This window comes from Geodermatophilus sp. SYSU D00700 (assembly GCF_054050255.1).
The window spans coordinates 1-55558 of sequence record NZ_JBJGZA010000012.1 but is presented as its reverse complement, the minus strand read 5'-3'; the positions used below and the strand labels follow the sequence as shown (position 1 = coordinate 55558).

The window sequence follows — 55558 nt, the reverse complement described above, 5'->3', positions numbered from 1 at the left end:
TGGCAACCGGCTGCCGGTGGAGCGGCCGCCCTCCCCCGTCCGGCTGCTCGTCGGGCAGATGGTGCACTTCTTCGCGCTGCTGCTGTGGGGCGCCGCGGTCCTCGCGCTGGTCGGCGGCATGCCGCAGCTGGCGATCGCGATCGTGGTGGTGGTCGTCCTCAACGGCGTCTTCGCGTTCGTGCAGGAGTACCGCGCCGACAAGGCGGCCGAGGCGCTGCGCGACCTGGTGCCGCACCGCGTCACCGTCGTGCGGGACGGTCGGCGGCAGGAGGTCGACGCGGTCGACCTGGTGGTCGGCGACCTGGTGCTGCAGGAGGCCGGGGACCGGATCGCCGCGGACCTGCGGCTGGTCGACGTCCACGGCCTGCGGGTCGACGAGGCCACGCTGACCGGGGAGAGCGTGCCGGTCGACAAGGACGCCGGGGACCCGGTGTACGCCGGCTGCTTCGTCGTCGAGGGGGAGGCGTCGGCCGAGGTCGTCGCCGTCGCCGGGGACACCCGGCTGGCCTCGATCGCCACGATGACGCGGACGGTGGAGCGGGCGAAGACCCCGCTCACGAAGGAGCTCGACCGGGTCGTCCGGTTCGTCACCGTGGCCGCGCTGGGCCTGGGCGCGGCCTGTTTCGGCGCGGGGTTCCTGATCGGGCTGCCGCTCGGCGAGGGCTTCCTCTTCGCCGTCGGCGTCACCGTGGCGCTGGTACCCGAGGGCCTGCTGCCCACCGTGACCCTGTCGCTGGCCCGCAGCGGGCAGTTGCTCGCCCGGCAGGACGCCCTGGTCCGCCGGCTGGAGTCGGTGGAGACGCTGGGTTCGACCACGTTCATCTGCACGGACAAGACCGGCACGCTCACCCAGAACCGGATGGCCGTCGTCGAGGTGTGGACGCCGCAGGGGCCGGTCGCCGTCCGCGGGGTCGGCTACGAGCCGACGGCCGAGGTCGACGGCGCACCGGCCGCGCTGGACACCGCCCGCACCCTCGCCACGACGGCGGTGCGCTGCTCCACCGGGCACGTCCGGGAGGACGGCGGGTCGTGGACGGCGGTCGGCGACCCGATGGAGGCGGCGCTGGACGCGCTGGCCCGGCGACTCGGGGCGGCCGGCGCGGTGACCGGGGCGCCCGAGGGCGGTCGCCGGTTCCCCTTCGACCCGCGGCGCCGGCGGATGTCGGTCTGGGCCGAGGGCCGGCTGTCGGTCAAGGGCGCGCCCGAGAGCGTCCTCCAACGCTGCCCCGCCGTGGCGGCGGACGCCTCCGCGGCGGCGCACGACCTCGCCGCCCGCGGGCTGCGGGTGCTCGCGGTCGCGCGCCGCACCGTCGACCTGCCGGCCGACGCCGACGCGGCCGAGCGCGACCTCGAGCTGCTCGGGCTCGTCGGCATCGAGGACCCGCCCCGTCCCGACGTGGACCGCGCGCTGGCCGAGTGCCGCCGGGCCGGGATCGCCGTCGCCATGGTCACCGGCGACTCGGGTGCCACCGCCGCGGCGATCGCGGCGGAGATCGGGCTGTCCCGCCCGGGCAGCGTCGTCGTGGAGGGGAAGGACCTGCCGGCCGACCCCGCCGCGCTGGGTGAGCTGCTCGACTCCGACGGCACGGTCGTCTGCCGGGTCGCGCCCGAGGACAAACTGCGCATCGCGCAGGCGCTGCGCGCCCGCGGCCACGTGGTGGCGATGACCGGCGACGGCGTGAACGACGGGCCGGCGCTGCGGGCGGCCGACATCGGGGTGGCCATGGGCGCGAGCGGCACCGACGTCGCCCGCCAGGCCGCCGACCTGGTCCTGCTCGACGACCACTTCGCCACGATCGTGGCCGCGGTGCGCCAGGGCCGGGCCACGTTCGCCAACATCCGGCGGTTCCTCACCTACCACCTGTCCGACAACGTCGCCGAGCTGACGCCGTTCGTCGTCTTCACCGTCAGCGCCGGCGGGATCCCCCTCGCGCTGAGCGTGCTGCAGATCCTCTGCCTCGACATCGTCACCGACCAGGGGCCGGCCCTGGCGCTGGGTGCCGAGCCGGCCTCGGCGCGGGTGCTCGACGGACCGCCCCCGCGCCGGCGGCTGGTGGACGCGGCGGTGGTGCGCCGCGCCTTCGGCGTGCTCGGCCCGGTGGAGGCCGCGGTCTCGATGCTCGCGTTCCTGGTCGTCCTGACCGGTGCCGGCTGGTCCTTCGGCGAGGACGTCCCGGCGGGCGTGCTCGCCTCGGCCAGCGGCGCGGCGTTCGCCGCCGTCGTCCTGGGCCAAGCGGCCAACGCCTGGGCCTGCCGCAGCGCCACCCGGCCGTTCTGGCGGCTCGACCCGCGCGGCAACCCGCTGCTGGTGTGGGCCGTCGGCGTGGAGCTGCTGCTGCTCGCGGCGGTGCTCGCCGTCCCGCCGGTGGCCGACCTGCTCGGGCAGGCCCTGCCACCGGTGCTGGGTCTCGGCGTCGCCCTGCTCGCCGTGCCCGGGGTGCTGCTGGCCGACGCGGCGCACAAGGGCCTGCGGGCCAGGACGCGGAGCTGAGGGTCGCCGCCGTGCCGCTCGTGCCCCCCGGCACCGCCTCAGCGGCTGAGCGCGTCGTTGTCGGCCGGGGTGGCCAGCCGGCGCCGGTACTCCTCCTCCTCGATGTCACCACGGGCGTACCGCTCCGCCAGCAGCTGCCCCGGTGACGGCGGCGCGGGCCGCTCCTGCTGCCGGGCCAGGCGGACCAGCAGGAGCCCCCCGAGCACGAGCAGGCCGACGAACCGGTCCGGGTCACCTCCGGGCCGGTGACACCGCCGAGCCTGCACCGGGCATCCGGCTCCGGGCAGCCACCGGAGGTCCCCGCCGCCGGGGCCGTCCGGCACCTGTGACCGCACCCCCGGCACGGCCGACGGCCGTCCGCGGCCGGTGACCCGGGCCGGAGGTCCCGCGCGGTACGGCCTTCCGGCCGCGTCGCCCGGCGCGGCGCGCCCGCACCGTCGGTGGCACCACGGACGACGACGAGGAGGCCGACGTGGACGCGACGAAGACCTGGACGGTGCGCATCGACATCGGCGAGCACGACGGCCGGACGCAGGCCGTGGCGCACCTGCAGACCCGCGACACCGAACGGCTGGTCGGGGTCGGCTCCGCCCGGCTGGCCCCCGCCGACCGGGACGTCCCCGAGATCGGCGACGAGATCGCGGCCGCCCGTGCGCTGGCCGAGCTGGCCCACCGTCTGCTGCAGACCGCCACCGAGGACGTCGAGCAGGCCACCGGCGAACCCGCGCACCTGGCGCCGTGAGGAGCCGACGGGACCGGGCGGACCGATGGAGCGCATGAGCCCGCTCGACGCGGCCTTCCTGCAGGGTGAGGACGAGGAGCCGGGCGTCTCGCTGGCGATCGCGTCGATCGCCGTCTTCGAGGGACCGGCGCCGGCACCGGGCGAGTTCGAGTCCGCGCTGGCCGGGCGGTTGCCGCTCATCCCGCGGTACCGGCAGAAGGCCCGCCAGGTCCCCCTCGACCTCGGACCGCCGGTGTGGGTCGACGACCCGGCCTTCGACCTCTCCTACCACGTGCGGCGGACCGCGCTGCCCGCTCCTGGCGGGGACGCCGAGCTGGCCACGCTCATGGGCCGGCTCGTGTCCAGCCGGCTGGACCGCGCCCACCCGCTGTGGGAGTGCTGGCTGGTCGAGGGGTTGTCCGGGGACCGGTGGGCACTGGTGTCCAAGGTCCACCACTGCATGGTGGACGGGATCTCGGGCACCGACCTCTACCGCCTCATCCTCGATCCCACGCCCGAGCGCGGGCCGGCGGTACCCGACGACTGGCGCCCGCGGCTGGAGCCGTCGGCGGCGGTCCTGGCCGCGGAGGCGGTCACGCGGCTGGCCCGGCTGCCGCTGGACCAGGCACGGGCCCTGGCCTCGGTGGCCCGCCGTCCGGCGGAGCTGGCCCGGCAGGTGGGCACCACGGTCCGGGGGGTCCGGGCGCTGGCCGGCGCGCTGCTGCCGGCGCCCCGCTCGTCGCTGTCGGGTCCCGTCTCGGCGCACCGGCGGTTCGCCTTCGCCCGTGGCTCGGTGGCGGACGTCTCGGCGGTCCGGCACGCGCTCGGCGGGACGTTCAACGACGTGGTCCTGGCGGCGGTCAGCACGGGCTTCCGGACGCTGCTGCTCAGCCGCGGCGAGCGGCCCGTGCCGCACCTGGTGCGGACCCTGGTGCCGGTGAACGTGCGCGCTCCAGGCGAGGAGGCCATCCGCGACAACCGCATCTCGCTGATGCTCGCCGAGCTGCCCGTCGACCTCGCCGACCCGGGCGAGCGCCTCCTCGCCGTCCGCGGGGAGATGACCCGGCTCAAGGCCGAGCACGAGGCGGAGGCCGGGGTCGCGCTGCTCCGGATCGCGGGACTGGAGGCCTTCCCGGCCGTCGCCTCGCCGGTGCGGCTCGCCGCGCACCTGCCGCAGCGCTCGGTGGTGACCGTGACGACCGACGTGCCGGGCCCGCGGCAGCCGCTCTACGCGCTCGGTCGCGAGCTGCTGGAGATCATCCCCTACGTGCCCATCGCCTCGCGGCTGCGCACCGGGGTGGCGGTCTTCAGCTACCGGGACCGGCTCGCCTTCGGCGTCACCGGCGACCGCGAGTCCGCGGCCGACGTCTGGACCCTCGCCCGCGGCATCGAGACCGGCCTCGCCGAGCTGGTCGCCGCGGCCGGCGCCGCTCCGACCGGCCCTCCCGGACCGGTCCGGGCAGCGGGTCCCACCGGGGTCGGAGGTCCTCCCGGTGACCGGTCCTCCGGCCGTGCCGGAGGACCCGGGGTCGGCCGACGATGAGGGCTCGACGCCGACCGCCGGTCCGGAAGGCAGTGGGAGGTCGCCATGGACGTCCTGCACCCCGATGTCGACGAGGGCCTGCTGCTGCAGCTGGACCTGGCCCGTCTCGAGCTCGGCGAGGCGCGACGGGCCCGGCGGGCCGAGGACACGCCGGCGGCCCGGCAACGGGTGGTGGAGGCGATGCGCCGGGTCGACCGGTTGCTCGACCGGTGGAACGAGCTCGCCCGTACCCCGGTCTGACCGCCGGCCGGCCGGGCGGGGCGGTGCCGTGACGCCGGAGGACTTCTCCACGGGCTCCTCCGTGGGGGCGGCCGTGTACGGCCGGGTGCGTGCGCTCCTCCCGGACTGCGACGTGCGCGTGTCGCGCAGCCAGGTCGCGCTGCGGGGACGGCGCGGCTTCGCCTGGCCCTGGCGGCCCGGCCGGTACCTGCGGGGGCCCACGTCGGAGGTGGTGCTGTCGGTGGCCCTGGGGCGGTGCGACCCGTCGCCGCGGTGGAAGCAGGTCGTGCACCCCTCGCCGCGCCACTGGGTGCACCACCTGGAGGTGCACGACCCCGCCGAGGTCGACGACGAGGTCGCCGCGTGGCTGCGCGAGGCGGCGGCGCAGGCCGACGCCCCGGGAGTCCCCCGGTGACCGGCTGGCTGCTGCGCTACGAGGGCCTGGACCCGGCACGGGAGCCGCTCCGCGAGGCGCTGTGCACGCTGGGCAACGGCCGGTTCGCCACCCGCGGCGCCGCCCCCGAGGCGCGCGCCGGCGGCTGCCACTACCCCGGGACGTACGCGGCGGGGGTGTCCAACCGGCTGGTCGACGAGGTCGACGGTCGGCGCGTCGAGAACGAGAGCATCGTCAACCTGCCCGACTGGCAGTCACTGACCCTGCGGATCGCCGACGGACCGGACCTCGGACCGGAGACCGGGACCGTCTCCGCTCACGTGCAGGAGCTCGACCTGCGCCGTGGCGTGCTCACCCGGCGCTACCGGGTCACCGACGGGCAGGGCCGGACCACCCGGGTGGCCCAGCGCCGGCTGGTGTCGATGGCCGACCCCTTCCTGGCCGCGCTGGACACCACGGTCGTGGCGGAGAACTGGGAGGGGCGGGTCGTCGTCCGGTCCGGCCTCGACGGCCGGGTGGAGAACGCCGGCGTGGCGCGCTACCGGCACCTGAGCGGGCGGCACCTGGTGCCCCGGGAGGCCGCCGTGGACGACGACTGCGTGCTGCGGCTGACCACGGAGACGAGCACGTCCCACGTCCGGGTCGGGCTGGCCGCCCGGCACCGGGTGCTCGTGGACGGCGAGCCGTGGGACGTCCCGGTCGTCCCCGTCGTCGACGGCGACGTCTACGCCGGCGCGGAGCTCGTCCTCGACGTCGCCCCCGGCCGGGTCGTGACCGTCGAGAAGGTCGCCGCGCTGTGCACCTCGCGGGACCGGGCGATCGACGAGCCGGGCGCCGCGGCGCTGGACGCGGTCGTCCGCGCCCCCCGCTTCGACGAGGTGCTGACCCGTCACGAGCAGGCCTGGCGGCGCCTGTGGGACCGGTGCGACGTCGTCATCGACGGGCCACCGCGCGCCTCGCTGGTGCTGCGGCTGCACGTGTTCCACCTGCTGCAGACGGTCTCGCCGCACAGCATCGACCTCGACGTGGGCATCCCCGCGCGGGGCCTGCACGGCGAGGCCTACCGCGGGCACGTCTTCTGGGACGAGCTGTTCGTGCTGCCCTTCCTCACCCTGCGCCTGCCCGAGGTCGCCCGCGCGATGCTGCTGTACCGCTGGCGCCGGCTGCCGGCCGCCCGCGCCGCCGCGCGGGCGGCCGGACGGCGCGGCGCGATGTTCCCCTGGCAGAGCGGCTCGACCGGCCGGGAGGAGTCGCAGACGCTGCACCTCAACCCGCGGTCGGGCCACTGGCTGCCCGACGACTCGGCGCTGCAGCGGCACATCGGACTGGCCGTCGCCTACAACACCTGGCGCTTCCACGAGGCGACCGGCGACACCGGCTTCCTCGACGCCCACGGCGCGGAGCTCCTCCTGGACGTCGCGGCGTTCTTCGCCGACCTCGCCACCTACGACCGCAGCGACGACCGCTACGACGTCTGCGGCGTGATGGGACCCGACGAGTACCACGACGCGCTGCCGTGGCGGGACCGGCCCGGGCTCGACGACAACGCCTACACCAACGTCATGACCGCCTGGACGCTGGCGCGGGCGCAGGACTGCCTCGCCCTGCTCGCCCCGCGGCGGCAGGCGGAGCTGCTCGACCAGCTGGGCTTGGGCCGGGCCGACCTCGAACGGTGGGAGCACGTCTCCCGGAAGCTGCGGCTGTGCTGGCACGACGACGGGGTGCTCAGCCAGTTCCGCGACTACGACCGGCTCGAGGAGTTCGACTGGGACGGCTACCGCCGCCGCTACGGCGACATCAGCCGGCTCGACCGGATCCTCGAGGCCGAGGGCGACTCGACCAACCGCTACAAGCTGTCCAAGCAGGCCGACGTCCTCATGCTGTTCCAGCTCCTGACGGCCGACGAGTTCTACGCGGTCCTGGACCGGCTCGGCTACCCCCACGACCGGCAGACCATCCCCCGCACCATCCGCTACTACCTCGACCGAACCTGCCACGGCTCGACGCTGTCGAAGGTGGTGCACGCGTGGGTGCTGGCGCGGGGGGACCGGCGCCGGGCGTGGGCCCACTGGCTGGAGGCGCTGGAGAGCGACGTCGCCGACGTGCAGGGCGGCACGACCGGCGAGGGCATCCACCTCGGGGCCATGGCCGGCACCGTGGACCTGCTGCAGCGGGCGTTCACCGGCCTGGAGACGCGGGGGGACGCGCTGGGGCTGGACCCGTACCTGCCGGACGCGCTCGCCGGCATGCGGTTCCGGCTGCGGTACCGGGACCACCCCGAGGTCGAGGTGGACATCACCCACGGCGAGGTCGTCGTCGGCGGTGACCTCCGGCGGGCGGCCGTGCTGCCGCTGCGGGTCCGCGACCAGGACCACCAGCTGGACCCGCGCGGCAGCCTCCGCGTGCCGCTGACCCGGCGGCGCAACGGCCGCGGCACCTGAGCGCACCGTCGGTGCACGGCGGTGAGACGGCCCGCCGACCTCGCCCGGGCGACCGGAGGACCTCGGTCGGCGGCCCACCCCGGGACCAACGGGGGACCCTCGCGGGCCGCACGCCGGCGGGGCGGGCACGCGGAGGACGGCTCTCGGAGGACGGCTACCCGTCCTGCGGCACGACGTGGGCGCTCCCCTGCGCCGGCAGGGCGGCGCCGGCCTCCACCGCCCGCGCCACCTCCGCCACCCGGTCCCGGAAGACCCGCCAGCGACGCTCGATGTCGTGGACCAGCCGCGAGGACTCACAACACAGGTCGGCCGCGCGGGAGATCACCTCGGCCGCCGAGTGCACCCGGCGGGGGGTGATCCGCGCGCCGGCCAGGTCGGCGCGCAGCGCGCCGGGGGTGAGGTCCAGAGCCTCGAGCATGTCCGCCGCACGGGCCAGCATCTGCCCGAGCAGCGACTGCACGTGCGCCGCGAGCCAGTCGTTGCTGATGATCCGGTGCCGCTCGCCCAGCACGTCAGCCAGTCCGTCCACGTCCAGGACCGCCGCGGCACCCTGCCAGGCGGCTTCCATCGCGGTGGCCAGCCAGCGCCCCCCGGCGACGAAGCCCTCGGCGTCGGCGCGGATCCCGGCGATCATCGCGGTGATCTCCGCCGGCCGCCCCTCCCCCTCGAGGAACAGCGCCCCGTCCAGGGCGATCGCCGCCTCGCTGTTGAGGTCGTCGGCCCCCAGGTAGGGACTGACCACGCCCCGCCGCGGCGTGGGTACGGCGGTGGCCCACCGATCACCCAGGGCCTGCAGCGTGCGGGCGTGCCGCTGCAGCCGCAGCGCCGTCTCCAGCGGGGAGGACGAGTAGAACCGCTCGTGCTCCCGGTGGACCCGCGACTGGTCGAGGATCGCCTGCAGCACCGGAGACAGGGCCGCCGGACCGGCTCCTCCCGGTGTCCCTCCCGACGTCATGCGGCCACCCTCGCCCACACGCCTCCGCGCGGGTCAGTGCCGTTCGTCCCACGGCGCCCGGGCCCTGGCGCCGCACGGGCCCGGGCCCGCAGGACCATCGTCACTGGTCCGGTCCGGTGGCCGGGGAGTTCCGTGGCCCCAGGCGAGAGCGCGACGTGCGTCGGAGGGACGGCCATGACCACGACAGGGACGTCCCGCCGTGTCGATCGCGGCCGGCCGCTGCTCGGCCTGCGACACCGGCCCGGCCGGCTCGCGCGGGCGGTGTTCCGGTTGCCGCTGGCGGCCTACCGGCACGGCGCCGGGCCGGCGGTGGGCCGCACCTTCCTCGCCTTCACCCACCTCGGCCGCAGGACCGGCCGGCCGCACCAGACCGTCGCGATGGTCCTGCACCACGACCAGGCCACCGGCGAGGCCGCGATCTGCGCCGCCTGGGGACCGCAGACCGACTGGTACCGCAACCTGCGGGCGCACCCCGCCACGACGGTGCAGCTGGGCGGGGCCGCGTTCACCCCGCAGCAGCGCTTCCTCACCGACGAGGAGGCGTTCGACGTCGCCGTGCGGTTCCGCCGCGCGCACCCGCACCGGCTGCGCCTGGTCAGCAGCGTCCTCGGCTGGGGCGACCTGCGCGACGACGCCGCGGTGCGCGGGTTCGTCCGGACCCACCCGTTCGTCGCGTTCCGGCCGGCGGCGCAGTCGCCGGCCGACCTGCCCGGGACCACGCCGCACGGGCACGGTGAGGCCGGCGGCGGCCGGCCGCGCCGCCGGTAGGCCTGCACCGTGCGGTCGGCGTCGACCGCGGTGGCCACGCAGTGCAGCTCTCACGGCTGGGCCGGTCGGCGGCCGGCGGGAGCGGCCGCCGGCTGCTCCAGCCGGGCCCTGACGGCGGCCAGGTGCCGGTCCCACGTCCGGTGCACGTAGCGGCGCAGCAGCGGGGTCAGCGGACGCAGCGGCCCGCGCGGCCGCACATCGGTGCGCACGACCAGCCGCGCACCGGATCCGGCCGCCTCCACGCGGCCCTCGGCGTGGACGTCCAGCCGGGGCGACGTGCTGTGCGCGGCCCAGGACCGCGGCGGGTCGAAGCCGGTGTAGGTGACGGTGCTGTCGCCGACGCCGTGCCCGAACCGCATCCGGAACCGTGAGCTGACGCCGACCGGCCCCTCGTCGAGCTGCTCGACCGCGAGCAGCTGCCGGTTCCACCCCAGCTCCTGGTGGGGATCGGTCATGAACGCGAACACCTCCGTGGGTGCGCGGTCGACGACGACGCTGTTCTCGACGACTCGCCGGGCGGCGCGCGGGGCGGCGCCACCGGCCGGCACGGACGGCAGGCGGACGCCGGACCGGGCCGCCTCGACGAGCGCGGTGGCCGACCGCTGCACACCCGTGGCGAGCACGTCGACGTCGTCGACGGCGGCGTCGGCGGTGATGCCGACGGAGAGGGTGCCGGTGTAGGACAGCGCAGCGACGCCCACGGGCACCCCGGCGGCGAGCGGTGCCACCGGCACCGCGTCCAGCAGCTGGGCTCCGGCCAGCCACAGCGGTCGATCGGGGCCGGGCACGTCCGTGACGAACAGGTTGACCCGCCCACCGGCGACGCGCCGCATCCACCGCACCGCCGGCCGCGCCAGGGGCAGGGGCAGTTGCAGGAGGTCGAGGACGTCGCCGCCGCCGGCGCGCAGCCGCTCCTTGCGCCGGGCCGTGTCGGCGTGGACGGCGGCCAGGCAGCGCAGCGGATCGGCCTCGCCGACCGGCAGGCCGACGACCAGCAGGCCGTCCGGCTGACCGGCGCCGCGCGCACCGACCGGCACCGAGGCACGCAGCACCAGGCCGTCGACGTCGTCGCCGCGGCCGGTGAGCAGGTCCCGCAGCCCACCGGTGACCGCGGTCAGCAGGAGGTCGTTGAGGCTCACCCCGAGCCGGTGCCCGGCCTCGCGCAGGTCGGGCAGCGGGAGCCGCACGACGGCCAGCCGGCGCCCCGGGCCGACCCCGCGCGACAGCGAGGTGACCGGCGCGCGGGTACGGAGGTCGGCCGCGGCGTCGGCCAGTTGCCGTCGGCGGCGGCGCACCCGGTCGAGGAGGGGCCGCGGCGGTCCGGCACCGGCGACCGCGGGACCCGGGAGGTTCCGCGCCGGTCCGGGGTCCTCCGCCGGCTGCTCCGCGGACTGCTCCGGTCCGCCGTCGAGCAGGGCCGCAGCGAGGGCCACACCGGCGAGGCCGCCCGCGACGACGTGGTGCACCACGACCAGCACCCCGAACCGCCCGTCGGGCAGGCCGTCCACGACCTCGGCGCGCCACAGCGGCCGGTCGTGGGCCAGGGGGCGCAGGACCGCCCCGGCGCACCAGTGCGGGAACGGCTCCCCGGCCGGCAGGCGGACCCCGGTGACGTGCCTGCCGGCGTCGAAGGCCGGATCGTCGGCCCAGTACGGCCGGCCGCGTCCGGAGCGGGTCCGCACCACCCGGCGCCGCAGCGCCGGCACCCGCGCGACCCGGCGCACGAGCGCTGACCGGACCCGCTCGAGGTCCAGGGTGTCGCCGCCGCGCCGGAACGGGGCGCCGTCGAACTCCCCGGCCAGGGCGATGTGGAACGGGACGGCCGGCTCGTCGACCCACAGGGTCGCCAGCTCACCCGGGGTCAACCGCGTGGGACGCACGGGACACTCCCTCCGTCTCGGGTGCGAGGTCCCGGCCGCGGCGTGGCGGCGGCCCGCGTCGACCGGGACCCGCCGGTGACGCCGACCGGCGAGACCTCGGCGTGGACCACCACGTACGGGCGGCGCCCGGCGCGGGACCGTCTCAGGCACCCGGGGCCGCGTCGGCGACCTCGCCGAGCGCGCTCGCGAGCCGGTCCCGCGCCTCGGCGGCGACGGGGGCCAGCGCATCCCGGCCGGTCAGCCCGACCATGACGTCGGGGTCCATCGCCGAGACCCGGGTGGCGCCGTGCTCGTCGACCCGGACGACGACGTTGCAGGGCAGCAGCAGGCCGACGTCCGGCTCGGCCTCCAGCGCCCGGTGGGCCAGCGGCGGGTTGCAGGCGCCCAGGATCAGCTGCGGCGGCACCTCCACGCCGAGCTTCGTCCGCAGGGTCGCCGCGACGTCGATCTCGGTCAGCACGCCGAACCCCTGACCGGCCAGCGCGGCCCTGGTCCGCGTGAGCGCCTCGTCGAACGGGAGGTCGACCTCGACCGACATCCCGTACCCCGGGCCGTCCACGACCGGGTGCTCCTGCACCGTCCCGCTCACCGGTGGACCGCGACTTTCAGCGCACCGGAGGCGACCGGGTCGGCGAACAGGTCGTAGGCCGCGGGCACCTCGTCGAAACCGAAGCGGTGCGTGACGATGCGGCCGGCGTCGAGCTTCCCGGCCTGCAGCATCCGCAGCAGCATCGGCGTGGTGTTCGTGTCGACCAGGCCGGTGGTGATGGTGACGTCACGGATCCACAGGTCCTCGAGGTGCAGCGTCGTCGGCTTGCCGTGCACGCCGATGTTGGCCACCCGCCCGCCGGGCCGGACCACGTCCACGGCGAGGTCGAAGGTCGCCGGGATGCCGACGGCCTCCATGCCGACGTCGGCGCCCAGCCCGCCGGTCAGCTCCCGCACGGTGCCGACGACGTCGTCGTCGGGCGAGAGGACGAGGTCGGCACCGAGCTCGGTGGCCGCGGCCCGGCGCGCCTCGACCGGGTCGACGACGACGATCCGCTGCGGGGTGTAGAAGCCGGCGGTCATGATCGCGGCCAGCCCGATCGGGCCCGCGCCCACGATGACCACGGTGTCCCCCGGCCGCACCCCGCCGTTGAGCGCGCCGACCTCGTAGGAGGTGGGCAGGATGTCGGCCAGCATCAGCGCCGCCTCGTCGGCGACCCCCTCGGGCAGCCGGTGCACCGAGCTGTCGGCGAACGGGATGCGTACTGCCTCGGCCTGCACGCCGTGGGTGGTGTGCCCGAGGATCCAGCCCGCGCTCCGGCACTGTCCGTACCGGGCCTCCCGGCAGTAGCGACACCGGCCGCAGGCGGTGATGCACGAGACGAGCACCCGGTCGCCGGGACGGACGGTCCGCACCCCGGGGCCCACCTCCGTGACGGTGCCGACCGCCTCGTGGCCGAGGATCGTCCCCGGGGCCACCTCGGGCACGTCGCCCTTGAGGATGTGCAGGTCGGTGCCGCAGATGGTGAAGCCGTCCACGCGCACGACGGCGTCCTCGGCGTCCTCGATGCGCGGATCGGGGACGACCTCCCACGACCGCTTGCCGGGACCGTGGTAGACGAGCGCCTGCATGACCTCTCCTCCCGCTGTCGGAGCACCCAGTCCAGCGCGGGGGACCACCGGACCGGAGTGCCGAACGTCCCGCGTGGCAGGGACGCACCGCCTGCTCGGCGGCCGGCGGGCGCGCGGGACCGACGGCCCGGCCCGGCGGTGCTCTCGGACTCTCCACGCCGCGCCGCCGCCGCCCGACCATCGACGGCACGGGACCCGCACGTGCCCGCTCAGGTCCCGAGGAGGTCCGTCATGACGTCCACCGGCCGCAGCGCCCGAGCACGCCGCCCGGCAGCCGACCCGGCGACGCGGTCGCACCGATCACTCCGCTGGGCCGACCTGAGCCCCCGCCGGAAGGGGGTGCTGCTGGCCCTCGGCTCGGTCCAGCTGTCCCTGGCGGTCGCGGCCTGGACCGACCTCGCCCGCCGCCGCCCCGACCAGGTGCACGGCCGGAAGGCCGTCTGGGCGGCGGTCATCGCCGTCAACTGGGTCGGTCCCCTCGCCTGGTTCCGCTGGGGCCGGCGTCGCTGAGCGGCCCGGCCGACGGCGCCGCCCGGACGGACACGCTCGAGGAGGAGCGCTGTGAGACCCACGTGGAGGGACGCCCTCGCCACCCTGCTGGTCGCCGCGGCCGTCCTCGCCTACGTCGCCCACCTGGTCGGCGACGACCTCCCGCTGCTGCGCGACCCACGGGGCACGGGGGCAGTGGTCCTGGTGCTCGGCGTCGCGGCGGCCCTGGTCCCCGGCCGGGCCGTCCGGCGGCCGCGGACGAACAACCGGGTCGGCCTGACGACGGGTGCGGCCGGACTGGTCCTCGGGATCGCCACCGTCTGGGTGGGCACCAGCGAGGAGCTGCTATGGTCCACCGTGGCGTTCCCCGTGGTGACCTGGGGTCTCGGCGAGGTGGCTGCCCTCGACGCCTGGCCGCCCACCCGGCGGCAGACCCCGGCGGCCCGGTGACCCGCACCCGGTGACAGGGGCCGTTGGCCCCTGCCCCTCCGGGCAGTGCGCCCGTGCCCGGACCCCGGCGCCCCGTCGAGACTCGACGGCCCCAGCCCGGACACCACGGTCGAGGAGGGCCCATGGACGTCGGTGCGATCGTCAACGGAGCACGGGACGCGATCACCGTGAAGCGGGTGTTCGCCGAGCCCTACGAGAAGGACGGCGTCACCGTGATCCCCGCTGCCAGCATCGGTGGAGGCGGTGGAGGCGGCGCCGGGCACGACGACTCCGGACAGGAGGGGCAGGGCGCGGGGTTCGGCCTGGGAGCCCGTCCGGCCGGGGTGTACGTGATCAGGAACGGGGAGGTGACCTGGCAGCCGGCGGTCGACGTCAACCGGCTGGGCACGGTGGCCGGCCTGGTGCTCGTCGTGCTGCTGGTGACCCGGTCCCGCGTCCTCCGTGCGCAGGTGCGATCCCGCCGTCGCCGGCGCGGCAACTGACCCGCGGGTCCCGGTCCACCCCGCAGCACGGCGGCGGGGGCCTCCGGTCGGCCCGCCTTGAGCGGTGCGTCTCCGCGCACCCACTGCCGGCTCACCGCGGCTGGCGGAACAACCCCCGCCACCGGCGACGGGCGACGGGGCCCGGCTCCCCCGGGCCGTCGTCGGCGACGAGCTCGTAACGGTGCCCGTAGGTGTCGATCACCGCCTGGAACGCAGCGACGACCGGGATGGCGACCAGCGCACCCATGCCCCCCAGCAGGCTCGCGCCGACGATGACCGAGCCGAGGGCGACCGCCGGGTGCACGTGCACCGTGCGCGCGGTGATCCTCGGTCCCACCAGGTAGTTCTCCACCTGCTGGTACGCGGCGCCGAACACCACGACCCACAGCGCGTCCGACGGCTGGCCGGCGAGTGCCACGACGGCAGGCAGGCCGATCGCGAGATAGGTCCCCACGGTGGGGATGAACTGCGAGACCAGCCCGGTCCAGAGCGCGAGCGGCAGCCAGAACGGCACCCCCAGGAGCAGCAGGAAGACGGCCGTGACGAACGCGCTGAGCAGGGCGAGCAGCAACCGGGAGAACACGTACCCGCCGGTCTTCTCCACCGCGATGTCCCAGACGGTCGCGATGACCCGCTGCTGCCGGGGCGGGAACCGGCGGGAGACGGTGTCCCGCAGGGCAGGTGCCTCGGCGGACATGTAGTAGGCGAACAGCAGGAACGTCAGCGCCTGGAAGACCGCCCCGATCACCGAGGTCACGAACCCGACGACGCCGGGCGTGAGGTCCTGCACGACCTGCTGGACCCGCTCGGGGGTGAGCTGCAGGGAGTCGACGACGTCGTCGGCCTGCAGCGTGGTACCGAACGTCCCGTTGGCCGCCTCCACCACGTCGCGGACGACCTCGGGCAGCGAGCTCACCAGACCCGCGAGCTGGTCGACCAGCAGGGTGCCGAACGCGGCCACCAGGCCGACCCCGACGAGCACCACGCCCAGCATGACCAGGCCGGTGGCGGCCCCGCGGCGCAGCCCCCGCCGGGTCAGGGCGTGCACGGCCGGCTCGATGCTGATCGAGAACATCCAGGCGAGGAACACCAGACCGAGGAAGCCACGCAGGTGGGTGAACGCCCAGCCCGCCACCTGGTAGGCGGCGACGGCGAGCAGCGCCAGCAGCAGGACACGGCGCAGCCAGGGCGGCTCGGCACCCCAGCGGCTCGGGGCATCGCCGTCGGGGACCGGCGGGGACGGGACGGCCTCCGACTCCCGCCCGTCCGCCGCGTCTGGCACGTCGCTCGCCGGCACGTCGGCACGGTAGAGCGGCACGCGACCCCGAAGGCGTGCCGGAGGTCCCGGGACGGCTGCCGCACGTCCCAGGGCTCCCCGTCCCCGGGGCTCGTCGCTCAGCCGCCGGGCGTGGACTGCAGGTCGGTCCGCAGCCGGACGTGGAGCGCCCGGAACGGCAGCCCGTGGGCGCCGGGCTCGGTCCAGTCGACGTGCACGACCTGCCCCGCCCGCAGCGGGCCGCCGGTCACCACGGAGGCCTCGGCCCAGCACTCCCCCGGCGGGTCGGCCAGCTCGATGACGGCACCACCGGCGTCCGCGTCCCACCGGACGACGCTGCCGGTGGTGCTCCCGCTGCGTTCCATGCCGCCAGGCTGCGCCCCGCGGGCGCCCGCGACAAGGCGGTCAGCGGGTGCTGCGCCGCTCGACGACCGCCCACGACGGCTCGGGCCCCGGCGGGTCGCCGAGGACCAGCCGGGCGCAGCGGCGGCCCTGGTCCTGCAGCGACTGGGCGACGGTCGTGAGCCCGGCCGCGGCCGCGCCCGGCCCGTCGTCCCAGCCGGTGACGGCGAGCTCGCGCGGCACCGCGAGCGGGGTCGCGCGCAGCACCGCCAGGGCCAACTCGTCGCTCATGGCCAGCACGGCGTCGGTGCCGGGCGGGATCCGGCCGAGCGCCCGCTCGGCCTCGGCGCCGTCGTTGCGCGCGAGGACCACGACCGGGACGGCGGCCCAGTCCAGCCCGGCGGCGGTGACCGCGTCGCGGTAGCCGGCGAGCCGGGCGCGCGTGACCGGGAAGGCCGCCGACGCCGGATCCGGGCCGGAGGCGACGTGCGGCTCCCGGCGGCGGTCGACCGGGAACGACAGCACCGCGGGCCGGGTCGCCGACCGGACCCCGACCGCGCCGACGGCCGCGGCGGCGGCGCGGTCGTCGACGGTCACCAGGTGCAGCCCCTCGACCGCCGGCCCCCCGTGCACGGCGACCGGCAGCCCCGACGCGGCGACCGCCCCCAGAACCGGGTCGTCGTCCGCCGTGGTCCACACGACGAAGCCGTCGACCGCGGCCTGCCGGACCCGGTCCACGTCGCTGGGTGCCCCCGAGACGGGGATGAGCGTGAGCCCCAGCCCGTGGTCGGTGCAGACGTCGGCGATCCCGGCGAGGAACGCCGTGGCCTGCGGGTCGGAGAACGCGTAGGCGAGGTGCTCGCCCAGCACGACGCCGAGGTTGCCGGTGCGGCCCCGGCGGAGGTTGCGGGCGGCCGCGTCCGGGCCGGGGTAGCCGAGCCGCGCGGCCGCCGCCAGCACCCGCTCGCGGGTCGCCACGGCGACCCGGTCGGGCCGGTTGTAGGTGTAGCTGACCGTCATCACCGAGACGCCGGCGGCGCGGGCGACATCGGGCATCGTGGTCCTGCGCGACACCGCCGGAGCCTAGCGTGTGTAACGTTACGAGCGATGACGGCCAGTCGACCGGCGTACCTGTCCTTCGCGGCCTTCGGCGCGCTGTGGGGCACCTGGGGAGCCGCCCTGCCGGCGGTGCGGGACGCCGCCGGGGTGGACGAGGGGGACCTGGGCCGGGCCCTGCTCTGCATCGGCGCCGGCGCCCTGCCCGCGATGCTGCTGACCGGCCGCGCGGTCGACCGCCGCGGCGGCCGGGTGGTGGCGCTCGCCCTCGTGCTCATGGCCGCGTGCGGGGTCGCGGTGGCCGCGGCCGCCCGCAGCGGGACGTCGCTGGCGGTGCTGCTGCTGGCGCTCGGCGCGGCGTCGGGCGCGGCCGACGTCGGGATCAACGCGGTGGCCGGAGCGGCCGAGCGGACCGCGGACCGGCCGGTGCTGACCCGGGCGCACGGGGTGTTCTCGGCCGCGGTGGTGGTCTCCAGCCTGGCCACCGGCGCGATCGTGGCGGCCGGGTTGCCGGTGGCCGTGGCGTTCGGGCTGGTCGTCGTCGCCGCCGCGGGAGCCGGGGCGTCGCTGTGGCCGGTGGGCCCGACGGCCGGCCTCGGGCCCACCGACCCGTCCTCGGGCGGTCCGGGCGGGCGGGCGTGGATCCTGCCGCTGGTCGCCGTCGGGCTGGTCGGGGCACTGGGCTTCGCGGTGGAGAACGCCCACCAGAGCTGGGGTGCGGTGTTCCTCGCCGACGAGCTGGCGGTGCCCGACGGCCTGACCGCGGCCGCGTCGGCGGTGTTCGCCACGGTGGCGGCCCTGACCCGTTTCGCGGCCGGGGCCTCCCCCCGCCTGCCCGCCTGGCTGCTGCTCACCGCGGGCGCGCTCGCGGCCACCGCCGGGTCGGTGGCGCTGGCCGGGTCGACCACGGTGGCCGCCGCCCTGGCCGGCCTGGCGCTGGCCGCGGCCGGGACCTCCGTGCTCTTCCCCACCCTGCTGCGGGAGTCGCTGCGGGGAGTCCGGCCGGAGGTGCGCGGGCGGGCCACCTCCGCCGTCGCGACGACCGCGTACCTGGGCTTCCTGCTGGGGCCGGTCGTGGTGGGCGTGCTGGCCGACGCCGCCGGGCTGCGGACGGCGGTCCTCGGCGTCGCCGCCCTGGCCGCCGTCACGACCGCGCTGGCGTGGCCGGTCGCCCGGTGGGCCGCGCGGACGGCGGCCCGCGCCCCGGCCGGTGCCGCGCACTGAGCACCCGGCACACCCGTCCCACCCGACCGCAGGGACGTCCGGTCGCGGCGTCCGCCCGCCGATCGGAGGAGCGTGGCCCGAGCGCACCCCTCCGTCCTGATCACCGGCAGCTCCTCCGGCCTCGGCCTGGAGACCGCCGTCGAGCTGGCCGGCCGCGGGTGGCAGGTCGTGGCCTCGATGCGCGACCCGCAGCGGCGGACGGCGCTCGACGCCCGGGCACGGGAGGCCGGCCTCGACCCGCTCGACGTCGTCGCGCTCGACGTCACCGACCCGGACTCGGCCAAGCGGGCGGTCGAGGAGACCCTCGAGCTGACCGGCGGGCGGCTCGACGCGCTGGTGGGCAACGCCGGCACCGCCTCGGGCGGCGCCTTCGAGGACACCGACGAGGGCGAGTGGCAGCGGGTCCTCGACACCAACCTGCTCGGCGGCATGCGGCTGGCCAAGCTGGTGCTGCCGGTCATGCGGCGGCAGCGGGCCGGGCGGCTGCTGTTCGTCTCCAGCGACTCGGCGCGCTACGGCAACCCGGGCCTGTCGCTGTACTGCGCGTCCAAGTGGGCACTCGAGGGCTGGGCCGAGTCACTGGCCTACGAGGTGGAGCCCTTCGGCGTACGGGTGGTCCTGGTGGAGCCGGGCAACTACGACACCGCCATCTGGTCGACGACGCCGCGCGTCACCGCGCCGGACAGTGCGTACCGCGGCCTCCTGGAGGCGGTCGAGCGGTTCGTGCAGGACGAGCACCTCCCGCGCTCCCGCGACCCGCGCGAGGTGGCCCGGGCCGTCGCCCGCGCCCTGGCGGCGGACCGCCCGCCGTTCCGGGTGCCGGTCGGCCCCGACGCCCGCCTGGCCGCCGTGCTGGGACGGCTCCCCTACCGGGTGACGGCCACGGCGGTCCGGCGGCTCACCGGCCTGCACCGCTGGCGGCCCTGACCGGTCCGCCTCACCCGCTCGCGACCGGGGCGCCGTCCCGGACCGCCCGCAGCGCCTCGGCGTAGGCGGCGGGGTCGACGTCGCCGAGCAGCAGCCGCTGCAGGAGGAAGCCGATCACCGTGGAGAACATCGCCGCGCCCAGGTGCAGCGGGTCGGCGCCGGCCGGCAGCCGCCCGGCCGCCTGCCCCCGCCGGGCGACCTCGACGAAGTACCCACGGATGGTGCGGTAGGCCCGGTCGACGACGGCGTGCACCGCGGGGTTGCGCAGCGCCTCCCCCCACGCCTGCACGGCGACCCGCGTGACGTCGACCGGCTCGCGTGCGGCGACGTCGGCCACCATCCGGACCGCGGCGGCCACCGCGTCGACCGGGTCGGGTGCGGCGTCCTCCTCGAGGAGCGCCTCGAACCGGACCGCCGCCTCCCCGAGGATCCGGTCGACGATGGCCGCGATGAGCTCGTCCTTGCTGCGGAAGTACCGGTAGACCGCGCCGGCCGACATCCCGGAGGCCGCGATGACGTCGGCCATCCCGGTGGCCTGGAAGCCGTTGGCCGCGAACCGGGCGGTGGCCGCGTCGAGGATCTGGTCGCGGCGGGCGGCGAGGTGGGACTCAGGAACGCGGGGCATGCCTCCAGAGTAAAACGAACGACCGTTCTTGACGAGTGCGGGACTCCGGAGCACACTCGGCCAGGTAAGCGAACGGTCCTTCGTTTTACAGGAGCGGTCCCCATGTCCACGTCCGCACCACCGCCTCCCGCCCGCAGGTCCGCCACGTCCGCGACCGCCGCCGTCGCCGTCGTCGCCGTCCTGCTCACCGTCGTCCTCACCGCCTTCGCGTGGCCGGCCGTCCGGTCGGCGCCGCACGACCTGCCGCTCGCCGTCGCCGGGCCCCCGGCCGCCACGGAGCAGGTGACCGCAGCCCTCGACGCCGCGGCGCCCGGCGCCTACGACGTCCGTCCGCTCGACGGCGAGCCCGCCGCCCGGGCGGCCATCGAGGACCGCGAGGTGTACGGCGCGGTGGTCGTCGACGCCGGCGGGCCGCGTCTGCTCGTCGCCTCGGCCGCCTCCCCGACCGTCGCGAACTCCCTGCGCCAGGTCGCCACCGGCCTCGGGGCGGCGACCGGGACACCCGTGCCGGTGGAGGACGTCGTCCCCGCGCCCGAGGCGGACCCGCGCGGAGCCGGGCTGGCCGCCGCCGCGCTGCCCCTCGCGCTGGGCGGCATCGTCACCGCCGCCCTGACCTCGCGACTGGTGCGCGGCCGCGCCCGGCAGGTCGCCACGGCGCTCGCCGCGGCGGTGGCCGGCGGCATGGTCACCGCGACCGTGCTGGGCACCTGGCTCGGCGCGGTCGAGGCCGGGTGGTGGACGACGTCGGCCGTCGTGGCGTTCGGCATCGCGGCGACCGCCCTGGTGCTGCTGGGCCTGCACGACCTGCTGGGCACGCCGGGACTCGCACTGGGCGCGGCGACGACGGTCCTGCTGGGCAACCCGCTGTCCGGTCTGGCCGGCGCGCCGGAGCTGCTGCCGGGCGCCTGGGGCACGGTGGGCCAGTGGCTGCCGCCGGGGGCGACCGGGACCCTGCTGCGCGCCACCTCGTGGTTCGACGGCGCCGGGGCGGGCTCCGCGCTGCTCGTGCTCACCGCCTGGTGCCTGGCCGGCCTGCTCCTGCTCGGCGCCGGCGCGGCCCGCGCCCGCCGGGCCCGGCCGGACGCACCGGCCCCCGCCGCCCGGGAGGCCGTACCGGTCTGACCGCCGTGCCGGCCGGGACCGCGAGGGACATCCTCGGGACGTGCGCCGCCCCTCCCCCCTGGTCTCCTCCGCCGTGCCCGTCGTGCTCACCGCGCTGGTGGGCACGGCGGGCACCGACGTCGGCTCGGACTGGTACCGGCGGCTGGACACGCCGCGCTGGCAACCGCCCGGCCCGGTGTTCGGGATCGTGTGGACGGCGCTGTACGCGCTGGTCGCCGTGGCGGGGACCCGCACGCTGCGGCGGGCCGCCACCGACCGGCGGAGCTGGTCGGGCGCCTTCGCGGTCAACCTGGTGCTCAACGCCGGGTGGCCGTGGGCGTTCTTCCGCGCCCGCCGGCCGTGGCCGGCAGCGGCGGAGGCGGCACTGCTCGCCGTCTCGACCGCCGACCTCGCCCGGCGGTCGGCGCGGATCGACCGGACGGCCGGGCTGGCGCTGCTCCCCTACGCCGCGTGGACGGCCTTCGCCACGGCGCTGAGCACCGAGATCGCCCGCCGCAACCGGGGCTGAGCGGCCACCCCGTGGCGGGAGCAGCGGACTCGACGCGCGGGCTCCCGTAGACGGGGCGGAACCGTCCGGGTCACCATGTCCCACCCGGTCGTCCGGCAGCTCAGGGGGGAGCGCAGTGGACAGGTCACGGCGAGGGATCCGCTCGGCCCGCCTCATCCCGGCTGTCGGAGCGAGCGCCTGTGCGCTCGGGGTGGCGGCGGCCCTGTCCGCGACGTCGGCCGTCCCCGGCGCGGAACGGGGCGGAGAGGACACCGCGCCGGCCGGCGACGTCTACCGCCCCACGCCCGAGCCGGCATCTGGCGCCGGGCCGCTCGCCCTGCCGAGCATCGGCGTGCTCGCCCCCGGGTTCGAGGAGGGGTGGGCACCCGCGCCGCCGGAGGCGCCGGTGGTCGACTGGGCGGCCCTGGTGCCCCAGGACCCGTTCCCGCCGTTCACCGAGGACCTGGACCGGTACCTGCGCGCCGAGGCGACCGCCGGGACGACGACCGCTCCCGCGGCCGGTCTCCCGAGCACGCCGGCGGCCGCGCCCTCGACCGGGACCTACACCACGTCGCCGCCGTCGCCGACCGCTGCGCCGTCCACCGCGGCACCGTCGACCACGCCGTCGACCACCGCGCCGTCGACCACCGCGCCGTCGACCACCGCGCCGTCGACCACGGCACCGTCCACCACGGCACCGTCCACCACGGCACCGTCCACCACGGCACCGTCGACCACGGCACCGTCGACCACGGCACCGTCGACCACGGCACCGTCGACCACGGCACCGTCGACCACGGCACCGTCCACCACCGCACCGTCGACTGCGGCACCGTCCACCACACCCACGGGGTCGACGACGCCGTCCACCACACCGCCGCCGTCCACCACGCCGGCGCCACCCACCACGCCGCCGACCACCACGCCGCCGACCACACCGCCGCCGACCACACCGCCGCCGACCACACCGCCGCCGACCACACCGCCGCCGACGCCCGATCCGACCCCGGAACCCACGCCGGAGCCCACGCCGGAACCCACGCCCGAGCCCACCCCGGAACCCACGCCCGAGCCCACCCCGGAACCCACGCCGGAGCCGACCCCCGAGCCGACACCGGAGCCGACGCCGGAACCCACGCCCGAGCCCACCCCGGAACCCACGCCGGAGCCGACCCCCGAGCCGACACCCGAGCCGACGCCGGCGCCCCAGCCCGCTCCGGCGCCGGCGCCGGCGCCCGAGCCCGCTCCGGCGCCGACGGCCGAGCCCACCGAGCCGGCGTGCGAGGTGCCCGCGCCCGCGGACCCGGCGGCCACCCCGCCGCCCCCGCCGGCGACCGACCCCGTGACCGGCGAGCCCGTGCCCTGCACCCCGGCCGAGCCCGCGCCGGCCACTCCCTGACCCGGGCGCGCTACCGGCGCAGGTCGGTGGCGTACCAGACCTCGCGCAGCCGGTGGCCGGCCCACTCGCGCTCGAGCACCTCACCCGTCGGGCGCCAGCCGGCCCGCTCGTAGAACGCCCGCGGACCGGTGTTGCGCTCCTCGGTGCGCAGCCGGGCGCGGTCCCACCCGGCCCGGCGGAGGCGGTCGAGGACGGCGGCCAGCAGCGCGCGCCCCGTGCCCCTCCCCTGCTCGACGGGGTCCACGTAGAGCAGCGTCACCTCGCCGGTGGCGTCGTCGGCCCGCGCGAAGCCGACGACGGCGCCGCCGCGCTCGGCCACCAGGAACCCCGGCGCGGTCACCCGCTCCCGCCACAGCGGCACGTCGGGCTCGGCCAGGACGTCGCCGAGGAAGGACGACCAGGCCGCCCGCCCCGCGCGCGCCTGCACCGCGGCGACCGCCGCCGCGTCCCCCGGCTCCGCCGGCCGGATCACCACCTCGTCCACCGCGGCAGTGTGACCCCGGCGAGCGGGCGCGGGTCCGCCCGGACGAGGATGAGCCGTGCCCATCGACGTCACCACCACCTACCCCGCCGACCCCGAGCGCGTCCTCGCCGTCCTCACCGACGAGTCCCTCCTGCGCGAGGTCGCCCAGGCCCTGGAGGCGCAGGTGCAGGAGGTGTCGAGCCGCACGGAGGGAGCCGGCACCACCACGCGGATGCGGCTGTCGGCGCCCACGACGGGCATCCCGCCGGTCTTCGCCCGCTTCGTCGGCAGCACCGTGCCGGTCTCGCAGGTCACCACCTGGCGCCCCGACGGCGACGGCGGCTACCGCGGCGACCTCGACCTGCGCGCCGAGATCATGGGCCGCGAGGCCCGGGTCACCTGCGCCCGGCGGCTGACGCCCGCGGACGGCGGGACCCGCGCCACGGTCACCGGCGACGCGAAGGTCGACGCCCCGCTCATCGGCCGGCAGGCCGAGGCGGCCGTGCGCGACCTGGTCACCCAGGTCGTGCTGCGCCGCGAGCACGAGGTGCTGCAGCGCCGCCTGGGCGAGGGCGGCTGAGCGTCACCCGGCGAGCCCGGCCAGCGCGCGCACTAGCACCTCGCGGGTGTCGGCCGGGTCCACGACGTCGTCCACCTCGAACGCCGACGCGACGTTGAGCGCCCGCCCCTGCGCGTAGGACTGCGCGACCAGCTCGGCGAACCGGGCCTCGCGGGCGTCGGCCGGCAGCGCCTCCAGCTCGCGCCGCGCCCCGAGCCGGACGGCGCCCTCCAGGCTCATCGGCCCGAACTCGCCGGTCGGCCAGGCCAGCGTGAGCAGCGGGGCCTGCAGGTCGCCGCCGAGCATCGCCATCGCCCCCAGGCCGTAGGCCTTGCGCAGCACCACCGCGAGCAGCGGCACCGGCAGCTGCGCCCCGGCGACGTAGAGCCCGCCGAAGCGCCGCACGGTGCCGGTGCGCTCGGACTCCGGGCCGACCATGAAGCCGGGGGTGTCGACCAGCGACACCACCGGCAGCCCGGCCGACCCGCACAGCCGCAGGAACGCCGCCGCCTTGTCCGCCGACTCGCCGTCGATCGCGCCGCCGAGGTGCCGCGGGTCGTTGGCCAGGAACCCCACCGGCCGCCCGCCCAGCCGGGCGAGGGCGGTGACGATCCCGCGGCCGAACGCGGAGCGCAGCTCCAGCACGCTGCCGGCGTCGGCGAGCGTGGTGACCACCGGCCGCACGTCGTAGCTGCGCACCCGGTTGGCCGGCAGCGCCGTCCGCAGCGACCGCTGGTCGGCGGCCTCCCCCGGCTCGACCCGCCCGGCCAGCAGCCCGACCGCGCGCCGGGCGGCGGCGACCGCGGCGGCGTCGTCGGCGACCACGACGTCGACCACGCCGTTGGCCGCCTGCACCGCCGTCGGCCCCACGTCGCCGGGAGCGACGACGCCGAGGCCGCCGGCCTCGATCATCGCCGGGCCGCCCATGCCGATGCTGCTGTCCTCGGTGGCGACGACGACGTCGCAGCAGCCCACCAGCGCGGCGTTGCCGGCGAAGCAGTACCCGGAGACGACGGCGACCGTGGGCACCCTCCCGGCGAGGCGCGCCATCGTGGTGAACGTCGGGACGTCGAGCCGGGAGAAGCCACCGCCGTCGGTGTCGCCGGGCCGCCCGCCGCCGCCCTCGGCCACGAGCACCACCGGCAGCCCGCGCTCGGCGGCGACCTCGAGCAGCCGGTCGGTCTTGCGGTGGTTGGTGCGGCCCTGGGTGCCGGCCAGCACGGTGTAGTCGTAGACCAGCACCGCGCAGGGGACGCCGCCGACCTCGCCGATGCCGGTGACCATCCCGTCGCCGGGGGTGCGGGCGACCAGCTCCGCCAGCGACCGGCGCGCCCGCTGCGCGGCGATGCCCAGCTGCCCGTACTCGACGAAGGTGCCCTCGTCGACCAGCGCGGCCACCGTCTCCCGCGCGGTCATCCGCCCGGCGTCGTGCCGGCGGGCGACCACGTCGGGCCGGGCCGCGTCGAGGGTGGCGGCCCGCCGCTCGTGCAGCTCGGCGAGCTCGGGGCGGACCGCGTCCGGGTCGTCCTCGCCCGGCCTGCCGGCGGCGTCGTCGACCTCGCCGGCGAGGACCCCGCCGAGCACGGTCCCCGCGGTGACGACGTCACCCACCCGCGCCGTCAGGCCGGTGACCACGCCGGCGACCGGCGCGGCCACCACGTGCTCCATCTTCATGGCCTCGAGCACCAGCAGCGTGGCCCCGGCGGCGACGGCGTCGCCCTCGGCTGCGGCGACCTCGACCACCGCCCCCGACAGCGGTGCGGTGACCGGCAGGACGCCGTCGACGGCGGGCCCGGTGGGGTGCTCCGGGGCCGGCTCGGGCACCAGCTCGGCCAGGCGCGCGTCGACCAGGTCGGTGTCCGCCCGCCCCTCGGCGACCTCGGGCAGGGCGACCAGCGCGGCGAGCAGGCCGGCGGTGGTGGGCACGCCGGCGACGTCGAGCTCGGCCAGCGCCCGGGCGGCGCCGGCCAGCGCCCGCGGGAGGTCGCGGTCGTGCACGACGACCTTGGCCAGCAGTGAGTCGTAGCGGGGGCCGATCTCGGTGCCGGGCACCGCGGCGGTGTCCACCCGCACGCCGCGCCCGGTCGGCGGGACGAACCGCTCGAGCACCCCGGTGCCCGGCCGCACGGTGCCGTCGGGGAGCAGGGTCTCGGCGTTGACCCGCGCCTGGACGGCGGCGCCGCGGACCGGCGGCGGGGTCTGCAGCCCCAGGCCGGCCAGCGTCGCGCCCTCGGCCAGCCGGATGCCCACCTCCGCGAGGTCGAGGCCGGTAACCTCCTCGGTGACGGTGTGCTCGACCTGCAGTCGCGGGTTGACCTCGAGGAAGGCGACCTCGTCGCCGCGGACGAGGAACTCCACCGTCGCCAGCCCGCGCAGGCCCGCCGACCCGCACAGCGCCGTCGCCCACGCGGCGAGGCGGCCGCGCAGGTCGGCGCCGAGCGCCGGCGCGGGCGCCACCTCGACCAGCTTCTGCCGGCGCCGCTGCAGCGAGCAGTCCCGGTCGCCGAGGACCACGATCTCGGCGCCGTCGCCGGCCACCTGCACCTCGACGTGCCGGGCACCGGTGAGCAGCCGCTCGAGGTGGACGGCGCCGACGCCGAAGGCCGCCCGCGCCTCCGACCGGCAGCGCTCCAGGGCCGCGGGCAGCGCGGCGGCGTCGTGCACGGGCCGCATGCCGCGCCCGCCGCCCCCGGCGAGTGCCTTGACCATCACCGGGCCGCCGGCCAGGAAGGCCGCGGCCTCGTCGGGGCCGGGGTCGGCGCCGGTGGCGGCGAGCACCGGCACGCCGAGCCCGGCCGCGCGGTCGCGGGCACGGGTCTTGTCGCCGAAGAGCGCCAGCACGCCGGCGTCCGGGCCGACGAAGGTGAGCCCGGCGTCGGCGCAGGCTCGGGCCAGCCGCGGGCTCTCGGCGAGGAACCCCCAGCCCGGGTGCAGGCCGTCGGCACCGGCGCGCACGGCCGCGCCGACCACCGCGGCGACGTCGAGGTAGGCGGCCGGGCCGGTGCCGGGCAGCCGGACGGCGTCGTCGGCGCGGCGCACGTGCAGGCTCCCGGCGTCGTCCTCGGGAGCCACCGCCACGGTGGACAGGCCCAGCGCGGCCGCGGTCCGCAGCACGCGGACGGCGACCTCGCCGCGGTTGGCGACCAGCAGCCGGGTGACGCTCACGGTCGCCGGAGTCTAGGGAGCGCGCCGGCGCGATCCGGGGCAGGCTGCCGGTCATGACGACACCGCCGACCGAGCCCGACGCCCCCCAGCCGCGCGACATCGCCGTCGAGATGGAGACCCAGCAGGTCGCCGACGACCTCGAGGCGCGCAGCGACCCGGAGGAGCCGGCGAACCCGGCCTGAGCGGGGAGGACGCCGACCCGTCCCCGGGCGTAGCGTTCTCGTATGTCCGCCGAAACCGGGACCGGACGCCTGGTCGCCGGGCGTTACGCGGTGACCGAGACCATCGGGCGAGGTGGCATGGGCGTCGTGTGGCGCGCCACCGACCAGGTGCTGCGCCGGCCGGTCGCCCTCAAGGAGATCGTGTTCCCGGCGCACCTCAGCGACGAGGAGCGCGAGTCGCTGCGCCTGCGGACCCTGCGCGAGGCCCGCACGGCGGCCCGGCTGGTGCACCCCTGCGTCACCACCCTCTACGACGTCGTCGAGGAGGACGGCCGGCCCTGGCTGGTGATGGAGCTGGTCGAGTCCCGCAGCCTGCAGGAGATCGTGCAGCGCTCGGGTCCGCTGCCGTGGCGCACGGTGGCGCGCATCGGCCTCGACGTCCTCGACGCGCTGGAGGCCGCGCACGCGGCGGGGATCGTGCACCGCGACGTCAAGCCGGCCAACGTGCTCGTCGGCGCCGACTGCTCGGCGCACCTGACCGACTTCGGCATCGCGACGGCCACCGGCGACTCGTCGATCACCACGTCGGGCGCCATCCTCGGCTCACCGGCCTACATGTCGCCCGAGCGGGCGCGCGGCGAGGAGCCCGGGCCCGCCGTCGACCTGTGGTCGCTGGGCGCGACCCTCTACACCGCGGCCGAGGGCCGGCTCGCCTTCGACCGGCCCGAGCCGATGGCCACGCTGCTCGCCGTCGTCCAGGAGGATCCCGCGCCGGTCGAGCGGGCCGGTCCGCTGGCCCCGGTCCTGCACGGGCTGCTGACCCGCGACCCCGCCCAGCGGTGGGACGTCGCCCGCGCGCGGGCCGGCCTGCGGGACGCCCTCGCCGGCGCCGGGCCGGGACCGGCCTGGACGCCGCCCGCGCCCGGCGGTCCCCCGGCCGAGGGCGCGCCGTCGCTGGGCGGCCAGGTCGAGCGCTTCGACCTCGACGACCTGCGCGCCCTGGCCTCGGTCATCGGCACCGTCGCCCGCGACGCCCGCGACCAGGCCCGCTACCTCGCCGACAAGCGCCGGGAACGCAAGGAGCGCAGGGAGCGCAGGTCCGGGGAGCGGGCCGAGCAGAAGGCGCGCGCCGCCGCCCCGCCGACTCCCCCGCCGCAGGCACCGCCGCCCGCACCGGTGCGCGGCCGCGGGCGGACGGCGCCGCCCGCGCCGGGCCGGAGCCGGGGACGGGGACGGGCGGCACCGCCCGTGCCGCGGCGCCGGCGGTTCAAGCGGCGCTGGGTGGTCGTGCCGGTCGTCGTGACCGTGCTCGCCGTGCTGGCCGCCCTGGGCGGGGTGGTGGCGCTGCTCGCCGCCCTCCTCGGCTTCTGGTGATCAGCCCCGCTGGGCGAGGCGGGCGGGGTCGAGCCGGTGGGCGGCGACGTAGTACAGCGTGGCGCCCTCCGGCACGGGGGTGTCCCAGGAGGGGCTGACGACCAGGCCATCGGTGGTGCGCAGGGCGAGCACGGTGGCGCCGTGGTCGCGGCCGAAGGCGGTCTGCCAGTCGCCGAAGGCGCGGTGCGACAGGCCGGCCGGCACCCGCACGGAGTAGGTGTTGCCGTGCCCGCCGGCGGTCATCAGCTCGTTGTAGACCGCGGTGAGCCCCGGGTCGGCCGCCTCCTCCGAGAGCAGGAACGGCATGTGCCACTGCACCACCTGCACCCCGGGGTTGACGTAGCGCAGGGTGACGCGCCGGCCGAGGTCACGCACCGCGGCCACCATGTGGACGTCGGGGTTGGCGTGGTCGACGGCGACCGCGATGGCGAGCGTCTCGTTGTCGTCGCGGCCGTCGATCACGACCGTGCGGGCGCGGGCCACCCCGGCCCGGGTCATGACGTCGGCGTGCGTCAGGTCACCGCGGACGAAGGAGACCGCCGGCTCCTCGGGCATCGGGTTGACCGGGACGTCGTCGTGCGCGCACAGCGCGATCCGCGTGCCCGGCTCGACGGTCAGCTCGGCGACGATCCGCTCGGTCCGCCCCGGCGTGTAGCCCAGGACGACGACGTGGTCCCGGAGGTCCAGGCCGACCACTCCTCTCAGCCGCTTGCCCCGCGTGGTCTGCAGGGCGGTGGCCAGCTCGGTGAACAGCAGGGTCAGCGTGACGATCCCGCCGACGATGACGTAGGCGCCGACGACCCGGCCGCCGAAGGACACGGGGAACTGGTCGCCGTAGCCGACGGTGGCGGCGGTGACGACGAAGAACCACCAGTAGTTGGCCGGGGCGGCCAGGCCGCTGTCGGCCGGCTCGACCAGCGCCATCGCCGCCCAGCTGGTCAGGAAGACCAGGAGGGCGACGGCGAGCGGCAGGCGCCAACCCGACAGCCGGGTCCGGAGGGAACGCAGCAGCCGCTGGAGCAGGAACGGCAACGCGGGACTCCCTCGGACGGCGGGTGGACACCGCAACCTACCGTCGGGCCGCCGCCGCGGGCGTCCCCCGCGAGCGGGACGGGTAGCGCCGGGGCATGCGCACCTCCGACCTCCTCCGGTACGCCTACGCCCAGATCGGCGAGACGCTGCACCGCGCCCTCGAGGGCCTGTCCCCGGAGGAGCTGGCGCACCGGCCCGGTCCCGACGCCAACCCGGTCGGCTGGCTGGCCTGGCACCTGCTCCGCGTGCAGGACGACCACCTCGCCGAGGTCGCCGGCACGCCCGAGGTGTGGACGGCGCAGGGCTTCGCCGCCCGCTTCGGCCTGCCGGTCGACGACGCCGCCACCGGCTACGGCATGTCCCCGGAGGAGGTGGCCGCGGTGCGCGTGCCCTCCACCGAGTTGCTCCTCGAGTACGCCGACGCGGTGGCCGCCCGCAGCGACGGGTTCCTGGGCGGGCTGTCCGACGACGACCTCGACCGCGTCGTCGACGAGCGCTGGGACCCGCCGGTCACCCTCGGCGTGCGGCTGGTCAGCGTCCTCTCCGACGACCTGCAGCACGTGGGCCAGGCGGCCTACGCCCGGGGGCTGCTCGGCGCCTGAGCTCCCGCACGGGGTGGGGACCCGAGTGAGCAGTCGCGGTCGGCGACACGCGCCGCCACGCCGTGTCGAGCAGCCGCGAGTGCTCATCCGGCAGCGGGGGCTCCCAGCCCCGCACGCCCGGTAGCACACCCGGCAGGACGCCCGCTCCGCGCGTAGCGTCGGCGCGTGACCGAGACCGCGCGCACCGACTTCTACGCCCTCGAGGAGCTGCTCGACCCCGCGGACACCGAGATCCGGGACCGGGTGGCCGACTGGTGCGCCAAGGAGGTCACCCCGCGCATCAACGACTACTGGGAGCGCGCCGAGTTCCCCTTCGAGCTGGTGCCCGGCTTCGCCGCGCTCGGCATCGCGGGCGGCACGGTGCAGGGCTACGGGTCGCCGGGCATGAGCGCGGTGGCGGCCGGGCTGGTCGCCGCCGAGCTGGCGCGCGCCGACGGCAGCATCGGCACGTTCAACGGCGTGCACAGCTTCCTGGCCATGCAGTCGATCGCGCTGCTGGGCTCGGAGGAGCAACGCGAGCGGTTCCTGCCCCCGATGGCGCGGATGGAGAAGATCGGCGCGTTCGGGCTGACCGAGCCCCGGCACGGCAGCGACGCCGTCGCCCTGGAGACCAGCGCCCGCCGCGACGGCGACTGCTACGTCCTCGACGGCCAGAAGAAGTGGATCGGCAACGGCTCGATCGCCGACTACGTGCTCGTCTGGGCGCGCGGGGAGGACGGCCAGGTCGGCGGCTACGTCGTCGAGAAGGGCACGCCCGGGTTCACCGCGCGGGTCATGACCGGCAAGACGGCGCTGCGCGCGGTGTGGCAGGCCGAGATCACCCTCGACGGCGCCCGCGTGCCCGCGGAGAACCGGCTGGAGAACTGCCGGTCGTTCAAGGACGTCTCCACCATCCTCGACCGCACCCGCTACACCGTGGCCTGGCGGGCGCTGGGTGTCGCCATGGCCGCCTACGAGCTGGCGCTGGCGCACTGCCTGGGCCGCGAGCAGTTCGGCGCACCCATCGCCGGCTACCAGCTGGTGCAGGAGAAGCTCGCCACGATGCTCGCCGAGATCACGAACATGCAGCTGATGTGCTGGCGGCTGTCCACCCTCGCCGACGCCGGCCGGATGACCGCGGCGATGGCGTCGCTGGCCAAGCGGCACTGCTGCGCCACCGCCCGGCAGATCGTGGCCGACGCCCGCGACCTGTTCGGCGGCGACGGGATCCTGCTCGAGCACCACATCGCGCGGCACCACGCCGACATCGAGGCGATCTACACCTTCGAGGGCACCGACCACGTGCAGGCGCTCATCGTCGGCCGCGAGATCACCGGTCTGTCGGCGATCAGCGGTCGGCGGCGCTGACCGGGCGGGGGCTCAGCGCGCCCGGCTGAACTGCGCCGGACCGGCCTCGACCGACCGGGACAGGCCCGACAGCCGGCGGCACTCGGCGCAGCCGGCGGGCCCGGCGCCGACGTGGTCCCAGCGCCGTCCGCCCTCGACGTGGACGATCGCGCCGCACAGCGCCAGCTCGACCTCGCCGTCGAGCTCGGTGGGCGGGCGGTGCGCCTCGACGGCGTGCCAGGGCGCGCGCTGTCCGGCCGGCCGGCCCCGCGTCCACCGGTCCGGCCGGGCGAGCCCGGCCGCGTAGGACTCCACGGGCCTGCTGTGCCCCGCGTCCCGTCCCGCCGAAACCCGCGCGCGGGCGGCCCCGTCCCGTGGGTGTGCCCGGGCGGGGCTCGGGGAACGGTCGGGGCCTCCCCAGCCGCGGGGACCGAGCCCGACCAGCCGGGAGACACCGTGACCGAGACCCAGCGCGACGTGGTGGACCTGCTCAGCGCCGACCACCGCGAGTTCGACCGCATCTTCCAGGAGCTCGAGCAGCTCATGGGCAGCACAGACCCCGACGCGCTCGCCCGCAAGCGCGCCCTCGTCGACGAGGTCAGCATCGGCCTGGTCAAGCACTCCGTCGCCGAGGAGACGCAGGTCTACCCGCGGGTGCAGGAGGAGGTCGACGCCGAGGAGGCCGAGCGCGCCAAGCACGAGCACGACCTCGCCGAGCACACCATGAAGGAGCTCGAGCGGCTCGACCCGTCCGACGAGCGGTACGACACCGAGATCCGCACGCTGATCCGCGAGATCCGCACGCACGTCGAGCACGAGGAGGGCCGCATGTTCACCGAACTGCGGGCCTCGTTCGACCGGGCGGAGCTGGTGCGCATGGCCGAGCAGGTCGAGCGGATCAAGACGATCGCCCCCACCCGGCCGCACCCGGCGGTACCCAACGAGGGTCCCGTGCGGACGGCCCTGGGCCCGGTGGCCGCGCTCATCGACCACCTGCGCGACGCCGTCAGCGGGCGGGGCAAGCAGGACACCTGAGCCGTCCGGCACCGCCGTCGCCCTCCCGGCGTTACCGTCGGGAGGTCGACGCGGTGGGAGGGGTCTCCGGTGGAACCAGTCAGCCTGGTGGTCGGTGCGGCGCTGCTGGTCGCCGGGTTCGTGGCCGGGCGGCTCGGACGCCGCCGTCCCGCCGCTCCCCCGCCGAACCCGGTCCCGCTGTGCGGCTGCGGCCACGCGCTCAGCCAGCACGACACCGAGACCAACACCTGCTACGCCGAGCTGCGCCGCGACGCCTACGACAAGCGCGGCCGCTGGGCCGGTCACACCTGGGTGCCCTGCACCTGCCGGCAGTACGTCGGGCCGCGACCGATCGACGAGGTCTTCGTCCCGCGGATCCTCCCGCCGGCCGAGTGAGCCCGGCGGCGCCGCGTGTCCGGCGCCGCGTGTCGATCATCGGACCGGTTGTCGATCATCGGATGTGTGCCGCCCGCACCGGCGTGTCCGCGCGTGTCGCGTGCACCCATCCGATGATCAACACGGCGGCCGTCCGCCTCAGCGGTGCCGTGCCACCTCGGCGGACCAGTCGGGCGGGCCGGCGAGGTCGGTGAGCGCGGCGACGAGCGCGCGCACCCGGTCGGCGCCCAGCTCCGCCGCCAGCGCCGACTCGTGCGCCCGCACCAGCGCCTCGAGCCGGTCGAGCCGGGTGCGGCCGCGGGCGGACAGGTGCACCCGCACCCGCCGGCCGTCGCCGGGGTCGGGCAGCCGGTAGGCCAGCGCGGCGTCGACCAGCCCGTCGACCAGCCGGGTGACGGTGGGCGCCGGCATCGACAGCGCCGTGCCCAGCTCCCCCATCGTGCGGCCGGGCCCGTCACCCAGGGCCCGCATCACGCGGTACGCGTCGAGCGTCGCGCCGTCCTCGGCGAGCACCGTGGCGACGCCGCGGGCGACCCGACGGGCGACGACGGTCAGCAGCTCGACGAGGGAGGGCCCGGTCGCCGACGGCACGCGAGAACCCGTGGCCCGCTGCTCGACCGGCATGGTCCGCACCATACTCAGACGGTGCCCGGACCGACCGTCCCGATGGACGCCTGGGAGGCCGCCCTCACCGGCCGCACCCCGGGTGTCGCGCGGGTCGGACTCGCCGTCCCGCTGTCCGGCCCCCTGGCCATGACCGCACCGTCGGCGCTCGACCTCGCGGGCCTGGCCGCCGAGGAGCTCAACGAGGCCGGCGGCGTCCTCGGCCGCCCGGTCGAGCTGGTCACCGTCGACGCCGGCCGGGGCCCGGCCGAGGTGGCCGCCGAGGCCGCGGCCCTGCACGCCGCGGGCGCGGTCGACGTCCTCGTCGGCTTCTCCACCAGCGACGTGTCCCGGGCGGTGGCCGCGGCGATGGCGGGCCGGGCCCGCTACGTCTTCACCCCGCCGCACGAGGGCGGCCGCAGTGTCGGCGGCGTCCTGCGGATCGGCTCGTCCCCGCTGTCCCAGCACGCCGCCGCGCTCGCCTGGCTGGTACGCCACCGGCGGGCCCGGCGCTGGGTGCTGCTCGGCACCGACTACGTGTGGCCCCAGGCCGTGCACCGCGCCGCCCGCGTCGTGCTGCGCGACCTGGGCGCCGAGGTCGCCGGCGAGCTGCTGGTCCCCTTCGGCCCGGCCGACCCCGGTCCCCCGCTGGACCTGGTCCGCCGCAGCCGGGCCGACGCCGTCCTGCTCAGCCTCGTCGGCCGCGACCTGGTCGCCTTCAACCGCGCCTTCGCCCGCGCCGGCCTCGACCGGCGGGTGGTCCGGCTGTCGGGGGCGCTGGAGGAGAACGGTCTCTACGCCGTCGGTGGCGACGGCACCGGCGAGCTCTACGCCTGCATGCCCTCCTTCGCTGCCGCGGCCGACGCCGCCGACGAGGGCCAGCTCGCCCTCCAGGAGCGGCTCGCCGCCCGGGCCGGGCCGTCTGCACCCGTCGTGTGCGCCTACGCGCGCGGGGTCTACGACGGCGTCCGCACCGCGGCCGGCCTGCTCGGCGGGCGGGCGGCGACACCGGTCCGGCCGCCGCAGCCGCGGCTGGCCCGCGCCGACGGGCTGGTCTTCCGGGAGGTCCCGCCGCGCGGCTGACCCCCGGTGCTTCCAGATGGAAACAACTGGGCCTACCCTCCCCGCGTCCGGCCCCGAGCCGGCCGAGAGGAGGAGTCGTGAGCGACCCCCGCACCACCCACTCCGCGCACGCCACCGGGAGCACCGGTGCCGGCGCGGTCCCGGCGGCCGGCGCCGCCGGTGTCGAGGAGTTCGGCTACCGGCAGGAGCTCAAGCGCTCGCTGAGCTTCACCGACCTGCTGGTCTACGGCCTGGTCTTCATGGTCCCGATCGCGCCGTTCGGCATCTTCGGCGGCGTCTTCCAGGCCAGCGGCGGCATGGTGGCCCTGGCCTACGCCATCGGCGGGCTGGCCATGGCGTTCACCGCGGCGTCCTACTCACAGATGTCGCGGGCCTTCCCGATGGCCGGCTCGGTCTACACCTACGCCGGGCGCGGCATCGCCCAGCCTGTGGGCTTCATCGCCGGCTGGATGATCCTGCTCGACTACGTGCTCGTCCCCGCCCTGCTCTACCTGATCGCCGCGATCGCGATGAACTCGATCATCGCGTCGGTCCCCGTCTGGGTGTGGCTCATCGGGTTCGTCGTCCTCAACACCGTCGTCAACTACTTCGGCATCGAGTTCACCGCGCGGGTCAACAAGATCATGCTGATCGGCGAGCTGATCGTGCTCGCGATCTTCCTCGTGATCGGCGTCGTGGCGCTGGCCTCCGGCGAGGGCCGCGGCTTCGACCTCACCCCGATCTACAACAGCGACACGTTCTCCCTGGAGCTGGTCTTCGGCGCGGTCTCGATCGCGGTGCTGAGCTTCCTCGGCTTCGACGGCATCTCGACCCTGGCCGAGGAGAACCGGGAGTCGGCCCGCTCGATCGGCAAGGCGATGATCGCCGCGCTGGCGCTGGCCGGGACGCTGTTCATCGTGCAGACCTGGGTCGCGGCGCTGCTGGTGCCCGACCCCGACACCCTCATCGCCGAGGGCGACGCCGCCGGCACCGCGTTCTACGACGCGGCCGAGGTGGCCGGCGGTGCCTGGTTGGGCACGCTGACGGCGGTGGCAACGGCGATCGCGTGGGGCTTCGCCAACTCGCTGGTCGCCCAGGCGGCCACCTCGCGGCTGCTGTTCGCCATGGCCCGTGACCGGCAGCTGCCCAGCTTCCTGCGGCAGGTGCACCCGACCCGCCGGGTGCCGGTCAACGCCACGCTGCTGGTCGCCGCGATCTCCCTGGTGCTGGGCCTGTACATGGAGTCCCGGGAGGACGGGATCACGCTGCTGTCCACGCTGGTCAACTTCGGCGCCCTGTCGGCGTTCCTGCTGCTGCACGTCGCGGTCGTCGTGCACTTCGTGGTCAAGAACGGCAGCCGCAACTGGTGGCTGCACCTCGCGGTGCCCGTCATCGGGTTCGCGATCCTCGCCTATGTCGTCTACAACGCCCAGGTGGCGGCCCAGGAGCTGGGCTTCGCCTGGCTGGCGATCGGCCTGGTGCTGATGGTGGTCCTGATCGCCACCGGTCGCCGGCCGGAGATCCGAGCGGAGGAGCGACTGTGACCGCCAGCCTCGAGGTCGTCTCGCTGGAGCCGACACCCGAACAGCTGCGCTACTCGTTCGGCGGCGGGGAGCCGCTGCTGACCGTCACGCCCGGCACGGTGGTCGAGCTGGCCACGGAGGACTGCTTCGGCGGGGCCGTGCGCAGCGTCGACGACCTGCCCAGCCAGGTGTGCGTGTTCCCCTACCTCAACCCGGTCACCGGCCCGATCGCCGTCGAGGGCGCCGAGCCCGGCGACACGCTGGCCGTGCACCTGGTCGACATCGCCCCGGTGCGGGACTGGGCGGTGTCGACCACCTTCCCGCACTTCGGGGCGCTGACCACCACGCACCAGACGGCGATGCTGCACGAGCCGCTCGAGGAGCTGGTGTGGCTCTACGAGGTCGACCGGGAGCGGGGCACCTGCCTGTTCCGGCCGCGCCGCGGCGGGCCGGAGGTGGAGCTCCCGCTCGACCCGATGCACGGGACCATCGGCGTCGCCCCCGGCGCCGGTGAGGTGCACATGAGCATCACGCCGGGCGCGCACGGCGGGAACATGGACACCCCCGAGGTCCGCGCGGGGACGACGCTGTACTTCGGCGTCAACGTCCCCGGCGGCCAGCTCGCGATCGGCGACGGGCACTGCCGGCAGGGCGAGGGCGAGGTCTGCGGCACCGCCGTCGAGGCGGCCATGCGGACCGTGGTCGTCGTCGACCTGGTCAAGGGCGGCGGCCCGGCGTGGCCGCGGCTGGAGACCGACGAGTTCCTCATGTCCACCGGCTCGGTCCGGCCGCTCGAGGACGCGTTCCGGGTCAGCCAGCACGACCTGGTGACGTGGGCGGCAGAGCTCACCGGCTGGGACCGGCTCGACGCCTACCAGCTGGTCAGCCAGGCGGGGCTGGCGCCGGCGGGCAACGTCGTCGACACCAACTACACGATGGTGGCCAAGCTGGCCAAGCGGTACCTGCCGGGCGCCCCGGCCGCCGACGGCGTGCACGAGCGGCTCCGGGAGACCGCCGCCGCCTACCTGGCGCAGCGCTGACCGCGGCGGCCGTCCCGGCGCTCCGCAGCAGGCGCCGGGACGGCCGTCCGGCGGTAGCGTCCCGCGGGTGGGGGCCGCGGAGTCCGTCGGTGCGTCGCCGTTGGGCGGCTCCGATGCCGTGGCCTCGCTCATCCCCATGGTCCGGCGCATCGTGGCGGCCCGCGTCGCCGACGCCACCGCCGCCGAGGACCTGGTCCAGGAGACCCTCGTCCGCGTGCTCGCCGCCTCCGGCCGCGTCGAGCCCGGCATGCTCGAGCCCTACGCCATCGCCACGGCGCGCAACGTCGTCGCCACCTCCTGGCGGGAGCAGGACCGGCAGCGGCGCAACCAGCACCGCGTGGTCGACCTCCGGGCGCCCGACCCACCCGAGGGCGAGCTGCTCGCCGCGGAGGAGCGGACGGCGGTCGCCGAGGCGCTGACCCGGCTCTCCGAGCGCGACCGGCAGGCGCTCCTCGAGCACGAGGTGTCGGGCCGGGACACCCGGGCGCTGGCCACCGAGCTCGGCTCGACCGCCGGAGCCGTCGCCGCGCAGCTGCACCGCGCGCGGGCCCGGCTGCGGGTGGAGTACCTGCTCGCCCGCGACCGCACCGAGCCGCCGACCGAGCGCTGCCGCCCGGTCCTGTTCGCCCTCTCCAGCGGTGACCGCCGCCGGCAGCGCGAGGTCGACGCCGGGCGGCACCTGCTCGAGTGCGACGTCTGCGCAGGGCTCAGCCGGCCGCTGCTCGAGCGGGCGCCGCAGCGCGACGACGAGGTCCGCATCCCGATCGAGGGCGACGCCGACGTCGTGGCCGCCCGGCAGGCCGCCCGCGCCATGGCCGGCCGGCTCGGCTGCTTCTCGCCCACCGACCTGACGCTCATCGCCACGGCGGTCTCCGAGGTGACCCGCAACATCGTCAAGTTCGCGGGTTCGGGCGAGGTCGTCGTCGAGGTCCTCGACGAGCCGCGCAAGGGCGTGCAGGTGACCGCCCGTGACGCCGGTCCCGGCATCCCCGACGTCGAGCGGGCGCTGCAGGACGGCTACAGCACCTACGCCGGCCTGGGCCTGGGGCTGCCCGGCGCCCGGCGGCTGATGGACGAGTTCGCGATCGCCTCCGAGGTGGGGCGGGGTACGACGGTGACGATGACGAGATGGTGTGGTGAGCGATGAGCAGCATCGAGGGAACAGCTCCGGCCACGGCCACGGCCACGGCCGAGGGCCCCGGCGAGGACCAGCTGCTCCCCCAGCTCGTCGCGCACCTGCGCGAGCACCGCACCCGGCTGCGCCACGAGTGGGCCGAGCGCATCCAGCAGGCCGGCCTGCTGCACGCGATGACCCCGCAGGAGATGGCGGCCGAGACGACGTCGGTCTACGACAACTACGTCGAGGTGCTCGAGACCGGCAGCGTCGAGGCGCTGCGGCGCTACGCCCGCGACCTCTCGGAGCGGATCATCCCGCGCGGCGTGGAGACCCACGAGGTCGTCGGCATCGTGCTGCTGCTGCGCGACGTGCTCGCCCGGTCGCTCTTCGAGAAGTACCAGCGCGACTTCGGCCTGCTCAACCGGGTGCTCGACGCCTACGAGCCGGCCGCCAACCGCATCGCCAACACCGTCGCGGTCAGCTTCGTCGAGGAGCGCGAGCGGGTCATCCGGCAGCAGCAGGACGCGCTGCGCGAGCTGTCCACCCCGGTCCTGCCGGTGCGCGAGCGGCTGCTCATCCTGCCGATCATCGGCGTCCTGGACAGCGAACGGGCCCGCCAGCTCACCGAGCAGCTGCTCACCGGCATCCGCACCCACCGCGCGCGGGTGGTGGTCATCGACATCACCGGGGTCCCCGAGGTCGACGAGTCGGTGGCCAACCACCTCGTGCAGACCGTCGACGCCTCCCGGCTCATGGGCGCCAGCGTCATCATCACCGGCCTCTCACCGAAGATCGCCCAGACCCTGGTCACCATCGGGGTGGACCTCAGCAAGATGGACACCATCGGCGACCTGCAGGGCGGCCTCGAGGAGGCCGAGCGCCTCCTCGGCTACAGCGGCGGCAGGGACGACGGGACGGCGGTCCCGTGACCGGGCCCCGGCTGGTCTCGATCCTGCGGCAGGGGTCCTACCTGATCGCGTCGATCCACACCGCCCTCGACGACACGCAGATGACCGCGTTCCAGGACGACCTGGTCGAGCGCATCGGCCGCGACCGGGCACGGGGAGTCGTCATCGACGTCGCCGCGCTCGACGTCCTGGACTCCTTCGGGACCCGGACCCTGCGCACGATCGGCGAGGTCGCCAGGCTGCGCGGCGCGGTGACCGTGGTGGTGGGCATCCAGCCGGACGTGGCCTTCGCCATGGTGGCGCTGGGCATGGACACCGGGCCGCTGCACACCGCCCTCGATCTCGAGGAGGGACTGGCCTTCCTCGACCGGGTCGTCGGCGCCCGCCGTCCGCTGACGGCCCCGCGGGGTGGTGCCGTGTGACCGGCGTCGAGGGGTTCGCCCGCGACTACCGCGTCGGCTTCCTGGCCCACCTCGCCCGCCGCAGCGAAGCCTCGCTCAACCGCGGCTACGAACTCGGCCGGGCCGCGGTCACCGGGGGGTTGGGGATCCTCGAGGTCGCTCGGGTGCACCACGAGGTACTGCTCGAGGTGCTCCGGGAGACGCCCGCGGGCGAGCTGCCCGACGTCGCCGCCGCCGCGTCGGAGTTCCTCTGCGAGGTGCTGGCGACGTCGGACATGGCCCAGCGGGCGCTGCTGCGCCCGCGGTGAGGAGAGGGCCCCCGGCCGGGTCGGGGGGCTTCGCTCCCGGCCGGGGGCTCATGAGGCGCGGACGGGTGTCCGCGCCGGCTCGGTCAGGCCTGCTCGAAGACGACGTCCCCGAACGGCGCCTCGCAGACGGTGGTGATCTCGCCACTGCGGTCCACGGCCCGGCCGAGCACGGCCACCAGCCCGACCGTGAGCCCGCAGACCTGCGCCGCGACCTGGGCGGCCACGGCCACGTTGACGTCCTCGAGGATGGTGATGTCGCCGACGGCCACGTTGACGAGGCCGTCCTGGACCGGCTGGGCGCCGGCGATCCCGGCGCTGCCGGTGACGAGGGCGGCACTGGCGACCACGCAGACGGCGGAACGCTTGAGCGTGCTGGGTATCGGCGTCTCCTCCGTGTGTGGCCCGGTGCGGCGTCGTCACCGCGGGGGCCGTGCACGCATGAAGACCCCGCCGGCCCGCCGGCATGACGCGGGCCGGAGCCGGAAGAGGCTCGAGAACGCGACCGGGGCCACGTCATGGCGACGGTCCGGAGGCGTCCGGGCGGGTATGGGCACCCGGACAGCAACCGCCGCCTGCGGAGGAGAGCCCGTGACCGGACCCCCGGACCCCCGGACCGCCGGACGCCGCCGCACGCTGCTGGCCGCCACCGAGCCGGTGCGCGCCGCCGCCAGCGCCGGTGCGCTCGCCCTCGCCTACCCCCTGCTGCGCGGCGCCCCGCGCGGTGAGGCACACGGCGTCCTGGTGCTGCCCGGGCTGCTGGCCTCCGACGTCTCCACGGTCACCCTCCGCCGCTGGGTGCGCGGGCTGGGTTACCCGGTGGTCGGCTGGGAACTGGGCCGCAACCGCGGTCCGACCAAGGAGATCACCGACGAGCTACCCCGGCTGGTGGAGCGGCTCGCCGAGCGACACGGCGGGCCGGTGAGCATCGTCGGGCAGAGCCTCGGCGGCATCTACGCCCGCCGGCTGGCACTGCGGGTCCCGCACCTGGTGCGCCAGGTGGTCAGCCTCGGCTCGCCGTTCGGGATGTCCGGCCGCCCCGCCGACGACAGCCCCGGCGCCCGCGCCTACGCCCGCTACCGGCACCTGCACGCGGTGCCGCGCGGGCGGGGCGGGCTCGCCGGCGGCCTGCCCGTGCCGAGCACCGCCGTCTACTCGCGGTGGGACGGCGTCGTCGACTGGCGGGCCTGCCGGCAGACGCCCGGCCCGCGCGCGGAGAACGTCGGCGTGCACGCCAGCCACCTGGGGATGGGTCACGACCCGGCGGTGCTGTGGCTGGTGGCCGACCGCCTCGCCCAGACCCGCGACGGCTGGCGGCCGTTCACCCCGCCCGCGCGGCTGCGGCTGCTCTACACGAGCGAGGACGACGTCACCGGCTGACGCCGCCGGGCCCGCAGGACCGCGTCCGCGGCGTGGACCGACCCGTGCTCGTGGCCGCGGGCCTCGCGCGGCCGCGCCTCGGCCACCTGCACCTCCCAGTCGCCGGCGTCGAGGACCGCGGCCAGCTGCTCGCCGGTGGCGTACCAGTCCGGCAGTCCCGGCCGCTGGATGCCCCGGGAGGAGTCGCTGCCGTCGTGCATGGTGACCAGCAGCGTGCCGCCGGGGGCGACCGCCGCGGCCAGCCGCCGCAGCACGGTGTCGCGGGTGCCGGGCGGGAAGTGCAGGAACGACGCGGTCACCAGGTCCCAGCGCTCCTCCCCCGGCTCCCATGCGGTGACGTCGGCGTGGCGGGTCTCCAGCGCGACGCCCGCCTTAGCGGCGGCCGCGGCGGCCCGGTCCAGCGCGGTGCGGGAGAGGTCGAGCGCGGTGACCTCCCAGCCGCGGCGGGCCAGCCAGACGGCGTCCCCGCCCTCGCCGGCCCCGGCGTCCAGCGCCCTCCCGGGCGGCAGGTCGGCGGCCTCGGTGGCCAGCACGTCGTTGACCCGGCCGCTCCAGACGCCGTGCCCGTGCGAGCGGTAGCGCTCCTCCCACCACTGCTCGCCGAACTCCGGGTCGCTCATCGCCCGGACCACCTCCACCGCGGCCCGGGTGTCCTCGGCGACGAGGTCGGCGTTGAGCGCGGCGGCGGCCATCAGCCCCGCGGCCGCGGCACCGACGACCTGGGCGCCGGGGTCGGCGACGTTGCCGGCCGCCCACACGCCGGGCACCGCGGTGGCCCCGCGCGCGTCGACCGGCACGTGCGACCCGACGACCGTCTCGCCCATGCGGAACGGCTGCGCCTCCAGCCCCAGCCCGGTCAGCACGGCCGAGCGGGCGGTGAACACCGGGGCGACGACGACGGCGCTGCGCGGCACGACCTCCCCGGTCGCCAGGCGCACGCCGGTCAGCCGGCCGCCGTCGGTCTCCAGGGCCGCGACCTCGCCGCGCACCACCCGGATGCCGCGGGCGGCGAGGGCCTCGGCGGTGGCGTCGTCCGGCTCCGGCGCGGTGTGCAGGAAGAAGACGAGGTCGGCGCTCCACTGCCGCCACAGCTGGGCCTGGTGCAGCGACATCGGGCCGGTGGCGACCACGCCGACGGGCTGGTCGCGCACCTCCCAGCCGTGGCAGTACGGGCAGTGCAGGACGTCGGTGCCCCACAGCTCGCGCACGCCGGGGACCTCCGGCAGCTCGTCGGTCAGGCCGGTGGTGACCAGCAGCCGGCGCGCGCGCAGCACCCGGTCGCCGGCCAGCTCCACGGTGAAGGCGCCGGCCGACCCGCCGGCCGCGGTGACCGTGCCCTCGACCAGCACGCCGCCGTAGCCGGCGACCTCGACCCGGCCGGCCGCGAGCAGGTCGCCGGGCGGGGTCCCGTCGCGGCCCAGGTAGTTGTGCATCTCGTGCGCCGGCGCGTTGCGCGGCGTCCCGTCGTCGACCACCGCCACCGAGCGGCGCGCCCGTCCCAGGGCGAGGGCACCGGAGAGGCCGGCCGCACCCCCGCCGATGACCACCACGTCGTACGTCTCGTCCATGCCGACGACGGTGCGCCTCGACCTGCCAGGAAGGCAAGTTCCTTTGCCATACTGGCAACGTGACCGACCTGGATGCCGTCCTCGACGCCGTCGGCCCGCGGCTGCGTGAGCTGCGGCGCCGGCGGGGCGCCACCCTCACCCAGCTGTCGGAGGACACCGGCATCTCGGTGTCGACGCTGTCCCGGCTGGAGTCCGGGCAGCGCCGCCCCACGCTGGAGCTGCTGCTGCCGCTGGCCCGCGCCCACCAGGTGCCGCTCGACGAGCTCGTCGACGCCCCCGAGACCGGCGACCCGCGGGTGCGGCTGCGGCCGATCACCCGGCACGGCGCCACCTTCCTGCCACTCACCCGGCGCCCGGGCGGGCTGCAGGCCTACAAGATGGTGCTGCCGCCGGGCTGGGGCAGGGAGCCCGGCGAGCTGCGCTCGCACGAGGGCTGGGAGTGGCTCTACGTCCTGTCCGGGCGGCTGCGGCTGCTGCTCGGCGATGCCGACGTGACCCTGACCCCCGGCGAGGTGGCCGAGTTCGACACCCGCACCCCGCATCGGCTGGGGAACCCCGACGACCGGCCGGCCGAGGTGCTCGCCCTCTTCGGCCCGCAGGGGGAGCGCATCCACGTGCGCGCCTCCCCCGCCCGCCGCTGACCGGTGGTGCTCCACCGGGTGAGGTACGGCCGGATGGGGTACCACCGTCGGCATGAGCGGGAAGTCGGCCGAGGACTACGCCGAGGACTACACCGACCCGGAGCTGCGCGCGCGGCTCAAGGAGGAGATCAAGGCCGGCGACCGGGGCGGTCGGCCCGGCCAGTGGAGCGCCCGCAAGAGCCAGCTGCTCACCACCGAGTACGAGAAGGCCGGCGGCGGCTACCGGCACGAGGGCGAGCGCACCGAGTCGCAGCGGCACCTGCAGGAGTGGGGCGCGCAGGACTGGCACACCGCCGACGGCGGCGACCGGGCGCGCGGCTCGGACGGGACGAAGCGGTACCTGCCCGACGCGGCGTGGGAGCTGCTCTCCGACGAGGAGAAGCGGGCCACCGACACGAGGAAGCGGGGGTCCACCGAGCAGCACGTGGCCAACACCGACGCGGCGAAGGAGGCCCGCAAGGCCGCCGAGCTGGTCGATGCGAACGCGACGGAGGCGCGGGAACGGGTGGCCCGGATGTCCGGCGAGTCGCAGCTCGACCGCGCCGAGCAGGCGGAGCGCGAACTCGGCAAGGGACGCAAGACGGTGCTCGAGGCGATCGAGGGGCAGCGCGCCCGCGAGTGAGGGGCGGTGGCCACGATCAGGTGACCTGATCGTCGGGCGTCCTACCCGACCGCCCACCACGAGGGAGGACGCACTGCGGTGAGGGAGGACGCCCTGCGGTGAGGGAGGACGCGCCGCGGTGAGGGAGGACGCGCCGCGGTGAGGGAGGACGCGCCGCGGTGAGGGAGGACGCGCCGCGGTGAGGGAGGACGCGCCGCGGTGAGCGAACACGACCCGATGCGCCGGGCAGTGCACGCGACTGCGGGTCTGACCCCCGTGCACTTCCGCGGAAGTGCCCCGTGCACATCCGCGGACGTGCACGGATCAGCGGGCTGGGGCGCGCCGCTCAGGCGGGCAGCCGCGGGTCGACGTGGACCTTGGGCCCGGCGCCGCTGCCCGGAGGGCGGCCGCCCGCGAGCACCGCGCCCACCTGATCGAGGCCCACGGTGGCAGCGACCAGCGGCCGGGGGTCGACCTCCCCGCTCCGATAGGCGGCGATCGTGGGGGCCAGGCCGGGGGACGCCGAGAGGATCCCGACCGCCGTGACGTCCCCGAGCACCAGCGTGCGGGTGTCGACGGTGCTCGGCGTGCCGGCGAGGCCGATGCACACGACGCGCCCGGCGGGCTCGACCAGGTCCACGGCCAGCGCCGGGGACCCGGGGGCGGTCGAGGCGTCGACGACGGCGTCGAACGGCAGGTCCGGGAGCGTGTCGCGGGTCCAGGCACCGGGGAAGCCGAGACCGCGGGCGAACTCGAGCGAGGAGTGGGTGATACCGAGCAGGTGCACCTCGGCGCCCGCCGCACGGAGGAACATCGCCGTCAGCAGGCCGATCGTCCCGGGCCCGATCACCAGCGCGCGGTCGCCGGAGGCGACCGCGGCGGCCTGCGCCGCCCGCCAGGCGTTGCCCCCCGGCTCGACGAGCGCGCCGAGCGCCGCGTCGACGGAGTCGGGCAGCTCGTGCAGCGACTCCGCAGGGACGGCGAGCTGCTCGGCCAGCGCACCGGGGCGGTCGCCTCGGATGCCCACCTCCTGCCGGTCCTCGCACACCTGCTGCTGCCCCCGCCGGCACCGGCGGCAGACCCGGTCGCCGAGCATCGTGTCCCCCGTGACCCGCCGGCCCAGCCAGGCCGGGTCGACCGCGTCGCCCACCGCGGTGACCCGGCCGCACCACTCGTGGCCGGGTCGCACGGGGTAGGAGGAGTGCCCGGTGTGCAGGTAGGACAGCTCGCCGGTGAACAGCTCGACGTCGGTGCCGCAGACGCCGGCCCGGTCCACCTCGACGACCACCTCGCCGGGCGCAGCGACCGGGACGGGGACCTCCTGCACCGCCCCCTCGCCCGGCCCGGTCAGCACGAAGGCCCGCATGGTCGGTGCGCTCACCTGGACCACCGTCCCAGCACGCGGTGAGGATGGCGGCCGTGACCCTCCGCAGCGCGCAGTGGTACTCCGGGGACCTCCGCTCCGCCTACATCCACCGGGCGTGGATGCGCCGCGGCGTCCCGGACGACGCGTTCGGCCGCCCGCAGATCGCCATCGCGAACACCGCCTCCGACCTCGTGCCGTGCAACCGCCACCTCTCCGAGGTCGCGGCCGCCGTGCGCGACGGCGTCCACGCCGCCGGCGGCACCCCGCTGGAGCTGCCGGTGTTCGGGCTGGGCGAGACCCAGGTCCGCCCCACGGCGATGCTCTGGCGCAACCTCGCCGCGATGCAGATGGAGGAGGCCTTCCGCGCCAACCCCGTCGACGGGCTCGTGCTGCTCGGCGGGTGCGACAAGACGATTCCGTCGCTGCTCATGGCCGCGGCCTCGGTGGACCTGCCCGCCGTCGTCGTCCCCGGCGGGCCGATGCTGACCGGCACCTTCCGCGGGGTGCCACTGGGCTGCGGCACCGACGTCTTCCGGCTCTCCGAGGAGGTGCGCGCGGGCACGTTGTCGGCGGAGGAGTTCGCCCGGTCGGAGTCGGCGATGATCCGCAGCCGCGGGCACTGCAACACGATGGGCACCGCCTCGACCATGGCGCTCGTCGCCGAGGCGCTGGGCACCGTCGTCCCCGGGGTCGCCGGCACCCCCGCCGCGGACAGCCGCCTGCTGGAGGCCGCGCACGGGACCGGCCGGCTGGCGGTGGAGATGGTGGCCGCCGACCGCCGGCCCTCGACGTTCCTGACGAAGGCCTCCTTCGCCAACGCCATCGTGGCGCTGGCCGCCATCGGCGGGTCGACCAACGCCGTCGTCCACCTGCTGGCCATCGCCGGCCGGCTGGGGATCGACCTGACCCTCGACGACTTCGACCGCATCGGCTCGGGCGTGCCGGTGCTGGTCGACCTGCTGCCGGCCGGGCGGTTCCTCATGGAGGACCTCCACCGCGCCGGCGGCCTGCTCGCCGTGCTGGGCCAGGTCCGCGACCTGCTCGACCCGACCGCGCTCACCGTCACCGGAACGCCGCTGGTCGACGCCCTCGACGGCGCCGCGATCTGGGACCCGCAGGTGATCCGGCCCCGCGGGGAGCCGCTGCTCGAGCACGGGGGCATCGCCGTCCTGCGCGGGAACCTCGCGCCCTCCGGCGCCGTCATCAAGCCGGCCGCCGCCTCGCCGCACCTGATGCGGCACCGCGGCCGGGCCGTGGTCTTCGACTCCATCGAGGACTTCCACTCCCGCGTCGACGACCCCGACCTCGACGTCGACGCCGACTCCGTGCTCGTCCTGCGCGGCTGCGGCCCGAGGGGCTACCCCGGCATGCCCGAGGTCTCGAACATGCCGCTCCCGCGGAAGCTGCTGGAGCAGGGGGTGCGCGACGTGGTGCGGGTGTGCGACGGCCGGATGAGCGGCACCGCCTACGGCACCGTCGTCCTGCACGTCGCCCCGGAGGCGGCCGCCGGCGGCCCGCTGGCCCTCGTGCGCACCGGCGACGTCATCGCGCTCGACGTCGCGGCCCGGCGGATCGACGTCGAGGTCCCGGACGGCGAACTGGCGCGGCGCCGGCCGGCCGAGGCGACCGTCGCCGGGTTCGCCGCCCCCCGGCGCGGCTGGGAGCGGCTCTACGTCGACCACGTGCTGCAGGCCGACACCGGCGCGGACCTGGACTTCCTCGTCGGCTCGAGCGGGTCGGCGGTGGGCCGGGAGTCCCACTGAGCGCGCTCAGCCGCCCACCCGGGTGACCACCGAGGTGCCGAAGCGCTCCGCGGCCGCCCGCTTGTAGCCCGCCGGGAAGTCGGCCGACGCCCCGCGGTCGAGGGCGGCGAGCCGGACCTGCGCCTCCCAGTCGCCGCCGGCGGCCGCGGTGCACTCCTCGGGGGCGAGGTTGGCGGCCGCCACCAGCGCGCCGGCCGCTCCGATCGCGGTGCACAGGCCGACCAGGGTCGCCGCGCCCGTGAAGAGGTCGCCGGCGAGGACGTCGCGCTCGAGCAGCAGCCGGCCGGCGTCCCCGGAGGAGTCCTTGAGCCCGGACACCGGCAGGTCGGGCAGCAGGTCGACGGGGATCCCGGGCGCGGAGGCTCCCGGGAAGTGGTAGGCCAGCAGCGGCCCGCTGGCCGCCTCCGCGACCGCTGCGTAGTACGGCCGCGGGTCGGGGACGCCGGCCGGCGAGAGCACCAGCACGGCGTCCGCACCCGCGGCGAAGGCGCGCCCGGTGAGCTCCGCCGCCTGCCGGCCGGTGGGCGCGCCGGTGCCGGCGAGCACGGGCACCTCCGCCGGCACCGCCGACCGCACCGCGCCGACGAGCACGTCCCGCTCCTCGGCGGTCAGGGCGGCCGCCTCCCCCGTCGTCCCGGCGACGAGCACGCACCGCACACCCAGGCCGGTCAGCTGCGCCGCCAGGTCGGCGGTGGCCGGCGCGTCCAGCGCCCCGTCCTCGCGGAAGAGGGTGACCAGGGCGACGCCGACGCCGGTGAACAGGGGCATGCCCGCATCCTGCTCCTACGGTCGGCCGAACTGGTCTCGATCCGTGCACTTCGGCGCAAGTGCACGGACCGGCGGGCGGCGGTCAGTCGTCCTGCTGGGCGGCCGCCCGCCGTTCGGCGCCGGTCTCCTCCGCGTAGCCGACGTCCTGGCCGGACACGCGTCCGACGAAGGTGCCGGTGGTGCCGGTCCCCGTCGTCGTGTCCGCGTCCGGCCCGCCCCCGCCGCCGTCGCCGGTGGCCCGCGACAGCGCCTGCGCGTCGTCGCGGTCGACGTCGTCCTCGCCCGGTCGTGGGTCTCGCTGCACGGCTGGTCCTCCGGTTCCCCGGCGGTGCCGGCGCGGAGCTGTCGGGACGTCCCGGGGGTTGCCCGTCCCCGGCGCCGCCGACACCTCGGGGTCCCCGCCGCGCGGGGAGACCGGCCGGTCGCGGAACCACCGGCGCAGCCCTTTCCCCGGTGCGCGGGTCCGTGGTGGACTGCGGCCCCGCCCTCCCGGCGGCGTCAGAGCGATCTGGAGGCAGCGATGTCCCTGGAGCAGGACGTGACGGCGGCACGCGGGGCGGTCGACGCCCTGGAACGGGCGTGCGCCCTCGTCACGAGGCACTTCGGCGACACCCTGGACTCGCGCCGGCTGCGGGTCGACGTCGCCCGGCTGCGTGACGACCTCGACCTGCTGTGCGGCGCCCGGCCGCGCGGGACGTACGAGCCGTTCGCGATCGTGTACGGCGACGGGGACGACGAGGGCCTGGGCGGGTCCGGCCGCACGCGCCGGTGACCACCACCGCGCCCCGCGGGTCCGGGGCGGTGTCGGCGGGACGCGGCGACGGGGGCCCGGCGCCGCGGCGGGCGACGATCGCGGCGCGCACCCTGCGCACCGACCGGTGGTGGGTCCAGCCGCTGGTCACCGTCGTCGTGCTGCTGCTGTTCATCGCCTACTCGACGTTCCGCGCCTTCCAGAACGCCTACTACTACGCCTCGCCCTACATCTCGCCGTTCTACTCGCCGTGCATCACCACCCGGTGCGAGGGCGACAGCTTCCCCGAGTTCTTCACCGGCCCGGCCTGGATCTCCCCCGCCATCTACATCCTCGTGCTGCCCCTGGGGATCCGGCTGACCTGTTACTACTACCGGAAGGCCTACTACCGCTCGTTCTGGCTGTCCCCGCCGGCCTGCGCGGTGGCCGAGCCGCACCGCCGCTACACCGGCGAGACCCGGCTCCCGCTCATCGGGCAGAACGTGCACCGGTACTTCCTGTACGCGGCGCTGCTGTTCAACGTGATCCTCTTCTACGAGGCGTTCCGCGGGTTCCGGGACGAGACCGGCGAGTGGGGCCACATGGGGCTCGGCACGCTCATCCTGCTGGTCAACGCGGTGATGCTCTTCCTGTACTCGGTCTCCTGCCACTCCTGCCGGCACATCGTCGGCGGCCGGCTGAACTCCTTCTCGAGGCACCCGCTGCGCTACCGGGCCTGGACGCTGGTCTCCCGGCTCAACGGCAAGCACATGCAGTACGCCTGGATCTCGCTGTTCACCGTCGCGTTCGCCGACTTCTACGTCTTCCTCCTGGCCACCGGCACGATCTCCGACCCGAGGTTCTTCTGATGGAGCTCGAGAAGCACGAGTACGACGTCGTCGTCGTCGGGGCGGGAGGCGCGGGTCTGCGGGCCGCGATCGAGGCCCACGAGAGCGGGGCGCGCACCGCCGTCGTCTGCAAGTCCCTGCTGGGCAAGGCGCACACGGTGATGGCCGAGGGCGGTATCGCCGCGGCGATGGCCAACCTCTACCCCGAGGACAACTGGCGGGTGCACTTCCGCGACACCATGCGCGGCGGGAAGATGCTCAACCACTGGCGCATGGCCCAGCTGCACGCGCAGGAGGCCCCCGACCGGGTCCGCGAGCTCGAGGACTGGGGTGCGCTGTTCGACCGGACGGCCGACGGGCTGATCAGCCAGCGCGACTTCGGCGGCCACCGCTACGCGCGGCTGGCCCACGTCGGCGACCGCACCGGGCTCGAGCTGATCCGCACCCTGCAGCAGCGCACGGTCGCCCTCGGCATCGACGTCTACATGGAGTGCACGGTCACCCGGCTGCTCACCGACGACGACGGCATCACCGGCGCGTTCGGCTACTGGCGGGAGTCCGGGCGCTTCGTGGCCTGGCAGGCGCCGTCGGTGGTGCTGGCCACGGGCGGGATCGGCAAGTCCTACAAGGTCACCTCGAACTCGTGGGAGTACACCGGCGACGGCCACTCCCTCGCGCTCCAGGCCGGCGCGACGCTGGTCAACATGGAGTTCGTCCAGTTCCACCCGACCGGGATGGTCTGGCCGCCGTCGGTGCGCGGCATCCTCGTCACCGAGAGCGTGCGCGGCGACGGCGGCGTCCTGCGGAACTCGGCGGGCAACCGCTTCATGTTCGACTACATCCCCGACTTCTTCCGCAAGGAGACCGCGGAGACCGAGGACGAGGCCGACCGCTGGTACGACGACAAGAAGAACAACCGGCGGCCGCCGGAGCTGCTGCCCCGCGACGAGGTCGCCCGGGCGATCAACAGCGAGGTCAAGGCCGGCCGGGGGACCCCACACGGCGGCGTCTTCCTCGACATCGCCTCTCGCCGGTCGGCGGAGTACATCCGCAAGCGGCTGCCGTCGATGTACCACCAGTTCAAGGAGCTGGCCGAGGTCGACATCACCGCCGAGCCGATGGAGGTGGGCCCCACCTGCCACTACGTGATGGGCGGGGTGGAGGTCGAGCCGGACACCGAGGCGGCGCGCGTGCCCGGCCTGTTCGCCGCGGGCGAGGTGGCCGGGGGCATGCACGGGTCCAACCGGCTGGGCGGCAACTCGCTGTCGGACCTGCTCGTCTTCGGCCGGCGGGCCGGGCTGGCCGCGGCCGAGCACGCCGCCAAGCGCGAGCACACCCGCGGGCTGCTCGCCGACGACGCGCTCGCCGACGCCGCCCGCGCGGCCCTGGCCCCCTTCGAGCGGGAGGGCGGTGAGAACCCCTACACCGTGCAGCACGACCTGCAGCAGACGATGCACGACCTGGTCGGGATCATCCGGACGGCACCGGAGATGGAGCAGGCGCTGGAGCGGATCGCCGCGCTCAAGGAGCGGGTCGCGAGGCTATCGGTCGAGGGCCACCGGCAGTACAACCCCGGCTGGCACCTCGCGCTGGACCTGCCGCACATGCTGCTGGTCAGCGAGTGCATCGCCCGGGCGGCGCTGGCGAGGCAGGAGAGCCGCGGCGGGCACACCCGTGACGACTTCCCCGCCACCGACGCCGAGTGGGCGCGGACGAACCTCGTCTGCGCGCTCGGTCCCGACAGCGGCGTCGCGCTGACCCGGCAACCGCTCCCCCAGATGCCGCGGGAGCTCGCCGAGATCTTCGAGGAGGGCTCGGCGTGACCTACGACGCGACGTTCCGGGTGTGGCGCGGGGACGCCACCGGGGGCGACCTGCAGACGTTCACCGTGCCGGTCAACGAGGGTGAGGTCGTCCTCGACGTCATCCACCGGCTGCAGTCCACCCAGGCCGGCGACCTCGCCGTCCGGTGGAACTGCAAGGCCGGCAAGTGCGGCTCGTGCAGCGCGGAGATCAACGGGCGGCCCCGGCTCATGTGCATGACGCGGATGAGCACGTTCGCCGAGGACGAGACGGTGACGGTCACGCCGATGCGGACCTTCCCGGTGGTCCGCGACCTGGTCACCGACGTCTCCTACAACTACGAGAAGGCCGCGCAGATCCCGGCGTTCGCCCCGCGCCCGCGCGAGGCCGACGGCACCCACCGGATGCAGCAGGTCGACGTCGAGCGCTCGCAGGAGTTCCGCAAGTGCATCGAGTGCTACCTCTGCCAGAACACCTGCCACGTCATCCGCGACCACGAGGAGAACAAGCGCGCCTTCGCCGGCCCGCGGTTCCTCATCCGGCTGGCCGAGCTGGACATGCACCCGCTGGACACCACCGACCGCAGGAACGCCGCGCAGGAGGAGTTCGGCCTCGGCTACTGCAACATCACCAAGTGCTGCACCGAGGTGTGCCCGGAAGGCATCCACCTGACCGACAACGGGATCATCCCGCTCAAGGAGCGTGTGGTCGACCGCCGGTTCGACCCGATCACCTGGCTCGGCTCCCGGATCGGCCGGCGACCGCGGGACTGATCCCGGGCGCCGCGGTCAGGCCCCCGGCTGCGGCGCCACGGCCACCGGCCGGACGTCCTCGACCGGGTCCACGACGGCCGGCGGCGCGTCCCCGGACGGCGCCGGGTCGTCGTCGGGCGGCCGGGGGTCCTCGACCTGCGGGTGCGGGTCGTCGCCGCGGTCGCGGGCGCGGCCGGCGCCGGGCAGCCCCGACACCACCTGGTGGAGGTCGTCGAGGAGCTCGAGCAGGGCGTGCAGGTCCGTCGGCACCCGCCCGAGGTCGGTGACGCTCGGCAGGTGCCCGGACTTCAGCCCGCGGAGCAGGCGCGGCACCTGGTCGGCGAGCGCGGCCAGCGCCGCGGTCCGGTCGTCGGTGAGCAGGGCCGGCGTGCGGTCGAGCAGCGTGCGGAGGGCGCGGACCGCGTCGTCGGTCAGCTCGCGGTCGAGCCGGGCGAGCAGGTCGAGGGCCGCTGCCGCCTGACCGCCGTCGAGCAGTTCCTCGGCGTCGTCGAGGTGCTGGTCGGACAGCAACCGGTCGAGCCGGCCGAGCAGCCGGCGCGCCCGCTCGTCGGCGGCGAGGTCGAGCAGCGCCCGGACCCGATCGTCGGCCGCCAGCTCCAGGGCCTGCTCCACCCGGTCGCCGGTCAGGATGGCCAGCGTCCGGTCCACCCGGTCGTCGGTGACGACGTCGAGGGCCCGCCCGGTCCGGGCGTCCGTGGCGAGGTCGAGAGCCCGGCCGATCCGGTCGTCGGCGACCAGGTCGAGCAGCCGACCGACGCGCGGGTCGGCGGCCAGGTGGAGGGCCACCCCGACCCGGTCGTCGGCGGCCAGCTCGAGCGCCCGCTCGGTGCGCCCGTCGGCCAGGAGGTCCAGCGCCCGCTGCAGGCGCTCGTCGCCCACCAGGTCCAGCGCCCGGTCCAGCCGGGGCAGCAGGTCGGCCGCCAGGAGCCGGTCGAGCCCGTCGGCGAGCCGGTCCAGCCGCCCCGAGGACAGCAGGCCGTCGACGGCGTCGAGGGCGCGCGGCACGACGTCGGCCCGGGCGCGGAGAGTGTCCACCGTGCGGGTCAGCGCCTCGACGCGGTCGGGTGCCAGGGCGGCGCCCAGTCGGTCGACGACCGCGCCCAGGGTCGCGATCCGCTCGGGGGTCAGCGTCGCGGCCAGGCGCTGCACCACCCCGGCGGCCGCCTCCACGGCCTCGGGCCCGACCGCGGCCGCGCGGGCCACCGCGGGCGCGGCGCCGTCGAGCAGCGCGCGGGCGCGGCGGAGGACGTCGTCGGCCACCGGCAGCAGCGTCTCGGCGCGCGGCAGGGCCGCGCTGAGGCTGCGGACGGAGTCGGCGAGCGTCCAGGGCAGGTCGAGGAGGTCCGAGGGACCGGGCAGGCGCACGGGCGTCGTCTACCCGCGCGCCCGCGCTCGACTCACCCGGCGGGGACCGCCGGTCCGCGCAGCACCTGCTCGAGCGTCGTCGCCGGGCGACCGAGCAGGTCGGGGACGGCGCTGCTGACGGCGGCCAGCTCGCCCGCCGCGACCGCGGTGTAGGTGGACACCCACGCCTCGACCTGCCAGTCCGGCGCCCCGTAGGAGGCGCGCGAGGCGTAGGCCTCCTCGACCGTCTCGGCGTGGTACCGGACCGGCCGGCCCGTGACGGCGGTGAGCACCCCGGCCACCTCGGTCAGGGTGAGCGCCTCCGGGCCGGTGAGGTCGTACGTCGCGCCGGCGTGCGCGGCCGGGTCGCGCAGCACGGCCGCCGCGACGTCGGCGACGTCGTCCTGGGCCACCACCGCCACCCGCCCGTCCCCGGCCGGGCCGCGGACGACACCGTCCTCCCCCACCAGCCGGGGGGTGAAGTCGGCGTAGAGGGAGTCGCGCAGGAACGTGGCGGTCAGGCCGTGGCCGCGCACGTGCTCCTCGGTGGCCCAGTGGTCGCGGGCGAGGGTGAAGGTGGCGTCCGGCGCCGCGCCGAGGAAGGAGACGTAGACCAGGTGGGCCACCCCGGCGGCGACGGCGGCGTCGACGAAGCTGCGGTGCTGGTCGACCCGGTCAGGGGTCTCCGACGCCGACACCATGAGCACCGTCGAGGCGCCCTCGAGCGCGGCGCGGACCGCGTCGCCGTCGGCGTAGGGCGCGCGGACGGCGGTCGCGCCGGGCAGCCGCGGCGCGCGGTCGGGATCGCGGACCAGCAGCCGCTGGGCGACGCCGGCGTCGGCGAGCCGGCGGGCGACCCGCCCGCCCAGCTGCCCGGTCGAGCCGGTGACGGCGAGGGTCATGGGAGCTCCTGACGGGTCGGGGCCGGATGCGCCCGACAACCACCGCGTCCGGTGCGGCCTTCCCGCGACGGCGTCCCGCGCGCACCATGCCCGGGTGGACTACGCGCAGGCGCAGCAGCTGTTCCTCACCCCGCTCGAGACAGAGCGCCCCACCACGGGGATCCCCGACACCCCCGGCCGGCGGCTGCGCGATGCCGCCGAGCCGATCGCGACCATCAGCTGGTGAGGCAGGCCGGTGAACGGCCGGCTCGCCGCGCTGGGCCTGGACTTCCTCACCGGCTACGTCTGGGGCCGCGCCGCCCCGATGGGCGAGCCGGCCGCCCCGGTGGCCGTCGCCGCCTTCGGCGTCTTCGAGCCCGGCGTCCTCACCGGCTGGTACGAGCAGGCGCGGGCTACCGCCGGCCGCGCCGCCGTGCTCGCGGCCCGGGAGGAGGGCGTGGTGGAGTCGCTGCGCGAGCTGCTGCCCGGCGCCGACGTCGCCGGGGCGCTCGCCGCCCTGCGCCGCGGCACCGAGGCGGCCGCCCCGCACGTCGTGGGCCGCCCGCTGTTCGCCGGCCAGCTCTCGCTGCCCTGGCCCGCCGACCCCGCTCGGGCAGCTGTGGCACGCGGCGACGCTGCTGCGGGAGTTCCGCGGCGACACCCACCAGGCAGCCAACCTGGCCGCCGGGCTCACCGCGGTCGAGATGAACCTGCTCACCGAGTACTGGGTCGGCTGGGAACACACTGCCTACGCCGGGACGCGCGGCTGGTCGGCGGAGGCGATGGCCGAGGCCGACGCCGACCTGCAGGGGCGCGGGCTGGTCGCCGACGACCGGCTCACCGAGGAGGGACGGCGGCTGCGCGACGACGTCGAGGCGCGGACCGAGGCCGCGATGGAACCGGTCCTCGCCGCCATCGGGTCCGACCTGCCGGAGCTGACCCGGCAGCTGGACGCCTGGTCGGCGGCGATCGTGGCCGGCGGCGCCGCGCCGCCGGACCCCTACAAGCGGATCAGCGGCTGACCACCGCCCCGGCCGAATCACCCCCGCGGGGGGGGGGGGGGGGGGGGGGGGGGGGGGGGGGCGGGGGGGGGGGGGGGGGGGGGGGGGGGGGGGGGGGGGGGGGGGGGGG

60 protein-coding genes and 1 pseudogene (1 of these 61 cut by a window edge) are annotated in these 55558 nt (G+C 76.4%); 39 read left to right on the top strand and 22 right to left on the bottom strand.

Annotation, left to right across the window (positions count from 1 at the left end):
* A protein-coding gene (locus ACI79V_RS11460) for a cation-translocating P-type ATPase (protein ID WP_456889302.1) crosses the window boundary here: on the top strand, positions 1 to 2491 show its 3' portion. Its footprint begins 68 nt before the window's first position; the window shows 2491 of its 2559 coding nt (coding positions 69-2559); its start codon lies beyond the left edge, outside the window; its stop codon occupies positions 2489 to 2491.
* A 38-nt stretch (positions 2492 to 2529) separates the two neighbouring features.
* On the opposite strand, the gene ACI79V_RS11455 is transcribed toward ACI79V_RS11460, so the two are convergent.
* Positions 2530 to 2757: a hypothetical protein gene (locus ACI79V_RS11455; RefSeq protein WP_456889300.1), complete on the bottom strand. Its 228-nt coding sequence runs from the start codon at positions 2755 to 2757 to the stop codon at positions 2530 to 2532.
* Between the two features lie 206 nt (positions 2758 to 2963).
* Between ACI79V_RS11455 and ACI79V_RS11450 the strand changes: the two genes are divergently transcribed.
* Genes ACI79V_RS11450 through ACI79V_RS11430 form a run of 5 tightly spaced genes read left to right on the top strand, consistent with a single transcriptional unit; the run spans position 2964 to position 7809 of the window.
* A complete protein-coding gene (locus ACI79V_RS11450; protein ID WP_456889298.1) occupies positions 2964 to 3233 on the top strand; it encodes a DUF1876 domain-containing protein in 270 nt (89 codons plus the stop codon).
* 34 nt (positions 3234 to 3267) lie between these two features.
* Entirely contained in the window at positions 3268 to 4755 is a 1488-nt protein-coding gene (locus tag ACI79V_RS11445) for a WS/DGAT/MGAT family O-acyltransferase (protein ID WP_456889296.1), read from the top strand.
* 45 nt (positions 4756 to 4800) lie between these two features.
* Positions 4801 to 4995, top strand: a complete 195-nt coding sequence (locus ACI79V_RS11440; RefSeq protein ID WP_456889294.1) for a hypothetical protein — start codon at positions 4801 to 4803, stop codon at positions 4993 to 4995.
* A 28-nt stretch (positions 4996 to 5023) separates the two neighbouring features.
* Positions 5024 to 5389, top strand: a complete 366-nt coding sequence (locus ACI79V_RS11435; RefSeq protein WP_456889293.1) for a DUF5655 domain-containing protein — start codon at positions 5024 to 5026, stop codon at positions 5387 to 5389.
* Positions 5386 to 7809, top strand: coding sequence for a glycoside hydrolase family 65 protein (locus ACI79V_RS11430; RefSeq protein WP_456889291.1), 2424 nt, complete (start codon positions 5386 to 5388; stop codon positions 7807 to 7809). The genes ACI79V_RS11435 and ACI79V_RS11430 overlap by 4 nt, the downstream gene beginning before the upstream one ends.
* A gap of 154 nt (positions 7810 to 7963) precedes the next feature.
* Here the strand turns inward: ACI79V_RS11430 and ACI79V_RS11425 are convergent, their stop codons facing one another.
* Entirely contained in the window at positions 7964 to 8713 is a 750-nt protein-coding gene (locus ACI79V_RS11425) for a hypothetical protein (RefSeq protein WP_456889289.1), read from the bottom strand.
* A 225-nt stretch (positions 8714 to 8938) separates the two neighbouring features.
* On the opposite strand from ACI79V_RS11425, the gene ACI79V_RS11420 reads away from it, so the two are divergent.
* On the top strand, positions 8939 to 9532 hold the full coding sequence (locus ACI79V_RS11420; protein ID WP_456889287.1) for a nitroreductase family deazaflavin-dependent oxidoreductase: 594 nt from the start codon (positions 8939 to 8941) through the stop codon (positions 9530 to 9532).
* 50 nt (positions 9533 to 9582) lie between these two features.
* Here ACI79V_RS11420 and ACI79V_RS11415 read toward each other — a convergent pair whose 3' ends face one another.
* From ACI79V_RS11415 to ACI79V_RS11405, 3 genes are all read right to left on the bottom strand, one after another.
* Entirely contained in the window at positions 9583 to 11412 is a 1830-nt protein-coding gene (locus ACI79V_RS11415; protein WP_456889286.1) for a wax ester/triacylglycerol synthase domain-containing protein, read from the bottom strand.
* A 142-nt stretch (positions 11413 to 11554) separates the two neighbouring features.
* Positions 11555 to 11971: a DUF302 domain-containing protein gene (locus ACI79V_RS11410; protein WP_456874067.1), complete on the bottom strand. Its 417-nt coding sequence runs from the start codon at positions 11969 to 11971 to the stop codon at positions 11555 to 11557.
* A 26-nt stretch (positions 11972 to 11997) separates the two neighbouring features.
* Positions 11998 to 13032, bottom strand: a complete 1035-nt coding sequence (locus ACI79V_RS11405) for an alcohol dehydrogenase catalytic domain-containing protein (RefSeq protein ID WP_456889284.1) — start codon at positions 13030 to 13032, stop codon at positions 11998 to 12000.
* A 231-nt stretch (positions 13033 to 13263) separates the two neighbouring features.
* On the opposite strand from ACI79V_RS11405, the gene ACI79V_RS11400 reads away from it, so the two are divergent.
* From ACI79V_RS11400 to ACI79V_RS11390, 3 genes are all read left to right on the top strand, one after another.
* Complete coding sequence (locus tag ACI79V_RS11400; RefSeq protein WP_456889282.1) at positions 13264 to 13542, top strand: PLD nuclease N-terminal domain-containing protein; 279 nt, start codon at positions 13264 to 13266, stop codon at positions 13540 to 13542.
* Between the two features lie 51 nt (positions 13543 to 13593).
* The gene (locus tag ACI79V_RS11395; protein ID WP_456889281.1) at positions 13594 to 13971 is read left to right on the top strand and encodes a hypothetical protein; all 378 of its coding nucleotides are present in this window, start codon (positions 13594 to 13596) and stop codon (positions 13969 to 13971) included.
* A gap of 122 nt (positions 13972 to 14093) precedes the next feature.
* Positions 14094 to 14453, top strand: coding sequence for a spore germination protein GerW family protein (locus ACI79V_RS11390; protein ID WP_456889279.1), 360 nt, complete (start codon positions 14094 to 14096; stop codon positions 14451 to 14453).
* A gap of 91 nt (positions 14454 to 14544) precedes the next feature.
* Here the strand turns inward: ACI79V_RS11390 and ACI79V_RS11385 are convergent, their stop codons facing one another.
* From ACI79V_RS11385 to ACI79V_RS11375, 3 genes are all read right to left on the bottom strand, one after another.
* Positions 14545 to 15750, bottom strand: a complete 1206-nt coding sequence (locus ACI79V_RS11385; RefSeq protein WP_456889277.1) for an AI-2E family transporter — start codon at positions 15748 to 15750, stop codon at positions 14545 to 14547.
* 98 nt (positions 15751 to 15848) lie between these two features.
* Positions 15849 to 16094, bottom strand: a complete 246-nt coding sequence (locus ACI79V_RS11380) for a hypothetical protein (RefSeq protein WP_456889275.1) — start codon at positions 16092 to 16094, stop codon at positions 15849 to 15851.
* A gap of 40 nt (positions 16095 to 16134) precedes the next feature.
* Positions 16135 to 17145 (bottom strand): LacI family DNA-binding transcriptional regulator, encoded by a 1011-nt coding sequence (locus ACI79V_RS11375; protein WP_456889273.1) that lies wholly within the window; start codon positions 17143 to 17145, stop codon positions 16135 to 16137.
* A gap of 33 nt (positions 17146 to 17178) precedes the next feature.
* Between ACI79V_RS11375 and ACI79V_RS11370 the strand changes: the two genes are divergently transcribed.
* Entirely contained in the window at positions 17179 to 18351 is a 1173-nt protein-coding gene (locus tag ACI79V_RS11370) for an MFS transporter (protein WP_456889271.1), read from the top strand.
* A gap of 72 nt (positions 18352 to 18423) precedes the next feature.
* The gene (locus ACI79V_RS11365; RefSeq protein WP_456889269.1) at positions 18424 to 19278 is read left to right on the top strand and encodes an SDR family NAD(P)-dependent oxidoreductase; all 855 of its coding nucleotides are present in this window, start codon (positions 18424 to 18426) and stop codon (positions 19276 to 19278) included.
* A 10-nt stretch (positions 19279 to 19288) separates the two neighbouring features.
* Here the strand turns inward: ACI79V_RS11365 and ACI79V_RS11360 are convergent, their stop codons facing one another.
* Entirely contained in the window at positions 19289 to 19903 is a 615-nt protein-coding gene (locus ACI79V_RS11360; RefSeq protein ID WP_456889268.1) for a TetR/AcrR family transcriptional regulator, read from the bottom strand.
* A 102-nt stretch (positions 19904 to 20005) separates the two neighbouring features.
* Here ACI79V_RS11360 and ACI79V_RS11355 point away from each other — a divergent pair, with 102 nt between their 5' ends.
* The gene (locus tag ACI79V_RS11355) at positions 20006 to 21025 is read left to right on the top strand and encodes a hypothetical protein (RefSeq protein ID WP_456889266.1); all 1020 of its coding nucleotides are present in this window, start codon (positions 20006 to 20008) and stop codon (positions 21023 to 21025) included.
* 40 nt (positions 21026 to 21065) lie between these two features.
* On the top strand, positions 21066 to 21533 hold the full coding sequence (locus ACI79V_RS11350; protein WP_456889264.1) for a TspO/MBR family protein: 468 nt from the start codon (positions 21066 to 21068) through the stop codon (positions 21531 to 21533).
* Between the two features lie 540 nt (positions 21534 to 22073).
* Here ACI79V_RS11350 and ACI79V_RS11345 read toward each other — a convergent pair.
* Positions 22074 to 22904, bottom strand: a complete 831-nt coding sequence (locus ACI79V_RS11345) for a hypothetical protein (RefSeq protein WP_456889262.1) — start codon at positions 22902 to 22904, stop codon at positions 22074 to 22076.
* Between the two features lie 17 nt (positions 22905 to 22921).
* Complete coding sequence (locus tag ACI79V_RS11340) at positions 22922 to 23395, bottom strand: N-acetyltransferase family protein (RefSeq protein ID WP_456889261.1); 474 nt, start codon at positions 23393 to 23395, stop codon at positions 22922 to 22924.
* A 55-nt stretch (positions 23396 to 23450) separates the two neighbouring features.
* Here ACI79V_RS11340 and ACI79V_RS11335 point away from each other — a divergent pair, with 55 nt between their 5' ends.
* Entirely contained in the window at positions 23451 to 23954 is a 504-nt protein-coding gene (locus ACI79V_RS11335) for a DUF2505 domain-containing protein (RefSeq protein WP_456889260.1), read from the top strand.
* 3 nt (positions 23955 to 23957) lie between these two features.
* On the opposite strand, the gene ACI79V_RS11330 is transcribed toward ACI79V_RS11335, so the two are convergent.
* Positions 23958 to 27098, bottom strand: a complete 3141-nt coding sequence (locus ACI79V_RS11330; protein WP_456889258.1) for a carboxyl transferase domain-containing protein — start codon at positions 27096 to 27098, stop codon at positions 23958 to 23960.
* Positions 27099 to 27151: 53 nt separating this feature from the next.
* Here ACI79V_RS11330 and ACI79V_RS11325 point away from each other — a divergent pair, with 53 nt between their 5' ends.
* Both ACI79V_RS11325 and ACI79V_RS11320 read left to right on the top strand, forming a co-directional pair.
* A complete protein-coding gene (locus ACI79V_RS11325) occupies positions 27152 to 27280 on the top strand; it encodes a hypothetical protein (RefSeq protein ID WP_456874087.1) in 129 nt (42 codons plus the stop codon).
* A gap of 42 nt (positions 27281 to 27322) precedes the next feature.
* Positions 27323 to 28633: a serine/threonine-protein kinase gene (locus ACI79V_RS11320; protein ID WP_456889256.1), complete on the top strand. Its 1311-nt coding sequence runs from the start codon at positions 27323 to 27325 to the stop codon at positions 28631 to 28633.
* Here ACI79V_RS11320 and ACI79V_RS11315 read toward each other — a convergent pair whose 3' ends face one another.
* Entirely contained in the window at positions 28634 to 29665 is a 1032-nt protein-coding gene (locus ACI79V_RS11315; RefSeq protein ID WP_456874089.1) for an ion channel, read from the bottom strand. It abuts the gene before it with no gap.
* 95 nt (positions 29666 to 29760) lie between these two features.
* On the opposite strand from ACI79V_RS11315, the gene ACI79V_RS11310 reads away from it, so the two are divergent.
* Both ACI79V_RS11310 and ACI79V_RS11305 read left to right on the top strand, forming a co-directional pair.
* Positions 29761 to 30267, top strand: coding sequence for a mycothiol transferase (locus ACI79V_RS11310; RefSeq protein WP_456889254.1), 507 nt, complete (start codon positions 29761 to 29763; stop codon positions 30265 to 30267).
* A 165-nt stretch (positions 30268 to 30432) separates the two neighbouring features.
* Complete coding sequence (locus ACI79V_RS11305) at positions 30433 to 31614, top strand: acyl-CoA dehydrogenase family protein (protein WP_456889252.1); 1182 nt, start codon at positions 30433 to 30435, stop codon at positions 31612 to 31614.
* 12 nt (positions 31615 to 31626) lie between these two features.
* On the opposite strand, the gene ACI79V_RS11300 is transcribed toward ACI79V_RS11305, so the two are convergent.
* Complete coding sequence (locus tag ACI79V_RS11300; RefSeq protein ID WP_456889251.1) at positions 31627 to 31908, bottom strand: hypothetical protein; 282 nt, start codon at positions 31906 to 31908, stop codon at positions 31627 to 31629.
* Positions 31909 to 32049: 141 nt separating this feature from the next.
* On the opposite strand from ACI79V_RS11300, the gene ACI79V_RS11295 reads away from it, so the two are divergent.
* Both ACI79V_RS11295 and ACI79V_RS11290 read left to right on the top strand, forming a co-directional pair.
* Positions 32050 to 32628 carry a hemerythrin domain-containing protein gene (locus ACI79V_RS11295; RefSeq protein WP_456889250.1) on the top strand — a complete coding sequence of 193 codons (579 nt, stop codon included), beginning with the start codon at positions 32050 to 32052 and terminating at the stop codon, positions 32626 to 32628.
* 69 nt (positions 32629 to 32697) lie between these two features.
* A complete protein-coding gene (locus tag ACI79V_RS11290; RefSeq protein WP_456874094.1) occupies positions 32698 to 33003 on the top strand; it encodes a hypothetical protein in 306 nt (101 codons plus the stop codon).
* Positions 33004 to 33141: 138 nt separating this feature from the next.
* On the opposite strand, the gene ACI79V_RS11285 is transcribed toward ACI79V_RS11290, so the two are convergent.
* Positions 33142 to 33627, bottom strand: a complete 486-nt coding sequence (locus ACI79V_RS11285; protein WP_456889249.1) for a MarR family winged helix-turn-helix transcriptional regulator — start codon at positions 33625 to 33627, stop codon at positions 33142 to 33144.
* 21 nt (positions 33628 to 33648) lie between these two features.
* Here ACI79V_RS11285 and ACI79V_RS11280 point away from each other — a divergent pair, with 21 nt between their 5' ends.
* The 7 genes from ACI79V_RS11280 (at position 33649) to ACI79V_RS11250 (ending at position 39965) form a co-directional block, all read left to right on the top strand.
* Entirely contained in the window at positions 33649 to 34689 is a 1041-nt protein-coding gene (locus ACI79V_RS11280) for an ABC transporter substrate-binding protein (RefSeq protein ID WP_456889248.1), read from the top strand.
* A gap of 77 nt (positions 34690 to 34766) precedes the next feature.
* A complete protein-coding gene (locus ACI79V_RS11275) occupies positions 34767 to 36212 on the top strand; it encodes an APC family permease (RefSeq protein WP_456889244.1) in 1446 nt (481 codons plus the stop codon).
* On the top strand, positions 36209 to 37231 hold the full coding sequence (locus ACI79V_RS11270) for an acetamidase/formamidase family protein (protein ID WP_456889240.1): 1023 nt from the start codon (positions 36209 to 36211) through the stop codon (positions 37229 to 37231). The genes ACI79V_RS11275 and ACI79V_RS11270 overlap by 4 nt, the downstream gene beginning before the upstream one ends.
* A gap of 67 nt (positions 37232 to 37298) precedes the next feature.
* Positions 37299 to 38378 carry a sigma-70 family RNA polymerase sigma factor gene (locus tag ACI79V_RS11265; RefSeq protein WP_456889236.1) on the top strand — a complete coding sequence of 360 codons (1080 nt, stop codon included), beginning with the start codon at positions 37299 to 37301 and terminating at the stop codon, positions 38376 to 38378.
* Positions 38375 to 39277: an STAS domain-containing protein gene (locus tag ACI79V_RS11260; RefSeq protein WP_456889234.1), complete on the top strand. Its 903-nt coding sequence runs from the start codon at positions 38375 to 38377 to the stop codon at positions 39275 to 39277. The genes ACI79V_RS11265 and ACI79V_RS11260 overlap by 4 nt, the downstream gene beginning before the upstream one ends.
* A complete protein-coding gene (locus tag ACI79V_RS11255) occupies positions 39274 to 39678 on the top strand; it encodes an STAS domain-containing protein (protein WP_456889232.1) in 405 nt (134 codons plus the stop codon). Before ACI79V_RS11260 ends, ACI79V_RS11255 begins: the two co-directional genes overlap by 4 nt.
* Positions 39675 to 39965, top strand: a complete 291-nt coding sequence (locus ACI79V_RS11250; protein ID WP_456889230.1) for a phosphatase RsbU N-terminal domain-containing protein — start codon at positions 39675 to 39677, stop codon at positions 39963 to 39965. The genes ACI79V_RS11255 and ACI79V_RS11250 overlap by 4 nt, the downstream gene beginning before the upstream one ends.
* A gap of 83 nt (positions 39966 to 40048) precedes the next feature.
* On the opposite strand, the gene ACI79V_RS11245 is transcribed toward ACI79V_RS11250, so the two are convergent.
* Positions 40049 to 40312 carry a hypothetical protein gene (locus tag ACI79V_RS11245; protein ID WP_456889229.1) on the bottom strand — a complete coding sequence of 88 codons (264 nt, stop codon included), beginning with the start codon at positions 40310 to 40312 and terminating at the stop codon, positions 40049 to 40051.
* Between the two features lie 241 nt (positions 40313 to 40553).
* On the opposite strand from ACI79V_RS11245, the gene ACI79V_RS11240 reads away from it, so the two are divergent.
* Positions 40554 to 41342 carry an esterase/lipase family protein gene (locus ACI79V_RS11240; protein ID WP_456889227.1) on the top strand — a complete coding sequence of 263 codons (789 nt, stop codon included), beginning with the start codon at positions 40554 to 40556 and terminating at the stop codon, positions 41340 to 41342.
* Here ACI79V_RS11240 and ACI79V_RS11235 read toward each other — a convergent pair.
* The gene (locus ACI79V_RS11235) at positions 41312 to 42910 is read right to left on the bottom strand and encodes an FAD-dependent oxidoreductase (RefSeq protein ID WP_456889225.1); all 1599 of its coding nucleotides are present in this window, start codon (positions 42908 to 42910) and stop codon (positions 41312 to 41314) included. The genes ACI79V_RS11240 and ACI79V_RS11235 overlap by 31 nt on opposite strands.
* Before the next feature lie 59 nt (positions 42911 to 42969).
* Here ACI79V_RS11235 and ACI79V_RS11230 point away from each other — a divergent pair, with 59 nt between their 5' ends.
* The gene (locus ACI79V_RS11230) at positions 42970 to 43551 is read left to right on the top strand and encodes a helix-turn-helix domain-containing protein (protein WP_456889224.1); all 582 of its coding nucleotides are present in this window, start codon (positions 42970 to 42972) and stop codon (positions 43549 to 43551) included.
* 52 nt (positions 43552 to 43603) lie between these two features.
* A complete protein-coding gene (locus ACI79V_RS11225) occupies positions 43604 to 44173 on the top strand; it encodes a hypothetical protein (protein WP_456889222.1) in 570 nt (189 codons plus the stop codon).
* A gap of 325 nt (positions 44174 to 44498) precedes the next feature.
* Here ACI79V_RS11225 and ACI79V_RS11220 read toward each other — a convergent pair whose 3' ends face one another.
* Positions 44499 to 45533, bottom strand: a complete 1035-nt coding sequence (locus ACI79V_RS11220) for a zinc-dependent alcohol dehydrogenase (protein ID WP_456889221.1) — start codon at positions 45531 to 45533, stop codon at positions 44499 to 44501.
* 29 nt (positions 45534 to 45562) lie between these two features.
* On the opposite strand from ACI79V_RS11220, the gene ACI79V_RS11215 reads away from it, so the two are divergent.
* On the top strand, positions 45563 to 47281 hold the full coding sequence (locus ACI79V_RS11215) for a dihydroxy-acid dehydratase (RefSeq protein ID WP_456889217.1): 1719 nt from the start codon (positions 45563 to 45565) through the stop codon (positions 47279 to 47281).
* A gap of 6 nt (positions 47282 to 47287) precedes the next feature.
* Here ACI79V_RS11215 and ACI79V_RS11210 read toward each other — a convergent pair whose 3' ends face one another.
* The gene (locus ACI79V_RS11210) at positions 47288 to 48049 is read right to left on the bottom strand and encodes a dihydrodipicolinate synthase family protein (protein WP_456889215.1); all 762 of its coding nucleotides are present in this window, start codon (positions 48047 to 48049) and stop codon (positions 47288 to 47290) included.
* A gap of 82 nt (positions 48050 to 48131) precedes the next feature.
* Positions 48132 to 48353, bottom strand: a complete 222-nt coding sequence (locus ACI79V_RS11205) for a hypothetical protein (RefSeq protein ID WP_456889214.1) — start codon at positions 48351 to 48353, stop codon at positions 48132 to 48134.
* A gap of 216 nt (positions 48354 to 48569) precedes the next feature.
* Here ACI79V_RS11205 and ACI79V_RS11200 point away from each other — a divergent pair, with 216 nt between their 5' ends.
* The 4 genes from ACI79V_RS11200 to ACI79V_RS11185 are packed head-to-tail and all read left to right on the top strand — an operon-like array spanning position 48570 to position 52202.
* On the top strand, positions 48570 to 48821 hold the full coding sequence (locus ACI79V_RS11200; protein WP_456874112.1) for a hypothetical protein: 252 nt from the start codon (positions 48570 to 48572) through the stop codon (positions 48819 to 48821).
* Positions 48818 to 49648: a hypothetical protein gene (locus tag ACI79V_RS11195; RefSeq protein WP_456874113.1), complete on the top strand. Its 831-nt coding sequence runs from the start codon at positions 48818 to 48820 to the stop codon at positions 49646 to 49648. The genes ACI79V_RS11200 and ACI79V_RS11195 overlap by 4 nt, the downstream gene beginning before the upstream one ends.
* Positions 49648 to 51450: a fumarate reductase/succinate dehydrogenase flavoprotein subunit gene (locus ACI79V_RS11190; RefSeq protein ID WP_456889212.1), complete on the top strand. Its 1803-nt coding sequence runs from the start codon at positions 49648 to 49650 to the stop codon at positions 51448 to 51450. Before ACI79V_RS11195 ends, ACI79V_RS11190 begins: the two co-directional genes overlap by 1 nt.
* Positions 51447 to 52202, top strand: coding sequence for a succinate dehydrogenase/fumarate reductase iron-sulfur subunit (locus ACI79V_RS11185; protein ID WP_456874115.1), 756 nt, complete (start codon positions 51447 to 51449; stop codon positions 52200 to 52202). Before ACI79V_RS11190 ends, ACI79V_RS11185 begins: the two co-directional genes overlap by 4 nt.
* A gap of 15 nt (positions 52203 to 52217) precedes the next feature.
* Here the strand turns inward: ACI79V_RS11185 and ACI79V_RS11180 are convergent, their stop codons facing one another.
* Both ACI79V_RS11180 and ACI79V_RS11175 read right to left on the bottom strand, forming a co-directional pair.
* Positions 52218 to 53567, bottom strand: a complete 1350-nt coding sequence (locus tag ACI79V_RS11180; RefSeq protein ID WP_456889210.1) for a hypothetical protein — start codon at positions 53565 to 53567, stop codon at positions 52218 to 52220.
* Between the two features lie 32 nt (positions 53568 to 53599).
* Positions 53600 to 54448, bottom strand: coding sequence for an NmrA family NAD(P)-binding protein (locus tag ACI79V_RS11175; protein WP_456889208.1), 849 nt, complete (start codon positions 54446 to 54448; stop codon positions 53600 to 53602).
* A gap of 94 nt (positions 54449 to 54542) precedes the next feature.
* On the opposite strand from ACI79V_RS11175, the gene ACI79V_RS11170 reads away from it, so the two are divergent.
* The 3 genes and pseudogenes from ACI79V_RS11170 to ACI79V_RS11160 all read left to right on the top strand — a co-directional run bounded on the left by ACI79V_RS11170 (position 54543) and on the right by ACI79V_RS11160 (position 55449).
* A complete protein-coding gene (locus ACI79V_RS11170; protein WP_456889206.1) occupies positions 54543 to 54674 on the top strand; it encodes a hypothetical protein in 132 nt (43 codons plus the stop codon).
* Positions 54675 to 54683: 9 nt separating this feature from the next.
* Positions 54684 to 55034, top strand: a pseudogene (locus tag ACI79V_RS11165) (helix-turn-helix domain-containing protein); the annotation flags it as partial.
* Between the two features lie 10 nt (positions 55035 to 55044).
* On the top strand, positions 55045 to 55449 hold the full coding sequence (locus ACI79V_RS11160; protein WP_456889401.1) for a helix-turn-helix domain-containing protein: 405 nt from the start codon (positions 55045 to 55047) through the stop codon (positions 55447 to 55449).
* Positions 55450 to 55558 lie beyond the last annotated feature (109 nt).

Bases quoted from the DNA above. Each gene is read 5' to 3' on its own strand.
- ACI79V_RS11445 (WP_456889296.1), top strand. From the start codon at position 3,268: ATGAGCCCGCTCGACGCGGCCTTCCTGCAGGGTGAGGACGAGGAGCCG.
- ACI79V_RS11440 (WP_456889294.1), top strand. From the start codon at position 4,801: ATGGACGTCCTGCACCCCGATGTCGACGAGGGCCTGCTGCTGCAGCTG.
- ACI79V_RS11420 (WP_456889287.1), top strand. From the start codon at position 8,939: ATGACCACGACAGGGACGTCCCGCCGTGTCGATCGCGGCCGGCCGCTG.
- ACI79V_RS11405 (WP_456889284.1), bottom strand. From the start codon at position 13,032: ATGCAGGCGCTCGTCTACCACGGTCCCGGCAAGCGGTCGTGGGAGGTC.
- ACI79V_RS11400 (WP_456889282.1), top strand. From the start codon at position 13,264: ATGACGTCCACCGGCCGCAGCGCCCGAGCACGCCGCCCGGCAGCCGAC.
- ACI79V_RS11390 (WP_456889279.1), top strand. From the start codon at position 14,094: ATGGACGTCGGTGCGATCGTCAACGGAGCACGGGACGCGATCACCGTG.
- ACI79V_RS11380 (WP_456889275.1), bottom strand. From the start codon at position 16,094: ATGGAACGCAGCGGGAGCACCACCGGCAGCGTCGTCCGGTGGGACGCG.
- ACI79V_RS11370 (WP_456889271.1), top strand. From the start codon at position 17,179: ATGACGGCCAGTCGACCGGCGTACCTGTCCTTCGCGGCCTTCGGCGCG.
- ACI79V_RS11360 (WP_456889268.1), bottom strand. From the start codon at position 19,903: ATGCCCCGCGTTCCTGAGTCCCACCTCGCCGCCCGCCGCGACCAGATC.
- ACI79V_RS11355 (WP_456889266.1), top strand. From the start codon at position 20,006: ATGTCCACGTCCGCACCACCGCCTCCCGCCCGCAGGTCCGCCACGTCC.
- ACI79V_RS11325 (WP_456874087.1), top strand. From the start codon at position 27,152: ATGACGACACCGCCGACCGAGCCCGACGCCCCCCAGCCGCGCGACATC.
- ACI79V_RS11320 (WP_456889256.1), top strand. From the start codon at position 27,323: ATGTCCGCCGAAACCGGGACCGGACGCCTGGTCGCCGGGCGTTACGCG.
- ACI79V_RS11310 (WP_456889254.1), top strand. From the start codon at position 29,761: ATGCGCACCTCCGACCTCCTCCGGTACGCCTACGCCCAGATCGGCGAG.
- ACI79V_RS11285 (WP_456889249.1), bottom strand. From the start codon at position 33,627: ATGCCGGTCGAGCAGCGGGCCACGGGTTCTCGCGTGCCGTCGGCGACC.
- ACI79V_RS11260 (WP_456889234.1), top strand. From the start codon at position 38,375: ATGAGCAGCATCGAGGGAACAGCTCCGGCCACGGCCACGGCCACGGCC.
- ACI79V_RS11235 (WP_456889225.1), bottom strand. From the start codon at position 42,910: ATGGACGAGACGTACGACGTGGTGGTCATCGGCGGGGGTGCGGCCGGC.
- ACI79V_RS11225 (WP_456889222.1), top strand. From the start codon at position 43,604: ATGAGCGGGAAGTCGGCCGAGGACTACGCCGAGGACTACACCGACCCG.
- ACI79V_RS11215 (WP_456889217.1), top strand. From the start codon at position 45,563: ATGGCGGCCGTGACCCTCCGCAGCGCGCAGTGGTACTCCGGGGACCTC.
- ACI79V_RS11210 (WP_456889215.1), bottom strand. From the start codon at position 48,049: ATGCCCCTGTTCACCGGCGTCGGCGTCGCCCTGGTCACCCTCTTCCGC.
- ACI79V_RS11200 (WP_456874112.1), top strand. From the start codon at position 48,570: ATGTCCCTGGAGCAGGACGTGACGGCGGCACGCGGGGCGGTCGACGCC.
- ACI79V_RS11190 (WP_456889212.1), top strand. From the start codon at position 49,648: ATGGAGCTCGAGAAGCACGAGTACGACGTCGTCGTCGTCGGGGCGGGA.
- ACI79V_RS11175 (WP_456889208.1), bottom strand. From the start codon at position 54,448: ATGACCCTCGCCGTCACCGGCTCGACCGGGCAGCTGGGCGGGCGGGTC.